Origin of the sequence: Novosphingobium sp. ZW T3_23 (assembly GCF_044987305.1) — a bacterium.
Taxonomy (GTDB): Bacteria; Pseudomonadota; Alphaproteobacteria; order Sphingomonadales; family Sphingomonadaceae; genus Novosphingobium.
On sequence record NZ_JBJDRF010000028.1, the window covers coordinates 1 to 55588 of the forward strand.

The window sequence follows — 55588 nt, forward strand, 5'->3', positions numbered from 1 at the left end:
ACAAGGAACTGGAAACCGACAAGAAGGACGACCCCCGCTTCAAGGCCTCGGCAGAGGATCTGAAGAAGCAGGGCATCGAAGACTTCCAGCTTGCCTATGCCATCGATACGCTGCGCCGCACCGCCGGAAAGCCGGCGCTGGCGCGTTACAGCGCGCCGCCGGCAACCGTTCCGGCCCAGAAGCCGGCTGGTCCCCAGACCGCGCAGAAGGACTGAGGACGCCGAGATGACTGTTGCCGTTGCCGCCCCCTTGCGCGCAGCCCGCGCGCTGGCACTCGTCGTTCCCGTGGTCCTGCTCGGGGGTGCCTATGTCAGCCAGTACGTCTTCGGGCTCCACCCCTGCGAGATGTGCTGGTGGCAGCGCTATCCGCACATGTTCGCGATCGTCTTTGCCGCGCTGGCGTTCTTCTGGCGGCCGGTGCGCCCGCTGGTGGCCGTCGCCGCAGTGGGCATCCTGACCTCGGGCCTGATCGGCGGCTATCACGCGGGTGTCGAATACGGCTGGTGGCAGGGCATGACCGCCTGCACCTCCACGACCTTCGCGGCCGGGGTGGACCCGATGGATGCGATCCTGAACGCGCCCGTGATCCGCTGCGACGTCGCGCCCTGGACCCTGGGCGGCATTTCGCTGGCGGGCTTCAACTTCCTCATCTCCACCCTGGGTGCCCTGGCCGTGTTCGGTCTTGTCGCCCGCAGCCGCAAGGTACCGGCATGACCTCTTCGAAGGCTGAGCGGATGATCCGGGTCGATCAGGCCGGTGAATTCGGCGCGACGCGAATCTACGCCGGCCAGCTTGCGGTGATGGGCGCCCGTGCCCCGCATTCTACCGAGATCGCCGGAATGGCCGAGCAGGAGGCGGAGCATCTGGCCCGCTTCGATGCCATGATTGCCGAACGCCGGGTACGGCCCACGCTCTTGCAGCCGGTATGGTCTGCGGCGGGCTATGCGCTCGGCGCGGCGACGGCGCTGATCGGTCCGGAAGCGGCCATGGCCTGCACCGCCGCGATCGAGACCGAGATCGACCGCCACTATACCGAGCAGCTCGAAGACCTTGGCGACGAGGATCCCGAACTCGGCGGCGTCATCCGCAAGTTCCGCGACGAGGAGCGGGAGCACCGTGACGCGGCGCTGGCCGCCGGCGCGGAAAAGGCGCCCGCCTATCCGCTGCTGTTCAACGCCATTCGGCTCGGCTGCCGCGTGGCGATCAAGCTTTCGGAAAGAATCTGAAATCCGAACGTTATACTGTCGCCGGAAAAGGGTGGCATGATACTTTGGACCCCGTTCAAGGCCGCCGTGCCCTGAATCGGTTCCGCGAACACCTCGACCAAGCTGGAGCAATTCGATGACGCGCCTCCTGACCACTGCCGCAGCTCTCGCCACCTTGGGGTTGGGGCTGACCATGGGCGCGCTGCCCGCCGCCGCGCAGGACGCCGGCACGGGCGACGACAAGGTGAACCAGCTGATCATCTATGGCGACGATCCCTGCCCGGCTTCGAGCGGCGGCGAGATCACCGTCTGCGCGCGCAAGGCCGAAGAGGAGCGCTTCCGCATTCCGGAGCCGCTGCGCGGCATCGACCGGCCGCAGTCGGAAGCCTGGACCAACAAGGTGCAGGCCTATGAAACCGTGGGCGCCTTCGGCAACATGAGCTGCTCCCCCGTGGGCGCGGGCGGTGCTTCGGGTTGCACGCAGAAGCTGATCAACCAGGCCGCTGCCGAACGCAAGAACGGCTCCGAGGTGCGCTTCAGCGAACTGATCCAGGCCGAGCGCGAGAAGCGCCTTTCCACCATCGACGCCGATGCCGCCGCGCAGCAGAAGCGGGTGGAGGAAGCCGAAAAGGCCTATTTCGACCAGCGGCAACGCCAGGAAGCCGAAGCGGATGCCAAGGCCGGGGCCGCTGATGCCCCCCTGCCGCAGCCGCAGGCCTCGAACAAGCGTCGCAAATAACGCTGCCAAGACCGCGCTTTCGAAGCGGAAAAGGCTGAAACGCCGGGGCAGGTAACCTGCCATCACGCAATTATCTTGCGTTTTTCCGCAGCGCACACTAAATGCCACCCGACAACCGGCGCGTAGGGTTCTTCCCTGCCGCAATCCGTGAGCAGCGTGACGTCCCATGCGGACCGGCCCGGATGAGCGGTTGTCCTTTTGAACAAGCTTCCTTCTTCACGCAGGGTCGCCCGTAACGACACCTTGCTGTGTGCGCGGGCCAAGTACCTTCCGCGTGCCCCGCACCTTGTGAAAGTGACACATGTCCTATTTTTCCGAACTTGGTCTGGCCGAGCCGATTCTCCGTGCGCTCGCGGCCAAGGGCTACACCGATCCCTCGCCGATTCAGCGCCAGTCGATTCCCGCGCTGCTCGAGGGTCGTGACATTCTCGGCATCGCGCAGACCGGCACCGGTAAGACCGCCGCGTTCTCGCTGCCTTCGCTGCACCGCCTGGCCAACGATCCCAAGCCGCGCCAGAACGCCGGCTGCCGTATGCTCGTGCTCTCGCCGACCCGCGAACTCGCGGCCCAGATCGCCGAGAACATGCGCGGCTATGCCAAGTTTCTGAACCTTTCGGTCCAGTGCATCTTCGGCGGCGTGCCCGCCGGCAAGCAGGCCCGCGCGCTGGAGCGCGGCACCGACATCCTCGTCGCCACCCCCGGCCGCCTGCTCGACCTGATCGACAGCCGCGCGCTGACGCTGCGCCACGTCGAAATCTTCGTGCTCGACGAAGCCGACCAGATGATGGACCTCGGCTTCATCGTTCCGCTGAAGCGCGTTGCGAACCTTCTGCCCAAGCAGCGCCAGAGCCTGTTCTTCTCGGCTACCATGCCGCAGGCGATCGCCGAGCTGGGCAAGCAGTTCATCAATAACCCGGTGAAGGTCGAAGTCGCCCCGCAGTCGACCACGGCGGAGCGTGTCGAGCAGTACGCCACCTTCATCAACCAGGCCGAAAAGCAGGCGCTGCTTACCCTCAGCCTGCGTGAAGGCCTGGCCGAGGACGCCGCCGAAAAGGCCGCGCATGGCGCGATCGACCGCGCGCTGGTGTTCACCCGCACCAAGCACGGCGCCGACCGCGTGGTCCGCCACCTCGTTGCCGCCGGCATCCCGGCTGCCGCGATCCATGGCAACAAGAGCCAGGCCCAGCGCACCGCCGCGCTCGGCGGCTTCCGCCAGGGCACGATCCGCATCCTCGTCGCCACCGACATCGCCGCACGCGGCATCGACGTCAGCGGCGTGAGCCATGTCTACAACTTCGAAATCCCGAACGTGGCCGAACAGTACGTTCACCGCATCGGCCGCACCGCGCGCGCCGGCGCGGATGGCGTGGCGATCAGCTACGTCGCTCCGGATGAGAAGCCCTATATCCGTGACATCGAGAAGCTGACCCGCGTGAAGCTAGCGACGCTCGGCCTGCCCGAGGATTTCCAGAAGCAGGCCGCGCGCCTGCCCGCGCCTTCGCGCCAGGCCCCGGCCGCGCCGCAGGGCAACGGTCGTTCGCGTGACGGCCAGCGCCAGGGTGATGGCCGTCGCGACGGTCGTGGCGGCAACCGCAGCGGGCAGCCGCGCGGCGAGCGTCGTGACCGGCCGCACGGTGATCGTCCGCAGGGCGAGCGGCCCCAGGGTGATCGGCCTCACGGCGAGCGCACCGAGCGCCGTGGCGACGAGCGTCGCCGTGATGACCGTCCGCGCAGCGATGCGCCGCGTGGCGATCGCCGCGAGCATGGCGGTGAAGAGGGTGGCGAGCGCAAGCGCAGCTTCCGTCCGCGCGGCGGCAAGACCGTTGGCACCCACAAGGGAGCGGTCCGCCGCGCCAGCTGATCGACCGCAATGAAAAAGGCCGGTCTCCTATGGAGCCGGCCTTTCAGGCGATCGGAACGGGTCTCATGCCATCGGCGTGGGGCCCGTTTTAAGTTTTTGGTTTGCCGCATTTTCCGAGTCATCAGGTGATTTCACCTGATTAGAAAATGCTCATGCCTCTCCGGCAACGCCGTCGTCCCCGCCATCCTCGTCGATGCGAGAGACAAGGATCTTGTCGATCTTCAGGCCGTCCATGTCGACGACCTCGAAACGCCAGCCCTGATCGGCGAAGAATTCCCCCTCGCGCGGGACTTTCTTGAGCACGGCCAGGATATAGCCTGCAGCGGTGGCATATTCGCGATCGTCGGGCAGGGTCATGGCCAGGCGATCGGCCAGGGCATCGGCGGGCATCGCGCCCGATACCAGCAGCGAGCCGTCCTCGCGCTCCACCACCATCGGTGCGTCGCCTTCGTCCTGATGGCCGACGAAAGTTCCGGCGAGGGCCGCCAGCATGTCGGACGTGGTGACAAGGCCTTCCAGATGGCCATATTCGTCATGCACGACCGCCATCGTCACTTCCGCCTGCTGCAACTTGCGCAGGGCATCCATGGCATCGAGCTGGTCGGGGATGACTTCGGCCTTCTTCATCATCGCGGCGATCTCTACCGGACGCCCGGCGACGAGTGCGGCCAGGACTTCGCGCACCTTGAGGATGCCCACGATGTTGTCCGGCGAACCTTCCTCCGCCACCGGCAGCATCGAGTGCGGCGAAGCCTCGATCTTTTCGCGCAGGGCTTCCTCGGTGGCGTTGACGTCGATCCAGTCGATCTGGTTGCGCGGCGTCATCAGCTCGCGCACGGGCCGTTCGGCCATGCGCATGATGCCCGTCATCATCGCGCGCTCTTCTTCCTCGATCACGCCGGAGCGGGTCGCTTCGGCGAAGATCATCTGAAGCTCTTCCGCAGTCAGCCGCTCCTGATCGCCCCCGCGAATCGAGAAGAGGCGCAGGATCAGGCCGGACGACCTGTCCAGCAGCCATACGAAAGGCGCCATGAGTCGCGCCAGCCAGGCCATCGGCCGGGCCATGAAGATCGCCACCGGCTCTGCCATGCGCAAGGCAAGTTGCTTCGGCACGAGTTCGCCGACCACGAGGCTGGCAAAAGTCGTGGCGATGATGACCAGCGTGAAGCCCGCTTCACCCGCGAAACGGGCAGGCACGCCCAGCGCAGCCAGTCGCTCGCCCACGGGTCCGCCCAGGCTGGCGCCCGAATAGGCACCGGCGATGATGCCGATGAGGGTGATGCCGATCTGCACCGTGCTGAGGAACTTGCCGGGGTCTGCCGCGAGGTCGAGCGCGGTGCGCGCGGCGCCGCTGCCCTTGTCGGCCAGGACTTTCAGCCGTGCTGAGCGTGCTGACACGATGGCCAGCTCGGACATGGAGAACAGGCCGTTGAGCAGGATCAGGCCGGCGATGATGAGGAGGTCGGTCCAGGGAAAAGGTGTCACAGTACCCTTGCGCTAGCAGAAATCACCGCAACTGCGAAGCGGCTGTTGCGGTTGGACATAAACGTCACGCGGCAGAAACGCGGTTTGGACGGAAACGATGCGTTTCGCTGCCGTGGGAACAGTTGGATGCAGCAATCGTTTCGCCGGGATCAGCCATCTGCTATTCATGTCCACTACCACACATACGCGGTGGAAGTGTTTCTGAACAGGAGGGAAGACCATGAAGAAATCACGCCTGATGACGTCCGCTTTTGCCGCTCTTTCGCTCGTTGCGGTCTCCGCCTGCGTTACCGATCCCAATACCGGTGAGCGCAAGGTTTCGCGCACGGCCATCGGCGGCGCTGGCGGCGCGGGTCTTGGCTACCTCCTGGGCAGCGTGATCGGCGGCAAGACCGCGCGCATCGTGGGCGCGGGCATCGGCGGCGTGGCCGGCGGTGTCGTCGGCTACCAGATGGACAAGCAGATCAAGGAACTGAAGGAAGACACCGCCGGATCGGGCATCGACGTCACCCAGGAAGGCGACGGCATTCTCGTCAACCTGCCGGACGTGACCTTCGCGGTCGATTCCACCGAGATCAGCCCCTCGTTCCAGTCCGCGCTCGACAATGTCGCGCAGAGCATGACCAAGTATCCCGACAGCCTGATCGACGTCTACGGCCACACCGACTCCACCGGCTCGGCCACTTACAATCAGGATCTGTCCAAGCGCCGCGCCGACTCGGTCGCGCGCTACCTGATCATGCGCGGCGTTTCGTCCGCTCGCATCCAGACGCAGGGCATGGGCAAGAACTATCCGGTCGCGGACAACACCACGCCCGAAGGCCGCGCCAAGAATCGCCGCGTCGAGATCAAGATCACGCCGGTCACGCAGGACGAGGCTTCCGCCGCGCGATAATCGTAAAAAAGTGTTTCCGCTGGAAAGCGGGATCGGGAAAGGGGTCGGCCTTAGGGTGCGGCCCCTTTTTGCTTCGACCTCTGGTGCCGGCGTTTACGGCCTAAGCCGAGTACCGACGCGCCCGATCCGCCAGGCGCTCCACCGCCGCTTCGTGAATCGCGGCCGAACTCACCATGACGCCGAAGGCGCGGGGATCGTGCTTGTTGTAGTTGAGCGGCTTTCCGAAAGCGTCGGTGACGGCGGCCCCGGCCTCGCGGGCGATCAGCCCGGCGGCGGCGATGTCCCACTCGTAACCCCAGCGCAGCGTAGCCAGCAGGTCTGCGTCGTCGGCGGCGACCATCGCCATGCGCAGCGCGATCGAATTCGGCTGGTCCACCAGCATAAGGTCGGCATCTTCCGGCGCCAGCTTCTTCGCGGGAACGCGTGCGCCGGCCAGCGTCTCGCGCCCGCTCGCACGCAGCGGCACGCCGTTGCGTGAGCTTCCCTTGCCCGCCTCGCCATACCAGAATTCGCCGCCGGCTTCCCGCGCCCGTGCCGGGGCATGGAGCAGGCCGATCAGCGGGCGGCGCGTATTCACCAGTGCTACGGAAACCGCCCAACCCGTGCGCCCGGCGATGAAATCGCGCGTACCGTCGATCGGATCGACCAGCCAGACCAGTTCGTGACCCTGCCGGGCCGGTGAATCCACGGTCTCTTCCGAAAGCCAGCCTGCCGAGGGCAGCAATCGGCCCAGTTCCCGCTTGAGGTAGGTATCCACCTCGATATCGGCGACGCTGACCGGGCTGCCGGGGGTTTTTTCCCAATGCTCAAGCACGTGGCCGTCACCCGGCCAACCGGCCATGGCGATCCGTCCGGCCTGGCGGACGATGGCTTGGAGTCTGTCGCGATCGATCATGCGCGAGTCGTTCTGGTGTTCCGGATGTTTTGAGATGTTGCGCGATCCCATTGCGCAGGGAACGGGACTTTTCAAGCGCGCAGGGATGTGCTTATGCGGCCGGGATCAGTTCGGGGCTCTTCACGCCTTTCCACGGACACTCCAGCAGAAAGCGATTTCAGCGATGAACATTCACGAATACCAGGCGAAGGAACTGCTTGCGAAGTTCGGCGTCGGCATCCCCGCCGGCATTGCCGCTCTCACTGTCGAGGAAGCGGTCGCCGCCGCCAAGCAGCTCCCCGGGCCGCTCTATGTCGTGAAGGCCCAGATCCACGCCGGTGGGCGCGGTAAGGGCAAGTTCAAGGAACTCGGTGCCGACGCCAAGGGCGGCGTGCGCCTGGCCAAGTCGGTTGAGGAAGTCGAAGCCTTCGCCAAGGAAATGCTCGGCAACACGCTCGTCACCGTGCAGACCGGCGATGCCGGCAAGCAGGTTAACCGCCTCTACGTGACTGACGGCGTCGACATCGCTTCGGAATACTACCTCTCGATGGTCGTCGACCGCGCTTCCAGCCGCGTCGCCATGATCGTCTCGACCGAGGGCGGCATGGACATCGAGGATGTTGCCCACAACACCCCCGAGAAGATCACCACCGTCACCATCGACACCGCCGCCGGCTTCCAGCCGCACCACGGCCGCGCCGTTGCCTTCGCCCTCAAGCTGAGCGGCGAACTCAACAAGCAGGCGCAGAAGATCGCCAAGCAGCTCTACGAAGCCTTCGTGGCGCTTGACTGCGACATGCTCGAAATCAACCCGCTCGTCGAAACCAAGGACGGTAACCTGCTCGTCCTCGACACCAAGATGAGCTTCGATTCGAACGCGCTGTATCGTCACCCCGACGTGCAGGCCCTGCGCGACGAGACCGAGGAAGATCCGGCGGAAGTCGAAGCCTCGAAGTACGACCTGGCCTACATCAAGCTCGACGGCGACATCGGCTGCATGGTCAACGGCGCCGGCCTCGCCATGGCGACGATGGACATCATCAAGCTGAACGGTTCGTTCCCGGCCAACTTCCTTGACGTCGGCGGCGGCGCCACCAAGGAAAAGGTGACCGCGGCGTTCAAGATCATTCTGCGCGATCCGAACGTGAAGGGCATCCTGGTCAACATCTTCGGCGGCATCATGAAGTGCGACGTCATCGCCGACGGCATCGTTGCCGCCGCGAAGGAAGTGAACCTCTCGGTTCCGCTCGTCGTTCGCCTCGAAGGCACCAACGTCCAGCAGGGCAAGGACATCCTGGCCAACTCCGGCCTGCCGATCGTCCCCGCCAACGACCTGGGCGATGCCGCCAAGAAGATCGTGGCAGAGGTCAAGAACGTCGCCTGATAGGGCCCCGTTTCTTGGATCTTGCACGATCCCGTGATGGATAATGCAGCGGCGGGGGTTTCCGGACCCCCGCCGTTTGCGTTTGAGGCGCGCGGGAAGCCGATCTTTTCGGCATCATAGTATTTCTCGGCCCTGGCTTTTCTGCCGGAGCGATGCGCGTTCTCGCGAATTTGCGATATGGCGTGCCTGGTGATCCCCGGATGGGCTCATCTCGCTGCGGCAGGCCTTGACGCTTACGTCAATTGCCTATTAGGCGGGCCTTGAGTGGATTTAATCGAGCGGCTAAACACGCCGTGCCTGAAAACTGAGAGGACCCGATCAGATGAAGATCCTCGTGCCCGTAAAGCGGGTGATCGACTATAACGTGAAGCCCCGCGTGAAGGCGGATGGTACGGGTGTTGACCTGGCCAACGTAAAGATGAGCATGAACCCGTTCGACGAGATCGCGGTGGAAGAAGCCATCCGCATCAAGGAAGCGGGCAAGGCGGAAGAGATCATCGCCGTCTCCGTCGGCCCGGCCAAGGCGCAGGACACGCTGCGCACTGCGCTTGCCATGGGCGCCGACCGCGCGATCCTGATCGAAACCGATGCAGAGGTCGAGCCGCTGGCCGTCGCCAAGATCCTCAAGGCGATCGTCGCCGAAGAGAATCCCGGCCTCGTGATCCTTGGCAAGCAGGCGATCGACGACGATTCGAACCAGACCGGCCAGATGCTAGCCGCGCTGCTGGGCCGCCCGCAGGGCACTTTCGCCAGCAAGGTAGAGATCGACGGTGACCACGTTGCCGTGACCCGCGAAGTCGATGGTGGTCTGGAGACCGTGAAGCTGTCGCTGCCCGCGATCGTCACCACCGACTTGCGCCTCAACGAGCCGCGCTACGCTTCGCTGCCCAACATCATGAAGGCGAAGAAGAAGCCGCTCGATGTGAAGACCGCCGCCGACTACGGCGTCGACATCGCCCCGCGCCTCAAGACCCTCAAGGTCTCGGAGCCGCCCGTTCGCTCGGCTGGCGTCAAGGTTGCCGACGTCGATGCGCTGGTTACGAAGCTCAAGGAACTGGGAGTCGCCTGATGAAGACGCTCGTTTGGGTCGAACACGACAACGCGTCGGTCAAGGACGCGACGCTCCACACAGTCACCGCCGCTGCCAAGCTGGGTGAAGTCCACCTGCTGGTCGCCGGCTCGGGCTGCCGCGCCGTGGCCGATGAAGCTGCGAAGATCGCCGGCGTCGCCAAGGTCCATGTGGCCGACAACGCCGCCTACGAACATGCGCTGGCCGAGAACGTCGCGCCGCTGATCGTTGAACTGATGGGCCACCACGACGCGTTCCTGGCGCCCGCCACCACCACCGGCAAGAACGTCGCCCCGCGCGTCGCCGCGCTGCTCGACGTTGCGCAGCTTTCGGACATCCTTTCGGTCGAAGGCGAGAAGACCTTCACCCGTCCGATCTACGCCGGCAATGCCATCGCCACGGTCGAATCGAGCGATGCCAAGCTGGTGATCACCGTCCGCGGCACCGCCTTCGAGAAGGCCGCTGCCGAAGGCGGTTCGGCTGCGATCGAAGACGTCGCCGGAGCCGGTGACGCGGGCCTCTCAAGCTTCGTGGGTGCCGAACTCGCGAAGTCCGAACGTCCGGAACTGACCAGCGCCAAGGTGATCGTCTCCGGCGGCCGCGCGCTGAAGGATTCGGAGACCTTCGAGCAGGTGATCCTGCCGCTGGCCGACAAGCTCGGCGCAGCCGTCGGCGCCTCGCGTGCGGCAGTCGATGCGGGCTATGTGCCCAACGACTACCAGGTCGGCCAGACCGGCAAGATCGTCGCTCCGGAAGTCTACATCGCCGTCGGTATATCGGGCGCGATCCAGCACCTTGCGGGCATGAAGGACTCCAAGACCATCATCGCCATCAACAAGGACGAGGATGCTCCGATTTTCCAGGTGGCCGACGTCGGCCTGGTGGCGGACTTGTTCACCGCCGTGCCGGAACTTACCGGCAAGCTCTGAGCGGCATTAAAATCGTGAAATGATGCGAACCCCGGCCCGAAACGGCCGGGGTTTTGCTTTGTCGGCATTAGACGACGATCGACGATTACTCTTGCCAAGCCCGGTCCGGCTCATAGTCTGCGGCGCATATTTCACGCATAAGCAAGGACTTGGCATGAGCAGAACCCAATCCGTCGCGCTGGTTGCCATGGCCGCGGTCACTTTGACTTCCACGCCCGCCATGGCGGAAACCACGGTGCTCACGGCCAGCTCGCCCTGGCAGATGGACAATGGCGCGGATTCCTGCAGCCTGAAGCGCGGATTCGGCACGCCTGACAATCCGGCGCTTCTGGAAATCGAGCGTCTCGGTCCCGGCGATCGGTTCTACGCCACGATCACCGGGAAGGCCTTCAACGGTCTGGCCGAATCGTCGAATCTCGTGCTCAAGACCGGACCCGACGGGGCGAAGCCGATCGCGGACCGATTCACCGTTGCGGATGCGCCGATCGAGGGCGGCGGCAAGCTTACCGCCCTGATCTTCTCCGCCACGACCTGGAATGGTTTCACGCAGGACGATCGGGCTCCCGCGCCGGTGACGCCTGAGCGCGAAGCGGCGATCACATCCCTGATCGTGTCCTGGGGCGACAAGGCGGTTCAGCTGGGTACGGGTTCGCTGGGCAAGGCCATGGCGGCAATGCGCGAATGCACAGACCGACTGGTGCGTTCGTGGGGCCTCGATCCCGCGCAGCAGGCAGGCCTTTCCGCGCACCCGGTGCCGAAGAGTTCGCCCGATACCTGGATCGCGGCCAACAGCTACCCCTTCGGCGCGGACAATCGCCATCGTCCCGGCCTGACGCGCGCGCGCCTGCTGGTCGACGCTTCCGGTGCGGTGAGCGGATGCACGGTGGTGGACAATTACGGCGACGCGGCGTTCGCGACAGCGGCCTGCGAACAGATGACGTCGAAAGCGGCCTTCTCTCCGGCGCTCGATCAGGCCGGCAAGCCGGTGGCGTCCTACTATCAGGCCAGCATCCGCTGGAAAGTGCGCCGTCCGATGAAGCAGGTCGGTCAGCGCCGTCGCTGATTCACTTCCGGGCTGGGGGCATGCGGGTCAGGTGCAAGGGGCGAGGTTTGTACTCGATCCCCGCTACGCAGATCATCCCTACGTTTAGTCGTGATGATCTGGGAGCTGGCCCGCGTGTCGGTTTAGCCGTTTGATCGGAGAGCGGTCAAACGGCGCGTGACCGATTGCGCACTTGCGGCCCTCCGTCGGTCGGCTCTCGTCAGTCGGTACCGCGCTCGAACAGGTTGACGATCACCGCGTTGCCTTCGTCGCCGATGTCATGGCTGCCGCAAGGGGAGAAGCCCAAGGCGGCGGCCACGCGCTCCGAGGCGTGGTTGCCTTCCTCGATCATGCAGGCGATCCGACGCTGGCCGTGAGTTTGGTCGAACCAGTCGAGCGCGGCCTGCATGACTTCCTTGGCCAGCCCCTGGCCCCAGTGATCCTTGCGGACGATCCAGCCCGCTTCCGGCATGTCGTCCATGCCCCTGCCGAAGCCGCGCCAGGTGTGGAACACGCCGCAGTTGGCGATAATCTCGCCGCCGCCGCGCCGTCGCACCGGGAAAGTGCCATAGCCGTAGAGCGCCCAGGATCCGCCATTGCGCTGGAGGCGTTCGAAGACGCCCTTCGCTTCCGGCTGGGCCGGACCCAGGAAACGGCGCGTTTCCTCGTCCGCGATCAGGCGGATCATGTCGTCCAGGTCGCTCGCCTGCGGCTTCCAGAGTTCGAAACGCTCGGTGACGATCACCGGACCGTCGGACCCTGACAGGCTCACAGCAACTGGTCCACGACATGGATGCAGACGCCGAACAGGCCGCCGACCAGGGTGCCGTTGATGCGGATGAACTGGAGGTCGCGGCCAACCGCGCCCTCAATGCGATCGGTGACGGTGCGGGCGTCCCAGCGCTTCACGGTTTCCGACACGAGCCTCACGATCTCTCCCCCATAGCGCGACACCACGCCGACCAGCGTGCGACGGGCGAAGCGATTGACCATGTATTGCAGGCGGACATCCTCGCCAAGCGCGAGCCCCAACTGGGCCAGGCTTTCGCCCAACGCTCCGGAAAGCGCCTGATCGGGATTGCGCACGGCCTTGAGCAGCGCGGCGCGCGTGCGTTCCCACATGCCCTCCCACCACGCCGCCAGCGCCGGGTTTTCGAGCAGGTCGTTCTTGATGCGCTCGACCTTCGCCTGGGTCTCGGGCTTGTGGCGAAGGTCGTGAGCGAGGCCGGCAAGGGCTTCGTCGATCCTAGCGCGCAAGGGATGGTCGGGCTGCACGATCACTTCGGCCAGCAGGCGGTAGGCGCCGTCCAGAACGCCATTGGCCAACCTTTCGTCAAGGCCGGTCCAGCGCATGATGGTGTTGGCGCGCTGGTGGATCATCTCGCGGATCATCGGCTCATTGGCCTCGATCGCTTCTCCGATCTTGCGCAGCACGCTTTCCAGAAGGGGCAGGTGGCGCTGGTCGGCGATGGCGTTCGAGAGCATCTGGCCGAGCAGGGGCGCCGCCTCGATCTTCTCCAGCTGGCGATGCAGGCCGGCCTTGACCATGCCGCCCATCTGCTCGGGATCGAGCGATTCCAGCACGTCGCCCAGCAGGTTCGCCGCGCCGGCGCGGATGCGGGACTGCTCCTCGCGCGCCGGGTTTGCCAGGAAGCTTCCGGCGGCCGCCGCAAGGTTGAAGCCGCGCAGGCGACGGGCGACCACCTGGGGCGTCAGGAAATTGTCCCGCAGGAAAAGCGCCATCGAATCAGCGATGCGGTCCTTGTTCTCGGGAATGATCGCCGTGTGCGGGATCGGGAGGCCGAGCGGATGCCGGAACAGCGCCGTCACCGCGAACCAGTCGGCCAGGCCGCCCACCATCGCCGCTTCGGTAAACGAAATCGCGTAGCCCAGCGGCACGTTCCATTCGGGATGGAGCAGGGCGAGGCGGCGGAGCACGACGAAGGCTGCCGCCATGAACAGCAGCAGCCCCGTCGCGAACAATCGCATGCGCCGGGCCCGATCGGTGATCGCGCCCGGCCGGAAAAAGTCTTGCCGTGCCACGGAGATGCTACGCTTGAGGGCCGGCAATGTTCCTCCTGAGCTTTATTCGGCCGCGATCGGCTGCGGGATGGCGGCCGGGCCATGGGCCGTTTCATGGGCCGATTCATGGGCGTGATGCGGCTCGAAAGTGAGCAGCTTGCGCCTCAGCCACGGGCCGAGCCGCTTCTCGAAACCATCGGCCAGACTGAAGGCGGCGGGGACGATGACCAGCGTCAACGCCGTGGACAACAGCAGGCCGCCGATCACGGTGATGCCCATGGGCGCGCGCCAGGCGGCGTCGCCCGAGAGCGAGATGGCGGTCGGCACCATGCCGGCCGTCATGGCAACGGTGGTCATGATGATCGGCTGGGCACGCTTGTGTCCGGCGTCCATGATCGCGGTGAGCTTGTCGACCCCCTTTTCCATCTCCTCGATCGCGAAGTCGATCAGCAGGATGGAGTTCTTGGCGACGATGCCCAGCAGCATGAGGATGCCGATGTAGACCGGCATCGAGATCGGCTGGCCGACGATCACAAGCGCCAGCAGGCCGCCCAGCGGTGCCAGCAGCAGCGATGCCATGTTGACCAGCGGCGAGACGAAGCGGCGATAGAGCAGCACCAGAACGGCGAACACCAGGAAGATGCCGCTGATCACGGCGATGACGAAGCTGCTGACCATTTCGGCCTGCCACTTGTCCTCACCCACGGGCGCGTTGGAAACGCCGGTCGGCAGCTTCTTCATGATCGGCAGATTCTGGATCTGCTCCATGATCGGCCCCTTGACCTGCCCTTCGCCGAGATCGGCGCCGACGAAGATGCGGCGCGACTGGTTGTAGCGCTGGATCTGGGTGGGGCCGGCACCGAAGCGGATCTCGGCCACGCGCTTGAGGGGGACGGAGCCGCCGCTAGCCGTGGTGACCGGGAGGTTTTCGATCGTCGAGAAATCCCGGCGCGACGAACGGGCGAGGATGACGCGGATCGGCACCTGACGGTCGCTCAGCGAGAACTTGGCGGCGTTCTGATCGATTTCGCCCAGGGTGGCGATGCGGATCGTCTGGCTGAGCGCGGCCGTCGTAACGCCGAGCTGCGCGGCAAGGTCCAGCCGCGGCACGACTACCAGTTCGGGGCGCTGGAGGTCGGCGGCGATGCGGGGGGCGATCACGCCGGGCACCGTGCGCATCTGGTCTGCCAGCGTTTGCGCAGTCTTGTAGAGCTGCTCCGAATCACTGCCGGAAAGCATGACCGAGATGTCGCGGCCGCTACCGAAGCCGCCCGACTGGGTGGCGAAAGTCACGCGGGCGTCAGCGATGTCCTGAAGTTGCGGCGCCATCCGACGTTCGAACTCGATGCTGGTGGCCTTGCGCTGGTCGGCGGGCTTGAGCGCGATGTAGAGCGAGCCCTTGCCCTCGCGAGAGGCTTCCAGGATGTGCTGCACTTCGGGTTGCGCTTCCAGCAGCCGCGTGACCTTGTCGGCCACGGCGGCGGTCTGCTCGATCGTGGTGCCGGGCACCATCTCGAGGTTGACGGTGCTGGTGTCGTTGTTGGTGTTCGGCTGGAACTGCGAAGGCAGGCCCGCGAGCAGAGCGAACGTCAGGACCAGCGCGTAGATGCCGGCGCAGAACGCGTAGAAGCGGTGGTCGCGCATGCGGGCGGCGGCGCGGTCCGAGAAATAGCGATACCACGTGCCGAAGCCGCCAAGGGCGCCCAGCACGGCTTTCAGCACCGCGCCGAGCAGGAAGATGACGACGGGGACGGCCAGCGGTGCCACGACGGCCGCCAGCACCAGCGCTGCCTTGTCCAGACCGGCCTTGGTGAGCACGGCCTGGGCTCCCATGAAGAGCATCGAGGCGGCGCCGAGTCCGGCGGCCAGGATGGCGACGAAGGCCAGGGTGGCGGCGAGATAGTACCACCAGCGCGCCGGGGCCCTGACAAGGCGGGCCTTGAGGCGGTTCGCCTCGCTTGAATCGAGCGTCCAGGCCAGCACCTTCAGGTACAGGTCCATGCCCCGGCCGCCGCCATGTTCGGCATGGCCGTGCGCCTTCAGGAAGTAGGCGGCGACCATCGGCGTGATGAGGCGCGCCACGGCGAGGCTCATCAGCACGGCGGCCACGACGGTAAGACCGAACGCCTTGAAGAACTGGCCGGGAATGCCGGGCATCAGGCCTACGGGCAGGAACACAGCGACGATCGAGAAAGTGGTGGCGACCACGGCCAGGCCGATCTCGTCCGCCGCGTCGATCGAGGCTTGGTAGGCCGACTTGCCCATGCGCATGTGGCGCACGATGTTCTCGATCTCGACGATCGCGTCATCCACCAGCACGCCCGCGACCAGGCTGAGGGCCAGGAGCGAAAGGAAGTTCAGCGTGAAGCCCAGCATATCCATGAACCAGAAGGTCGGGATTGCCGAAAGCGGGATGGCGATGGCGGAAATCATGGTCGCGCGCCAGTCGCGCAGGAAGAGGTAGACGATGACGATCGCCAGCACGGCGCCTTCCACCAGCGCTTCCATCGAGCTGGTATATTGGCCCTTGGTATAGTCCACGTCCGAGAACAGCCGCGTGATGTGGATGTTCGGGTTTTCCTTGCGGATCTTGTCCAGCGCCGCCGCTGCACCATCGTAGACGGCGACGTCCGAAGCGCCGAGCGCACGGGTGAAGCCGAAGGTCACGACCTCGCGGCCGCGCAGCTTGGCGATGCGGGTCTGCTCGGAATAGCCGTCATAGACCTTGGCGATGTCCGACAGCTTGACCTGGCGGCCGTTGCCGAGGTTGATGCGCGTCTGCGAAAGCTGGAAGGCGTCCTGGGCATTGCCGAGAACGCGGACGGACTGGCGGGAACCGGCGATTTCCGCCTGGCCGCCGGCCGCGTCGGTATTCACCTGGCGCAGCACCCCGTTGATGTCGTTGGCGGTGAGGCCCAGCGCGATCAGCCGCTCCGGATCGACCACGACGCGGATTTCGCGATCGACGCCGCCGTTGCGCTCCACCGAGGAGAGGCCCTCGATCGAGAGCAGGGTCTTGGAGATCGTGTCGTCGACGAACCAGCTGAGCTGTTCCATCGTCATGTCGTCGGCACTGACGGCGTAATAGGCCAGATTGTCGCCGTTGGCCTCGATCTTGGTGACCATCGGTTCCAGGATGCCGTCGGGCAACTGCCCGCGCACCTGATCGACGGCGTTCTTGATCTTGTTGGTGGCGACGTCGGGATCGGTGCCCACGGTGAAGAACACCAAGGTGGTCGAGGTGCCTTCGGAGGCGGTCGACTGGATTTCCTCGATGCCCGGCACCGAACGTACCGCACCCTCGACGATCTGGGTGATCTGCGTCTCGATCTCCGTAGGCGCGGCGCCCGGCTGCGAGATCATGACGTGGACGCCGGGGAATTCGACGTCCGGCATGTTGTTCACGTCCATGCGCATGAACGAGACGACGCCGGCGATCATCACGCCGATGAAGAAGACGATCGGAATGATCGGGTTGCGGATCGACCAGGCCGAGATGTTGCGGAGGCTCATGGTGTTCTATCCGCTCAATCGGACGCTTTGGTCAGGCGGGGCTTGACCTTGTCGCCTTCGTTGAGGAACCCGCCTGCGCGCAGGACGACCTTTTCGCTGCCGTCGAGGCCGGACTTCACGGTGATGCCGCGGGCCGTGACCAGACCGGTCTGCACCGCGCGGCGGTGCACGACGTCCTTGGCATCGACGATATAGACGAACGAGCCCTTGTCGTCGTTCTGGATCGCGGATTCAGGCAGCACCGGAGCTACCGTCTGGCCGCTGTTGATCACGGCGCTGGCGAAGCCGCCGGGGCGGAGCGCGGAGTTGAAGGGCAGGGCGATACGGGCGATGCCCTGGCGGTTGGTGGCGTCGATGATCGGGGCGATCTGCCAGACCTGCCCGGTGAAGCTCTCGCTGCTGCCGGTGGGCGTAACGCGCGCTTGCACGCCGACGCGCATCCTGGCCAGATCGTCCTCGCTGAGCTGGGCGAGCAGTTCCATCTCGCCGCCCTTGGCCAAGCGGAACAGGACCGAACTGCCGCCGCCGACGACCTGGCCCAGTTCGACGTTGCGCTCCAGCACCAGTCCGGCAGCGGGGGCGACGATGTTGAGGCGGGCGGTCTGCGCTTCGAGCTGGCCCAGCGTTGCGCGAGCGACGCGAACCTGAGCCACGGCGGAATCGCGGGTGGCGGTAAGGCGGTCGACATCGGCAGCGGAGATGAATCCGCGATCGACGAGCTTGAGGGCGCGATCGAGATTGGCCTGTGCGATGCGGGCGTCGGCCTGGGCCACTGCGATCTGTGCCGACTGGCCGGCCTGCTGCTGCGACTGGACCGAACGGTCGATCACGGCAAGGACCTGACCCTGGGAAACCCAGTCGCCCGACTCCACGAGCACGGCGCGCACCTGGCCACCTTCGCCGACCGATCCGACCGGCATCGGCCGACGCGCGGCGAGCGAACCCGTGGCGGTGATTTCACCCTCTACCGACGCGCGGCCCGGCACGACGACGGAGACGGCAGGCATCTGGACGTCGGTCGTGCCGGTCTTCTCGGCCTTGCCGCCGTGCCCGGCGAACCAGATGCCGATCGCCACCGCGATCGCGACGACGATGGCGATCAGCCACCAGCGGCGCGAACCGGAACTCTGCCCGTCATGCTCCGGAAAAGCTTCGCCGCCCGAGCTTGCACCAGTGGTTGCCAACCCGTTGTTCTCCGTCACGTCTATCCTGCTGTCGTAATTCATCGTGTCACCGCAAAGACTGCGATTGCCCCCAATCCCCGAATGTCTTGCGCCTGCCGTTATTCCGCGAATTTCACAGTAGCGCGGCACAGCCGTAAGACATCATCTGCCGCCGGAGCACGAACACACGGGCTCGTGCCGCTGCGACGGCCAAATTTCCTGCGAATGGACATATACCTGCGGTGGACGGGTGGCAATCGACGGTCGTTCTGCCGCAGACCCGGATCGACCAGCGTCGGTGCCAGTAACCCTCGGCCCGCTCTGCGTTTTCTTCATAGAACTTCGGACAGGTATACGTAAAAGCGGCGAGGAACCGAGGTCCGCCGCCGCTTCGAGATCCATTTCGGACCCAATAGGTAGTGCGCTCAATACTTTTGCTGGCGCTCGTATAGGTCGCGATAGTGCTGGATTCGCGTCACGCGCAGGCCCTGCATTCCCGACCGGTCGACAGCCCGCTGCCACGACGCGAATTCCTCAAGCGTCAGCTGGTAGCGATCGCAGACCTCGTCGATCGTCAGCAGGCCGCCATTTACCGCCGCTACGACTTCCGCCTTCCGGCGCACGACCCAGCGCGTGGTATTCGCCGGCGGCAGCGATTCAAGCGTCAATGGTTCGCCGAGCGGCCCGATCACCTGGGCAGGACGGATTTTCTGGTTCTCGATCATCATCACCCTCGTACGCCGGTGCTGGGAATGCCGGCGACGGAAAGGACATTGGCCTGCGCTGGCTTGCGATTGCCTGAAGCATTTGGGTTAACAGTTATTGAGACTGGCGCATACGTATGAATCACTGAGGCCACCGTACCAGCGAAGCTGCCGAACCGGTGGAGACCTGCCGCAGCGGTTGTGTCGTCAAGCGCGGCACGCAGATCGTGCGCGGCGAAAAGTCGAGAACGCAAGGCATACCAGTCTATTGGCCAGTCTATTGGCCAGTCCATTGGCCGATCCATTGATGGATCGATCGACATGAACGCCTCGCCGTCGCGACCCGACGCATGGCCTGCTTTGCAGGTTTCATGATCATGAGCGATGTTCATCCGAACAGCTTGTAGCGGGGTTTGGTCAACGGACGGTAAACTCAGGGCTAACGAAATTTTAACGATTATTAACGCGCCCTTCGCCATGAACCTTAACCGCAGGATCGGCGGCGCCGGCGGCGCGGATCGCCGCCGATCACGGTTGAGAGGTAGGAATCCGCAGCGTTCGGCTGTATGGGGCGCGTCATGACCGCCCTTTCCGATCTTGAAGGACTGGTGGCCGGCCTCGACCCCGCCACGCTGTTCCAACTGCCCGCGCCGCTTTCCGCGCGCCGTATCGTCGTTGCCATGTCCGGCGGCGTCGACAGTTCGGTCGTCGCCGCGCTGGCCGCCGCGACCGGCGCCGAAACCATCGGCGTGACGCTCCAGCTCTACGACTATGGCGCCGCCACCGGCCGCAAGGGCGCCTGCTGCGCCGGCGACGACATCCGCGATGCGCGCGCGGTGGCCGACCGCCTGGGCATCGCCCACTACGTCTTCGATCACGAGAGCGCCTTCCGCGAGGAAGTGGTCGAGCGCTTTGCCGACGACTACATGGCGGGCCGCACGCCGATCCCCTGCATCCGCTGCAACATGGGGCCCAAGTTCACCGACCTCCTGACGATGGCCCGCGATCTCGGCGCGGATTGCCTGGCCACCGGCCATTACGTGCGCCGGGTCGAGGGAGCAGCAGGTTCGGAACTGCACCGAGCCTTCGACCCCGCGCGCGATCAGAGCTACTTCCTCTATGGCACCACCGAGGCCCAGCTAGACTTCCTGCGCTTTCCTCTCGGCGGGCTGCCGAAAAGCGAGACGCGGCGCCTGGCCGAAGCGGCGGGTCTGCGGGTGGCGGACAAGCCGGACAGCCAGGACATCTGTTTCGTGCCCGATGGCGACTATGCGAAGATCGTGCGCGCCGTCCGTCCCGAGGGCGAGGCTCCGGGCGAGATCGTCCATGCACTGACCGGCGAAGTGCTCGGCACCCATCGCGGCATCATCCACTACACGGTGGGGCAGCGTCGTGGGCTGGAGATCGGCGGGCAGCCCGAGCCGCTCTATGTGGTGCGAATCGATGCGCCGGGGCGGCGCGTCATGGTGGGCCCGCGCAGCCTGCTGGGGGTCGCCGCCGCCATCGTCACCGAGACCAACCGCATCGGCCCGCTGCCCGACGCGCCGCTCACCGCCAAGGTCCGCTCGCTGGCGAAGCCGGTGCCGATCACCCTTGAGGGGCCGTTTGGCGGCGGTGCGGAGACGAAGATCCGTTTCCACGCTCCCGAGTATGGCGTGGCGCCGGGGCAGGCCGCGGTGATCTATGCCGGGGACCGGGTGGTCGGCGGTGGCTGGATCGAAGGAACCGAGGCCGCGATCCCGCTCGACTGAAACTAGTTCCAGGCTTCGAGCTGGCAACCGCGATCCGGGGCGAAGCTTGCGGTTTGGCTGGCGAGCAGCGGCACGCTGGCCGTGACGGTGCGGGTTTCGGCATCTTCCGAAAGCGAGAGCAGCGACGCCGTCCGTCCCAATTGGGCGAGGGCGACGCGGCTCTTGCAGGTTCCCAGTTCCTGTCGGGAAACGAAACGGCAGGCGCAGGCCACCTGGGCGCCGTAGGACGTGCTCACTATCCCCTCCTGGCGCAGGCCGCGCCAGGAGAAGGCAAGGAGCAGCGCCAGCATCACCAGCGCGATCAGGACGAGGTTGCGCAGCCAGCGCGACGGCTGGCGCACCGGATAAGAGTCGCCCGGCTTGCCCTCCGTGCCGGGGCTGTCCCCGGTCCTGTAGCTGGTGCCTGTTGCCATATTCCCGCGCCTCGCACATCACACCGCGCGTCATGCCGGTGCGCCGTCCTCCCCTTATCCTCGCCCTATCCCTGGTGCCAGCCCTGGCGCTGAGTGCGCTTGCGGGCTGTGGACAGGATGCGCCGCAAGGCCCGCCGCCGCCGAGCTCCGAATCGCAGGCCGCGATCAAGGACGACGGCGGTGCCCCGCGCGCTGCATTGGGCCGCGCCATCGACGGCCTTTTCGCCGAGGACGTAGGGCGCACCCAGGCCCTGGTGGTGATGAAACGCGGATCGGTGATCGCGGAACGCTACGGCGACGGCGTGAAGCCGGAAACGCCTCTGGACGGCTGGGGCATGGGCCAGTGCGTCACCGCGCTGATGGTCGGCCAATTGGTCAGCGACGGACGGTTGCGCCTGGCGGAATCCGCGCCGATCCCGGCCTGGCAGCGGCCCGGCGATCCGCGTGGCGAAATCACGCTGAAGCAGCTCTTGCAGATGCGGTCCGGCCTGCGTCATTCCGAATCGGATGCGTTGATTACGGGCGGTTCGGCAGGACAGTCCGACCGCATGCGCATGCTCTATCTCGACGGCCGGGACGACATGGCGGCCTATGCCGAGGCGCAGCCGCTGGAGGCTCCGGCCGGCGCGCACTTCGTCAACAGCGCGGCGACGCCGGTCATCCTGTCGGACCTTGCCGCGCGGGTGCTGTCTCCCGATCATCATCCCGATCGCCGCCGCAAGGTCGTGGGCGACTATCTGCGAAACCGTGTTTTCACGCCGCTGGGGATGTTTTCGGCAAGCGCCGGTTTCGATCGTTCGGGCACGATGGTGGGCTCGGCGCAAGTCCATGCCTCCGCGCGCGACTGGGCGAAGCTGGGCGAATTCCTGCGCCACACCGGTTCCATTCAGGGTGCGCAGATCCTGCCGCGCCGATGGGTGCAGTTCATGCTCGAACCCTCGCCCCGCAATTCCGGCTATGGCGCCGGGGTCTGGCTTAACCGGACCAAGGCGAAAGCCGGACCGGCCGGGGATGAGGTGCTGTTTCCGGGGATGGCGCCGGGCAACGTCTTCGCCTGTCTGGGAGAGTACGGCCAATATGTGATCGGCTCGCCCGACCAGCTGCTCACCGTCGTGCGCCTGGGAGAGAGCGATGCCGAGCAGGAGCGGCTGGTGCACGACCGGCTGGGCAAGTTGCTGGCGATGTTCCCCGGCGGGCTCTGAAAATACATATCGCGAATACGAAAAGGGCCGGAGCGGCTTGTGCCGCTCCGGCCCTTTTCACGTCGACCGAAGGTAGGTTCAGCCTTCGATGGTGGTCTGCGCGTCGCGGCCGTCACCTTCGGGGGCGGCAAGGATCGCGCGGGTCACCTGACCTTTGGCGACGGTGTAAGTACCCGGATCGCCGACCGTCGAGCGAATGGCCGGCTCGGCCGGGCCTGCCATGCTGAGCGTGGACCTTTCGATATCGCTGCGGGCCTGGGGGCCGCCGAACAGGGCATCGAGCGCCTGCTGCTGCACGTTCTCGTCCGAGGGGCGAGGCTGGCCCTGCTTCGGCGGGGCGAGCGAGAAATCGGGCGGCACCACCAGCGGCGACTGGCGCTGCACGGCGAATTCGTCCGGACGATTGTGATTCAGCAGGCCGCTGCTGCCGCAGCCGGACACGAGCGCCGCGCCGGCGGCGACGAGAATCAGGGCTCCGGTTTTCTTAAAGGGCATCAATTCAAATCTCCGGGGCGGCGTCAGCCGTCGTGTCGCGTCCGCCATTCGTTTCCGGCTTGTCGCGCGAAAGCAGTGAGCGGGCAAGGATAATCAGGACGCCGACGGTGATGGCGACGTCTGCGATGTTGAAAATGAGAAACGGACGCCATTCGCCGAAATGGAGGTCGGCGTAATCGATCACGAAGCCCATGGTGAAGCGGTCGCGGATATTGCCGAGCGCTCCGCCCAGCACCAGAGCCAGGGCGGCGATCTCGCCCAGCTTGCGCTCGCGCAGCATCCAGATGAGGACGAACAGCGCGATCGCGCCGGTCATGGCCACCAGTGCCCAGCGACCTTCCGGCGAATCCGCCGTGAACAGGCCCAGCGAGACGCCCAGGTTCTTGGTCCAGCGCAAGTCGAAGAACGGGACGATCTCGATCACGCCAACGTCGCGCAGCTTGAGGCCGGAAACCACCCAGGCCTTGAAGCCCTGGTCGATCATGAAGACCACCGCGGCGATGAGAAGGCCGATGAGGCGTTTGCGCCAGAGGGTCACGCTTCGGTCTCCAGCGCGCCGACGACATCGTCGCAGCGGTCGCAAAGGTCGCCGTCTTCCGAGACTTCGGGAAGGTGGCGCCAGCAGCGGCCGCACTTGTGGTCGGTGGAGGGCGTGACGGTCACGTCGTCTCCCTGCCCACGCGCGACTTTCGCGGTGATGAACAGTTCGGCCAGATCGGCGTCAGAGGCACTGGGCGGCGCCGAGGCCGGGACCGTGACTTCGGCGGCCAGGCTGGAGCCGACGATCTTCTCGCGGCGCAGCGGTTCGATCGCCTCGGTCACCTTCACGCGCAGGGCGCGCAGTTCGGCCCAGCGGGCGGCATCGGCTTCCACGGCGGGAACTTCCGGCCATTCGAGCAGGTGCACGCTCTGGCTGCCGGGGAAGCGGCTCTGCCAGACTTCCTCGGCGGTGAAGACGGTGACCGGCGCGGCATAGCGGACCAGTGTGTGGAACAGGGTGTCCAGCACGGTGCGATAGGCGCGGCGCTTCGGATCCATGGCTGCGTCGCAGTAGAGGCAGTCCTTGCGGATATCGAAGAAGAAGGCCGAGAGGTCTTCGTTGCAGAAATCCAGCAGGGTGCGGACGTAAGTGTTGAAGTCGAAGTCCGCGACCGCCTTGCGCAGCGTGGCATCGACGCCCGACAGCAGCGAGAGCACGTAGCGCTCCAGGTCGGGCATTTCGCTGACCGGCAGCTTCTCTTCGTCGGAGAAGCCGTCCAGCGCGCCCAGCAGGTAGCGCAGGGTGTTGCGCAGCTTGCGGTACTGGTCGGCCACGCCCTTCAGGATCTCGTCACCGATGCGGTGATCCTCGGTATAGTCCACCGAGAGCGCCCAGAGGCGGATGATGTCGGCGCCGTTGGTCTCCATCACCTTGATCGGGCTGATGGTGTTGCCGAGCGACTTCGACATCTTGAAGCCCTTGGAATCCATCGTGAAGCCATGGGTCAGCACCGCCTTGTAAGGCGCATGGCCGCGCGTGGCGCAGGATTCGAGCAGCGAGGACTGGAACCAGCCGCGATGCTGGTCGCTGCCTTCGAGGTAGAGGTCGGCGGTGGGGCCGACGTGATCCTCGGCGGGCACCAGTTCGGGCCAGCGGCCGGATTCGAGCACGAAGGCGTGGGTCGAGCCGGAATCGAACCAGACGTCGAGAATGTCGACCACGCGCTCGTAGTCGTCGGCGCTATAATTGGCGCCGAGGTATTCCTGCGCGCGGGCATCCGACCAGGCATCGACGCCGATCTCGCGGATGGCGTGGATGATGCGGGCGTTCACTTCGGCATCGACGAGGTATTCGCCGCTCTTGCGATCGACGAACAGCGTGATCGGCACACCCCAGGCGCGCTGGCGGGAAAGCACCCAGTCCGGGCGGCCTTCGACCATGGCGCCGATGCGGTTGCGGCCCTTTTCGGGGACGAAGCGCGTTTCGGCAATGGCGTCCAGCGCGGCTTCGCGCAGCGTGGGCGAGGCTTCGGCGGTCTCGTCCTGCGGATCGATGGCGCCGCCTTCGCCTTCCCAGCGGCGCTCGGCGCGGGTCTTGGAGGGCAGGTGGCCGAGAACCTTGTCCATCGGCACGAACCACTGCGGGGTGCAGCGGAAGATCACCTTGGCCTTGGAGCGCCAAGAGTGCGGGTAGGAGTGCTTGTAATCGGCCGAAGCCGCCAGCAGCGCGCCCGCTTCCTTGAGGTCCGAGCAGATCGGGCCGTCCGGCGCGTTGAACTTGGGGTTGATGACCGAACCCTGGCCGCCCAGCCAGCCCCAGTCCTCGCGATACTTGCCGTCGGCTTCGACCACGAACTTGGGGCCGATGCCGTTCGCCTTGCAGAGCAGGAAGTCGTCCTCGCCATGGTCGGGCGCCATGTGCACGAGGCCGGTGCCGCTCTCGGTGGTGACGAAATCGCCCGCGAGCAGCGGACGCGGCTCCGCGAAGAAGCCGCCCAGCGCGTGCATCGGGTGACGGGCGAGGGTGCCGGCGAGTTCGGAGCCGCGATAAGTGCCCAGCGCGTATTCCGAAAGATCGGCCTCACCGGTCACGCTTTCGGCAACGGGTCCGAGACCGCTGCGCGCGAAGAATGCCTCCAACAGCGGCACCGCGATCAGGAAGCGGCGGCCGTCATGGGCGCGATAGTGGTGGTACTCAACCTCAGGCCCATAGGCGAGCGCCTGGTTGGTAGGGATCGTCCACGGCGTGGTCGTCCAGATCACGGCATAGGCACCGACCAGTTCCGGGATCGCGGATTCGGTGATCTCGAACGCCACGTCGATCTGGGTGGAGACGATGTCCTCGTACTCGACCTCGGCCTCGGCCAGCGCGGTCTTTTCGACCGGGCTCCACATCACCGGCTTGGCGCCGCGATAGAGCATGTCATGCTCTGCGAACTTCAGCAGTTCGGTGACGATGGTCGCTTCCGCCTGGAAGTCCATCGTCAGGTAGGGCTTGTCCCAGTCGCCGTTGACGCCGAGGCGCTTGAGCTGCTCGCGCTGCACGTTCACCCAGTTCTGGGCATAGGCGCGGCATTCGGCGCGGAATTCCTCCGCCGGAACCTCGTCCTTGTTCTTCTTCTTCTTGCGGTACTCTTCCTCGACCTTCCACTCGATGGGCAGGCCGTGGCAGTCCCAGCCGGGGACGTAGGGTGCGTTCTTGCCCAACAGGGTCTGGGTGCGCACGACCATGTCCTTGAGGATGTGGTTCAGCGCGTGGCCGATGTGCATGTCGCCGTTCGCGTAGGGCGGGCCGTCATGCAGCACGAACTTCTCGCGGCCCGCGCGGGCTTCGCGGGTCTTGGCGTAAATGTCCTGTTCCTGCCAGCGCGCAAGAATACCCGGCTCCTTCTGGGGGAGCCCGGCCTTCATGGGGAAATCGGTCTTCGGAAGGAAGACGGTCGCTCTATAATCGCGCTGTTCGGTCATATGCGCTGCGCACTAGAGCAAATGCGCGGCGGTTGGAAGTGCGTCGTACCGTCATCCCGGACTTGATCCGGGACCGCTGGCCGAGTCACGCCCACGTTGCAGTGTCATCCTGCGAGGTGGCGTCTAAAGTTCTGCCAGCGGTCCCGGATCAAGTCCGGGACGACGTTTCACCCGATGTGCGACAGCAGTTCCCGCGCGCGGTCGCAATCGCGGTTCATCTGCGCCACCAGTTCGTCCAGCGAATCGAACTTCGCTTCTGGCCGCAGGAAGTGATGGAAGGCCACCTCGATCTCCTGCCCATAGAGATCGCCGGAAAAATCGAAGAAGTAAGGTTCCAGCAGCTCGATCGGCGGCTCGAACGTGGGACGCACGCCCATGTTGGCGGCACCGGGGAGCACGCGGCCATCGGGCAGGCGGCCGGTCACGGCGTAGATGCCGTAGCGCGGGCGCAGGTAGTGCTGCATGTCGAGGTTGGCGGTGGGGAAGCCGATGGTCCGGCCCAGCTTGCCGCCGTGCTGCACCTCGCCGCGCACCGCGAAAGGACGGGTGAGCAGGCGCGTCGCCGTCTCGCACTCGCCTAGCTTCAGCGCGTCGCGGATGCGGCTGGAGGAGACCACGCCCTCATCGTCATGGACCGGGCCGACGGTGCGGCCGATCAGACCGAAGCGCGCGCCCACTTCGCGCAGGACTTGCGGATTGCCGCCCCGCCCCTTGCCGAACGTGAAATCCTCACCGGTAACGACGCCGACGCAGCCGAGTTGATGGCCGAGCACCTGCTCGATCCAGTCCGGCGCCGACATTTCCGCCATGGCACGGTCGAAATGCAGCACGAGCATCGCATCCGCTCCGGCGGCTGCGAACAGATCCTGCCGCTGGTCCAGCGTTGTGAGGCGAAAGGCGGGGGCATCGGGCTTGAACAGGCGCACCGGATGCGGATCGAACGTCGCGACCACCGCCGGACGGCCCAATTCGCGCGCCCAGCGGATCGCCTCGCCCACCACGGCCTGGTGGCCCTGGTGGAATCCGTCGAAATTGCCGAGCGCCAGCACGGCGCCGCGCATGGCTTCGGGAATGGCTTCGCGGTTGTCGAGACGAATCATGGCGGATCGAGCCTATAGGTCGCGGACCAGCGTGACGAAAGCATGCGCCGGAAATTCGCCCGATGCCGCATGTTCCTCGCGCGCCGTCTCACGCCATTCCGGGCCGGTCTCGGGCATTTCGGTATCGCCGGGATAGTCGGCGAGGATCTCCGTCAGCTCGATGCGGTGTGCCAGCTCCCGGAACAGGCCGTAGATTTCCGCGCCGCCGATCACGGCCACTTCGCCATCACCGGCCAGCGCGAGAGCCTGTTCCACCGAATGCGCCACTTCCGCACCCTCTGCGGACCATTCCGGATCGCGCGTGAGCACGATGTGGCGGCGGCCGGGCAGGGGGGCGGGAAAGCTGTCGAAGGTCTTGCGGCCCATGATCATCGGCTTGCCGATGGTCATGGCCTTGAAGCGCCTGAGATCGGCGGGCAGGCGCCAGGGCAGGGCGCCGTCGCGGCCGATCGTGCCATTGGCGGCGCGCGCGTAGATAAGGAAGATGTCCTGCGCCAAGGGCCGGTCAGTCGCGCTGGAAGGTCAGGCGGGTGACGTGGCCCATCTTGCGGCCGGGACGCGCGGCGCCCTTGCCGTAGAGGTGCAGGTGGTTGGCGGGATCGCTCAGGATCGCCGCCCAGTCATCCGCTTCGCCGCCGATCAGGTTGCGCATTTCCACGGCGTCGGCGGCAAGGCCGGTATCGCCCAGCGGCAGCCCGCAGATGGCGCGAACGTGATTCTCGAACTGGCTGGTGACCGCGCCCTCGATCGTCCAGTGCCCGGAATTGTGAACGCGCGGCGCCATCTCGTTGAAGACGGGGCCAGTCTCGGTCGCGAAGAATTCCAGCGTGAGCACGCCCACATAGTCCAGCGCATCGGCCACCTTGGCCGCGAGTTCGCGGGCGGCGGGAACCTGTTCGAGCAGGCGCGCGGGCGCGGGTACGGTGCTGAGCGCCAGGATGCCGCCTTCATGAACGTTGTGGGCCGAATCGAAGTAGCGGATCTCGCCGTCCGCGCCGCGGCACAGGATCACCGAGAATTCCGCGAAAAAGGTGACGAAGCCTTCGTAGATCAGCGGCTGGGCAGGGAGGTCGAGCCCTTCCGCGTCCTCGGGCGCCATGATCCGCCACTGGCCCTTGCCGTCGTAACCGTCGCGCCGGGTCTTGAGAATGCCGGGGGCGCCGATCGCGGCGATGGCTTCGGCAAGATCGGCGGCGGAATCGACCGGGTGGAAGGGGGCAGGGGTGCCGCCGAGGTCCGTGACGAAGCGCTTCTCGCTCAGCCGGTCCTGCGCGGTTTCGAGTGCGAGGGGCTTGGCCAGCAGCGGCACGTCGCCCAGCGCGGCGAGCGGGCCGACCGGCACGTTCTCGAACTCGTAGGTGACGACCGCGCAGCCCGCCGCGAACCGGGCCATGGCCTCGGCATCGTCCCACGCGGCGCAGGTGAACTCGGCGCTGACTTCCGCGGCGATCGAATCGGCTTCAGGGGCGTAGATATGGCTGCGGTAGCCAAGCTGGGCCGCAGCCATCGCGATCATCCGGCCGAGCTGGCCGCCGCCGAGAATGCCGATGGTTTCGCCGGGAGGAATCATTTTCAGCTGCTTGCTCGATATGAGGTCAGGAGGGACGTTCGGCGACGCTGGCCGTCTGGTCCGCGCGGAAGGTCTTGAGACGCTCGGCCAGGGCCGGGTTGGACGTGGCGAGGATCGCGGCGGCGAGCAGGCCCGCATTGGCCGCGCCCGCCTCGCCGATCGCCAGGGTACCGACCGGAATGCCGGCGGGCATCTGCACGATCGAGAGCAGGCTGTCCTGCCCCGAAAGCGCTTTCGACTGCACCGGCACGCCCAGCACGGGAAGGTGCGTCATCGAAGCGATCATGCCGGGCAGGTGGGCGGCGCCCCCCGCTCCGGCGATCACCACCTTGAAGCCTTCGCCGTCCGCGCCCTTGGCGAAATCGACCAGACGGTCCGGCGTGCGGTGCGCCGAGACGATCCGGGCGTCATAGGCGACGCCCAGCTTGTCCAGCATCTCGGCCGCGCGGATCATGGTAGGCCAGTCGGACTGGCTGCCCATGACGATGGCAACAGGAGCCCCCACCCCGCTCATCTCAACGCTCCGACAGGTAGTAGCGGTCGAGCACCGCGAGATCGTCCGCCAGTTCGTAGACGATCGGCTGGCCGGTCGGGATTTCGAGGCCGGTGATCTCGTCGTCCGAAATGCCCGAGAGGTGCTTCACGAGCGCGCGCAGGCTGTTGCCGTGGGCGGAGATCAGCACGTCGGCGCCGGCCTTGAGGTGCGGCACGATCGAGCCTTCGTAATAAGGCAGGACGCGCGCGATGGTGTCCTTCAGGCTTTCGGTCTGCGGCACGTCGATCCCGGCGTAGCGCGCGTCGGTGGAGAGATCGAACTCGCTGCCGATTTCGAGCACCGGCGGCGGCGTGTCGAAGCTGCGGCGCCAGATCTTGACCTGATCGTCACCGTGCTTCGCGGCGGTCTCGGCCTTGTTGAGGCCGGTGAGGCCGCCATAGTGACGCTCGTTGAGGCGCCAGTCCTTGGTCTCGGGGATCCACAGCAGGCCGGCCGCTTCCAGTGCAAGATGCAGCGTGCGGATCGCGCGGGTCTGGAGCGAGGTGAAGGCGACGGCAGGCGTAATGCCCTTTTCGCGCAGCAGGGTGCCTGCGGCGCGGGCTTCTTCCTCACCCTTGTCGGTAAGGTCTACATCCCACCAGCCGGTGAAGCGGTTTTCGAGATTCCATTGGCTCTGGCCGTGGCGGACGAGGATCAGGCGAGGCAAGGCGTACTCCCAGGTCTCAGCGGCGATCCCCTCGGGAAACGCCCGTTGGCAGACTGACTCTATGTCTGGCGCAGCCCCTAGCTTTCCGGCGCCGGTTTGGGAAGACCGCCCGATTCGTTTTCGCTTTCGTTCTTGTGGCCTGATTCGGAAGAGGGCGCGGAATCGCCCGTCGCCGTGATCGCCCGCGCCTGGACTTTGCGGCGACGAAGATTTTCGCGGAGCTTCTCGGCAAGCCGTGCCTCGCGGGATTGCTGGGTTTGCGTCATGGGCGGGGCGTCTTTCGAAGGGCCTTTGATGAGGTCTGGAATGGCTTTCCGAAAAAGAATGCGCAAGTGGTGCTTGACAATCTGCCCGCCCCCAGACATTAGCGCGCCCCTGCCCCGGGTCGCCGGGACAAGCGCTTCCGCAAGGCGGAACTCAGGCGCTGCTGTAGCTCAGTGGTAGAGCGCGTCATTGGTAATGACGAGGTCGGGAGTTCAATCCTCCCCAGCAGCACCATTCTCCCCACATCGAGAACTGGTGATCCCGTAGCAAGCTGCGGATGTTCCACGTGAAAACGCGTGGACTGTGACTTTTTTGCTGCACCGCAGCGCTGTCACGAAAGTGCCATCCCATCGGCACGTAACTGTCATGAACCCTGCCTAGACGCGCCGCAAATCGTTGCAAAACAGGGTTCAAGTCACATGAAAACCTCCTTCCGGATCGTCGCCGGACTGCTGGCCTCGGCATCGTTCGCCACGATGGCCCATGCCGGTGAAGTCGCGGGCAGCGTTCATGACGCCTCGGGCGTCCGCCCCTTGCAGTCGGCATCTGTCCGCATCGTCGAACTGAACCGCTCGGCCGAGACGGACCGGGGAGGCAACTACATCTTCGGTGACGTGCCCGCCGGCACCTACACCCTGGAAGCGCGCTATGTGGGCGCCGAAGTGACCACGCAGTCGCTCACGGTTCCGGCGACCGGCCGCATCGCCGGCGAATTCAACCTGCCCGCGATCGGCGGCGGCGACATCCTCGTCACCGGCCAGACCGCCAACCTCACCAGCGCCCTGTCGCGCCAGAAGGCCGCCGACGGCGTGGTTTCGGTGCTGACGCGCGACGCCGTCGGCCAGTTCCCCGACCAGAACGTGGCCGAATCGCTGCGCCGCCTGCCGGGCATCAACATCCTCAACGACCAGGGCGAGGGCCGCTTCGTGGCCGTGCGCGGCCTCGATCCCAACCTCAACTCCACCTCGCTCAACGGTGTGCGCATTCCGGCTCCGGAATCGGACGTGCGCCAGGTCGCGCTCGACGTCGTCTCGTCGGACACTATCGAATCGGTGGAAGTGAAGAAGTCCTTCACCCCCGACATGGACGGTGACTTCATCGGCGCATCGGTGGAGATCAAGACCACCAGTGCCTTCGATTCGAAGAAGAACCGCTACTCGCTGAACGCCGAAGGCAGCTGGAACGACTATTCGGGCAAGGTCACGCCGAAGGGCGCGTTCGACTTCACCCAGAAGCTGGGTGAGAACTTCGGCATCGCCGGCTCCGTCAGCTACTACAAGCGCAAGTTCGAGACCGACAACGTCGAAGCGGCGGACTGGACCGAGGACGATAACGGCAACGCCTATGCCGAAACCCTGGAATATCGCGACTACGACGTGGAGCGCACCCGCATCAACGCGGCGCTCTCGTTCGACTGGCGCGTTTCGGACACCACCAAGGCCTATGTCCGCGGCAACTGGGCGCAGTTCGACGATCATGAGTATCGCCGCCGCACCACCTTCGACTTCAGCGACTTCGGCGAAGCCAGCAGCGCGACCGGATCGACCGTGCGCTTCGACACCGCGACGCTCGACGATGGCGACAAGCTGACCATCGAGCGCGACCACAAGGACCGCTTCGAGCGCCAGCGCATCCGCTCGGTGGCCATCGGCAGCGACACCGACACCGGCACCTGGAAGTTCAACTGGCAGGGCAGCTATGCCAAGTCGACCGAGAAGGAGACGTTCTCGGTCGATCCCAGCCGCTACACCGCCGAGTTCGAGAACGATTCGAGCGTCGCGATCGACGTGAACAACGGCAACAAGTTCTTCCCCGCCTATTCCGTGGCCAATGGCGCGGCATCGGTGAACGATGCAGGGAACTACGAGTTCGACCGCCTCGAACTGACGACCCTCTCGGACAGCCAGGACGAGGAATGGGCCGCCAAGGCCGACCTCGCCCGCACTTTCGCCGGCGACAATGGCGACTTTACCGTGCAGGGCGGCGTCAAGGCGCGCTGGCGCAAGAAGTCCTACGACTTCAACATGAGCCGCTTCGACGGCTATGACGGCGATTACACGCTGGCCGATGTGCTGGGCAAGCAGACCTACCGCCTGCTCGACATGGGCCCCGTGGCCAGCAAGCGCGGCCCGGCCGACTTCTACCGCGCCAACGAGGACGGCTTCGAATACAACGACGTCGACAGCCTGATCGACAGCTCGACCAGCGACTACTCGGTGCGCGAGGACATCCTGGCCGGTTATCTGCTCGGTCGCTGGGATTCGGCCACCCTGCGCGTGATCGGCGGCGTCCGCGTGGAACGCACCTACAACAAGCTCAACGGCAACCTCGTCGCCGTCAGCGAACAGGAAGACCCGACCGATCCGGATGAGACGATCACGGTCGTCGATGTCTCGGGTGTGGGCTATGAGCGCAACTACACCAACTGGCTGCCCAGCCTGACCCTGCGCTGGAGCCCGCAGAGCAACCTCGTCGCCCGCGCGGCCGGCTACAAGACGGTGGTACGCCCCAAGCTGGCCGACCTCGCGCCGCGCTACAGCATCAACGAGGACGGTGAGGCCGAGTTCGGCAACCCCTACCTGAAGCCTTACCAGGCCTGGAACTTCGACGCCGGGTTCGACTACTACTTCACCAACAACGGTGCGATTTCGTTCGGCGGCTTCTACAAGTCGATCAAGGACTACACCTACAGCGCCTTCTCCAGCGAAGAAGGCACCTTCAACGGGGTGGACTATACCGAGCTGCGCACGCCGGTGAACGGCGACACCGCCACCATCGCGGGCCTGGAAGCCAGCTTCAGCCAGGTCTTCTCGATGCTGCCTTCGCCCTTCGATGGCTTGCTGACCCAGCTGAACTACACCTACACCTACGCGCGCGGCACGGTGCTGGACGATGACGGCGTGGCCCGCCGCATCTCGCTGCCGGCATCGTCGAAGAACACCTTCAACGTCGTGCTCGGTTACGAGAAGGGCCCGGTCAGCCTGCGCGCCGCCGGTACTTTCCGCGACAAGTACCTGGACGAAGTGGGCAGCGCTCCGGACCAGGATCGCATCGTCAACCAGCACTTCCAGCTGGACCTCTCGGCCAAGTTCAAGATCACTGAAAACGTGCGCCTCTTCGCGGACTGGGTGAACGTGAACAACGCCAAGTTCTACGCCTATCAGAACTTCGCAGGTTCGCAGCGTCTCCTCCAGTATGAGGAATACGGCTCGACCGTGAAGTTCGGCGCGAAGGTGACCTTCTGATGAAGGCGCCTTTCACGACTGTCGCCGACATCGTGAAGCAGGGGTCGGGAGCATTGCTCCCGGCCCTTCTGCTTGCAGCCCCTCTCGCTGGATGCGCGACGACGGCCGCCACTCCCGCCGCCGTCCGGCTGCCGGCCATCGACGTGCCCGCTCAGGCCGAGACCGATCCGGTGGGAACCCCCAATGCCGATGCGGCGGACGATCCGGCGATCTGGCGCAATGCCGCCGATCCCGGCGCCAGCCTGATCCTGGGCACCGACAAGAGGGCGGGACTCTACGTCTACGGTCTCGACGGCAAGGTGCGCGATTTCGCGGCGGCTGGCGCGCTCAACAACGTGGACTTGCGCGAAGTGCGGATGGCCGATGGCTCGAAGCGCATCCTGGTGGGCGCGAGCGACCGCACGGACCGGGCCGAACCGCGCATCGCCCTGTTCAACCTCGACGGCGCCAGCGGCAAGCTCACCGCGCTGGGGGCCGAGGCTTTCCTGCCTGCCGGACATGCCCCGGCAGAGGCCTATGGCTACTGCATGGGCAATGCTCTCGCCCGTGACGAACTGGCGCGGGCCTATGTCGTGCTCAAGGACGGCTCGGTGGCGGAAAGCCGCCTGGTCGAAAAGGACGGCCGGATCGCGGCGGACTATGTGCGGCTGGTGAAGTTCGCCACCCAGTCGGAAGGCTGCGTGGTCGACGATGCCGGCAAAGTGCTGTTCGTGGCCGAGGAAGACGTCGGCATCTGGAAGGTGCCGCTCGCCGGAGCGACCCTGGTAGCCGAACCGTTTGCACGGGTCGGGGCGCAGGACGGCCTCGTGGCCGATGTCGAGGGCCTCGCCGTCGCGCGCGAAAGCGGCGGACGGGCATGGCTGGTGGCATCGAGCCAGGGCGACAATGCCTATGCGCTGTTCGACTTGTCGTCGGGCAAGCCTGCGGGGCGTTTCCGCATCGATGGCGGCACGATCGGCGGCACCAGCGATACCGACGGCATCGAGGTCATGCTGGGCGACTTCGGCCCGCAGTTCCCCGAGGGGCTGATGGTGGCGCAGGACGGCAACAATGCCCCGAAGGCCCAGAACTTCAAGATGCTGTCCTGGCGGTCGATCCGCACCGCGCTGGGAATCGAATGACGTGATGCGCCGGCTTGAGGATATCGGCCCTGGTGGAGTATCAGGGCGGCGATGACGGGGATCTCGAATCGCATGATGGCTCTGGCCGGCAGTGCCCTTGTGGCCATGTCGGGCCTTGCCTGCCCCTCGGCGGCATGGGCCGATGTCCTGCAGGTCGGCGCCGGTGGCTACCAATGGGTGGCAGGCGGTCCGGCCGGGCAGGGCGGCGATACCGTGGGCGCGGAAGTCTCTGCGGTGGAGGCCGTTCCGGCGGGACTAGAAGCCGCGCAGCTGCATCCCCAGTCGATCACCGATGCGCTGGACGCGGCGGGGCCGAATCGCTGGCGTGCCCGCGTGGCCGAGCTTGCCGCGAAGTACGACATCAGCCCCACCCTGCTCGAAGCAGTGGTATGGCAGGAGAGCCGCTGGAACGAGGCGGCACGTTCGCCGGTGGGCGCACGGGGCCTTGCGCAGCTCATGCCCGGCACGGCGGCGCAGATGGGCGTCAATCCCGGCGATCCCATGGCCAACCTCGAAGGCGGGGCACGCTACCTGCGCATCCAGCTCGATACCTTCGGCGGCGATATCGAAAAGGCGCTGGCGGCCTACAACGCCGGTCCCGGCCGGGTTCTAAAAGCCGGCGGCATCCCGCGCATCCGCGAAACCCAGGCCTATGTAGCCTCGATCATGGCCCGCCTTACGGACCCCGTTCGGCGCTGAGGTTTCTGGGTTTTCGCCAAGCAAAAAGCGCGCCCCGTCAGGAGCGCGCTTTTTCGTAACGCCTCGGCAGAATGCTCAGGCGAGCAGCTTCTTCGCGATGGTGCGTACTTCGCTGCCCATGTCGGGGCGGTCCAGCGCGATGGCCAGCGTCGCTTCGACGAAGCCGACCTTCGAACCGCAGTCGAACCGCTGGCCCGCGAAAGTCACGGCGTGGAACGGCTGCTGCCCGATCAGCTTGGCCATCGAATCGGTCAGCTGGATCTCGCCGCCGGCGCCCTTGCCCTGGTTGGCGAGCAGGCCCATGATTTCCGGCTGGAGGATATAGCGGCCCGAAACGATCTTGTTCGAGGGCGCTTCCGCGACCTTGGGCTTTTCGACCAGGCCCTTCACCTCGGTCAGCGCGCCGCCCAGAATGTCGAGCGTGGCACCGGGCGCGATGACGCCGTAGCTGGAGACTTCCTCTTCCGGCACTTCGAGCACCGAGACGAGGTTGCCGCCCACTTCGTTGTAGGCTTCCACCATCTGCGCCATGCAGCCGGGGGAGCCGTACATCAGTTCGTCGGGCAGGAAGATCGCGAAAGGCTCGTCACCGATGACGGCGCGGGCGCACCATACCGCGTGGCCCAGGCCGAGCGGCACCTGCTGGCGCACGGTGACGAGGTTGCCGGGCTGGATGCGGGTAGGTTCCAGCGGATCGAGCGACTTGCCGCGCGACGTCATCGTCGCTTCCAGTTCATAAGCCGTATCGAAATGTTCGACGATCGCCGTCTTGCCGCGACCGGTCACGAAGACGAACTCCTCGATTCCCGCCTCGCGTGCCTCATCGACGGCGTATTGGATCAGCGGACGATCGACGACGGGAAGAAGTTCCTTGGGAATCGCCTTGGTTGCGGGAAGAAAGCGGGTTCCAAGTCCGGCGACCGGGAAGACTGCTTTACGGACGGGCTTTTTGAACTGTGGTGCAGACATGGGTAAGGGTCTGACTCCGTTTGGTTACAGTGAGATTAAAGCCGCTTCGCAGATGCAGCGCAACAGTCTATCCGTGTTTCTCCGAGGTGTGCTTGCTGCGCGGCCAAATCCGGCTAAAGAGCGGCCATGGACAAGATCATCATCGAAGGCGGCAAGCGCCTTGCCGGCACCATCCCCGTTTCCGGCGCGAAGAACGCGGCGCTGACGCTGCTGCCCTGTGCCATGTTGACCGAAGAACCGCTGACCTTGCGCAACTTGCCGCGCCTGGCGGACATCGACGGTTTCCAGCACCTGATGAACCAGTTCGGCATCTCGACGATGATCGCGGGCAGCCGTCCGGAAGATTTCGGTCGGGTGATGACGCTCCAGGCCACGCGAATCACCAGCACCGTCGCGCCCTATGATCTCGTGCGCAAGATGCGCGCCTCGATCCTCGTGCTCGGCCCGATGCTGGCGCGCATGGGCGAGGCCACCGTTTCGCTGCCTGGCGGCTGCGCCATCGGCAACCGCCCGATCGACCTTCACCTCAAGTCGCTGGAAGCCCTTGGCGCCCAGATCGAGATGGCGGCCGGCTATGTCCGCGCCATCGCGCCCGACGGCGGCCTGCCCGGCGGCCGTTATTCCTTCCCGGTCGTCTCGGTGGGTGCCACCGAAAACGCGGTGATGGCGGCTGTGCTCTGCAAGGGCAAGTCCACCCTGCACAATGCCGCGCGCGAGCCGGAAATCGTCGATCTCTGCAACCTGCTGGTCGCCATGGGCGCGCAGATCGAGGGCATTGGCACGTCCGACCTGACGATCCACGGCGTCGATCGCCTGCACGGCGCCACCTACATGGTCATGCCGGATCGTATCGAGGCTGGCTCCTATGCCTGCGCGGCGGCGATCACCGGCGGCGAAGTCCGCCTGAAGGGCGTCAAGATCGAGGACATGGAAGCCACCGTGCAGGCGCTGCGCGATGCCGGCGTCCACGTCGAGGCGACGGCGGACGGTCTCCATGTCGCCGCCGACGGCCCGCTGAAGCCGGTAACGCTCTCGACCGCGCCTTACCCCGGATTCGCGACCGACATGCAGGCCCAGCTCATGGCCCTGCTCTGCCGCGCCGAAGGCTCCAGCGTGCTCACCGAGACGATCTTCGAGAACCGCTACATGCACGTTCCCGAACTCAACCGCATGGGCGCGCATATCGAGACCAAGGGCCGCACCGCCGTCGTCCACGGCGTCCAGAAGCTGACCGGTGCCGAAGTGATGGCCACCGATTTGCGCGCCTCGATGAGTCTGGTGATCGCAGGGCTCGCGGCGGAAGGGGAAACCCAGGTGCATCGCCTCTACCACCTCGATCGCGGCTATGAGCGGCTCGAAGAGAAGCTGGCGCTGGTCGGCGCACAGATCGAACGGGTCGGCAGCGAGTAAGGAAACCGAACGGCCCCACGGCGCGTTGCTCCTGTCGAAATGCAATAGGAGCAACGACCATGGGCTTGATCAAGTTGGCCGCAGCCGGTGCCATCGGCTACGCGCTCTACAAGTACGCCAATCGCGCCAACGAACAGACGGCGGCTGCCGGTGGGCCGGACAGCTATCCCGTCCGGGATGCCGGTCCGGAGAACATGAAGCACACCCCGCCGCGCTGGTCGAAGACCGACGAAGCGATCGACGAGAGCTTTCCGGCCAGCGATCCGCCGTCCAACTACTGATCCGGACAGGACGCCAAGTCTTTCGAAAGAGCGGGAGTCGCAGGGCTTCCGCTCTTTGCCGTTGATGGCCGGAATCAGGCGGCGATCAGCCAGACCCGGATCGCGCTTGCGAGCCCCGGTGGGGTGTCGGCCTCCAGCCGTTCGGCGTCTATCCGCGCGACCAAGGCATTGATCGGAATGCCTTCGCGCGCGGCGACCCGCCGCAGCAGATCCCAGAACGCCGGTTCCAGGCTGATAGAGGTCTTGTGCCCGGCGATCTCGATCGATCGCTTGACCGGCGGGTGGTAGATCGAGGTCATCCGCGAAGCTTAGCAGTCGGATATTGCGGGACAAGCTGGAAGACACAGCGAGCCGCAGAAGCTATCGATCGGTAATGCAAGCCATTATCATCTACATCGGCGCGGCCCTCGCCGAAATCGCGGGCTGCTTCGCCTTCTGGGCGTGGCTCCGGATGGGCAAGTCCGCCGTCTGGCTCATCCCCGGCTGCGCATCGCTCGTGCTTTTCGCCTGGTTGCTTACGCTGGTGGACAGCGGCAATGCGGGCCGCGCTTATGCGGCCTATGGCGGGATCTACATCACCTCGGCGTTGCTGTGGTTGTGGATCGCCGAGGGCGTTCGTCCCGATCGCTGGGATCTGGGCGGAGCCGCGATATGCCTGACGGGCGCGGCGGTCATTCTCTTCGGCCCGCACCGTGCCTGAACTTCGGGCCTGAAAGCGAATAAGGGCCGGCCCGCAAGCCGGCCCTTCGATCGCTCAATACATGTGCTGGCCGCCGTTGATGCTCAGCGTGGAGCCGGTGACGAAGCCGGCGTTGTCCGAGCAGAGAAACGCGCAGCCGCGCGCGATTTCGTAGGCGCTGCCGAGACGGCCGACCGGAATCTTTGCGACGATCTTCTCCAGCACCGGCGCCGGCACGGCGGCAACCATGTCGGTATCGATGTAGCCGGGGGCGATGGCGTTGACGGTGACGCCGTACTTGGCGCCTTCCTGCGCGAGCGCCTTGGTGAAACCATGGATGCCGGACTTGGCGGCGGCATAGTTCACCTGGCCGTACTGGCCGGCCTGCCCGTTGATCGAGCCGATGTTGACGATACGGCCCCAGCCGCGATCGCGCATGCCGGAAAACGTGGCCTTGGCCATGTTGAAGCAGCCGCCGAGGTTGATGCGCATCACCTCGTTCCAGTCATCGAAGCTCATCTTGTGAAGCACGCCGTCGCGCGTGATACCGGCATTGTTGATGACGATATCGACGGGTCCGACTTCCTCGGTCACCCGTGCCACGCCTTCCAGCACGGCTTCATGGTCGCCGACGTCCCACTTGTAGGCCGCGATGCCGGTCTTGTCGGTAAAGGCCTTAGCCTTTTCGTCATTGCCTGCGTAATTTGCAACTACGGTATGGCCCCTCTCCTGGAGGGCCAGTGAAACGGCCTCTCCGATACCCCTGGTTCCACCGGTAACGATAGCAACGCGCGCCATTATAAAGCCTTTCGCTTAGTGAGCATCCACCAAGGGCAGGCTAGGAAATGCGATAGGGGAGGGCAAGCGGAAGCCCTCTGCCAGCAAGGTTTATTTACGTTGCTTCGGTGAGAGAAACGCAACTAAAGTTGCAAAAATCAGAACTTGAACTGAGTTCCTACGTAAACGGCCTGACTGTCCTGACGTCCATCGGTCAAAGGCACCAAGCGCTCGCGCTCCTGCGAATAGCGCAGCCCTGCGGTGACATCGAGATTGTTGGTCACCCGGAACGAGCCGGCAAGATCGACTTCGCCCGCTTCACCTGCGAAAGTGTGGGGAGCGCGACCAGGCGCCCGCTTTTCGTCGATCGACAGGCGCGTGGTGAAGCGGGGCTCCTTCTGCTCGGCGGCGCCGGCCTGGAGACTGAACTTCTTGAGTTCGGGAGCGTCCGAAATGCCGCGGGCGGCGGTGGTGGCGGAGGTCGCCGCGGCGATATCGGGCGCGAAGTTCTGATAGCCGCGCGAGACGCCCAGATTGAAGGCGGTCGGTGCGATCTTCAGGTTACCGACGTTCGGCACATCGTTGCGCGCGATCTGGTTGCGATTGCGCACGATGATCGCCTGTGCCGCCTCCGGATCGACGCGAACGGCAACCGTCACCGCGCGGTCGCGGCGTGCGGAAGGGCCCGCGGGGGTGAAGGGAAAGCTCTCGCCGTCGCCCAGCGATCGCATGGCGATCGCGCGGGAGAGGCTCTCCAGCGATGTATCGTCGTTGAGCGCGCCGAATGCGCGACTGGCAGGATCCACACGAAAGCTCGCGGTAAAGGCCAGGACGGCGCTGGGAAGGGCGAGCACGGAGACGCAGCAGGCCAGCATCAGGCTGGTCCTGGTGCCGCCGTTGGCCAATCCCATCTTCACGGCGCCCCTCTTCACGGTGCCCCTTTTCACGGTTCCGGCATCCTGCCGATCCGCGTTTTCCGGGCGTACACCTTCGCTATCCATCACAAAGCGTTCCTGCTGGCCTTCTTCCCGCGATCGCCGGCTTGCTCGCCTTTGGCTCGATCCTTGGAGATTCCATCGTAACACAGACTGGACGGCAGTGGGAGGCCCCGCACCCGGTGTGAGCATTCCTCACGTCCGTTCAGCAAGCGTTTAGTCTCGCGGCCGTTATGGCTGCAAGCTGATGAACCCGCACTTGCCGCTCCGGCAGCGGCGGCTATAGAGGCGTTTCACGGCAAGCGCGCGGGAAGTCCGGCACTTCGCCAAGATCAGGAACTGGGAATTACGATGACAGGCAGCACCCATACCGGCCTTCTCTCCGCTCGATCGCTGGCAACCGCGGGCTTCTGCGCCGTGGCCGCGCTTGCGCTGGTCGGTTGCGGCGGCGGCCGCAAGCAGGTGAATTCCTCGATCGCGCCCTCGGCAGTGACCACCATCGGTGTGAACAGCTATCTCTGGCGCGCCAGCCTCGATTCGCTGTCGTTCATGCCGCTGCTCCAGTCGGACAGCGCGGGCGGCGTCATCGTCACCGACTGGTACGTCAACCCCAAGCAGCCGGGCGAGCGCGTCAAGGTCACCGTCATGATCCTCGACAAGGACCTGCGCGCCGATGCCCTGCGCGTCACCGCGCAGCGCGAAGTCTCGGCCAATGGCGGCTGGGCACCGGCGCCGGTGCAGGCCGCCACCGTGCAGAAGCTTGAGGACATCATCCTCACCCGCGCCCGCGACCTGCGTCGCGATTCGATCGGCGGCTGATTTTTCCTGCGGGCTGAACCGGCCCGCAGTTCCAATTGCGCGGGCGGCAGAAGCTCGCAGGAGACTTGATAGAGATGACCGAGCGGTTCGATCCGGCTCAGGCGGACACGCGCTGGCAGGCTGCGTGGGACGACGCGCAGTGCTTCAAGGCGGACGACACTTCGTCGAAGCCGCGCAGCTTCGTGCTTGAGATGTTCCCCTATCCTTCGGGGCGCATCCATATCGGCCACGTCCGCAACTACACGATGGGCGACGTGCTGGCGCGCTACAAGCGCATGACCGGCCACGAAGTGCTCCATCCGATGGGCTGGGACGCGTTCGGCATGCCCGCTGAGAACGCGGCGATGGAGAAGGGCGTCCACCCCGGCGGTTGGACGCGCGAGAACATCGCCAACATGAAGGCGCAGCTGAAGCGCCTGGGCTTCGCGCTCGACTGGTGCCGCGAGATCGCCACCTGCGAGCCGGAATACTACGGCCACGAGCAGGCGCTGTTCATCGATCTCTACGAAAACGGCCTGGTCTACCGCAAGGAATCGGCGGTTAACTGGGATCCGGTCGACCAGACCGTGCTCGCCAACGAGCAGGTGATCGACGGACGCGGCTGGCGCTCGGGCGCGCTGGTGGAGAAGCGCAAGCTCTCCCAGTGGTTCCTCAAGATCACCGACTTCGCGGACGAGCTGCTGGAAGGCCTCTCCACGCTCGACAAGTGGCCCGAAAAGGTCCGCACGATGCAGGAGAACTGGATCGGCAAGAGCCAAGGCCTGCAGTTCAAGTTCGACCTGACCGCCGAAGTAGGCGGGATCGGCTCGGTGGAAGTCTACTCGACCCGCCCGGACACGATCTTCGGCGCCAGCTTCGTGGCCGTCGCCGCCGATCACCCGATCGCGCAGGCCGTGGCCCAGGGCCGTCCCGAGGTCGAAGAGTTCATCGCGCTGTGCAAGCAGGGCGGAACGACCGCCGCCGAGCTGGAAACCGCCGAGAAGCTGGGCTTCGATACCGGCGTGAAGGCGAAGCACCCGTTCACGGGCGCCGACCTGCCGGTGTTCATCGCCAACTTCGTGCTGATGGACTACGGCACCGGTGCGGTCATGGCCGTTCCGGGCCACGACCAGCGCGACTTCGAATTCGCCACCAAGTACCAGCTGCCGATCCTGCGCGTCGTCGCGGCGAGCGAGGCCGATGCCGACAAGCCGTTCGACGGCGAGTCCGAAGCGGGTGACGGCGTCTGCGTCCACTCCGACTTCCTCAACGGCATGGCCGTGAAGGAAGCCAAGGCCGCCGTCATCGCGCGTGCCGAAGCCGAGGGCTGGGGCAAGGGCAAGACCGTGTGGCGCCTGCGCGACTGGGGCGTTTCGCGCCAGCGCTATTGGGGCACGCCGATCCCGTTCATCCACTGCGAGGTCTGCGGCGTTGTACCGGTGCCCAAGAAGCACCTGCCGGTCACGCTGCCCGAGGACGTCGATTTCGCGACTCCCGGCAACCCGCTGGTGCGTCACCCGACCTGGAAGCATGTCGATTGCCCGCAGTGCGGCCACGCCGCGCGCCGCGAGACCGACACGCTCGACACGTTCGTCGACAGCTCGTGGTATTTCCTGCGCTTCGCCAGCCAGCCGGAAGATCGTCCGTTCGATCCGGCCAAGATCGCCGAATGGCTGCCGGTGGAACAGTATATCGGCGGCATCGAGCACGCGATCCTGCACTTGCTCTATGCCCGCTTCTGGACGCGCGCGCTGGCCCGGATCGGCAAGATCGAGGTGAAGGAACCCTTCGCCAGCCTGTTCACGCAGGGCATGGTCACGCACGAAACCTACTTCCGCATCAACGATGCCAATGGCCAGCCGGTCTATTTCTCGCCCGGCGAGATCGAGCGCGGCGCCGAAACCGCCACGCTCAAGGCCGATGGCTCCCCGGTCGAGATCGGCCGCGTCATCAAGATGTCGAAGTCGAAGAAGAACGTCGTCGACCCCGACGAGATCGTCGCGACTTACGGCGCCGACGCAATCCGATGGTTCATGCTGTCGGACAGCCCGCCGGAACGCGATCTGCCCTGGTCGGAAGCCGGCATTGAAGGCTGCGGTCGCTTCGTGCAGCGCCTGTGGCGCCTGTTCGCCCAGTACGACGCTTCGGCAACGGGTGAAGACAAGGCGATCGACCGCAAGGCCCACCAGACGGTGGCCGCTGTCGCTTCGGATATCGAATCGCTGGGCTTCAACAAGGCCGTGGCGCGCATCTACGAACTGACCGGCGCGGTCGAAAAGGCAGCCCCTTCGGCCAGCCGTTCGAACGCGATCCGCACGATCCTGCTGCTCGTCTCGCCGATGATGCCGCACCTCGCGGAAGAAGCCTTTGCTACCTTCGGGGAAGGCCTCGTTGCGCAGGCGGCCTGGCCGGAAGTCGATCCTGCCCTGCTGGTCGAGGATGAAGTGACCGTGGCCGTCCAGGTCAAAGGCAAGCTGCGCGACACCCTGACCGTCGCCAAGGGCACTTCGAAGGAAGAGCTTGAAGCGCTTGCCCTTGCCAGCGAGAAAGTGCAGCGTGCGCTGGATGGAGCCGAGGTGAGGAAAGTGATCGTCGTCCCTGACCGTCTGGTCAATCTCGTCGCGTGATGCGTTTCCTGCGCCTCTTGGGTCCGGCTCTGCTAGGGGCCGCGCTGCTGTCGGGCTGCGGCCTCCAGCCGATGTATGCCGGCGGCAGCAACGGCGCGGTGGCGCGTGGACTGACCGGGGTGCAGGTCGCGGCGATCGAAGGGCGCGCGGGCTGGCTGGTCCGCAACGCGATCGTCGACCAGCTCGGCGCGGACAAGGCCGGTGCCTCTCCGCGCTATCGCCTCGATATCCGGCTGGACGACAAGCTCGAAGGCTTCGCGCTGCTCTCGGACGACACCATCGGCCGCGAACGCCGCACCCTGCGGGCGCGCTATCAGCTCGTCGATATGTCCAGCCAGGAAATCGTGCTCGATGCCACGGCCGGTTCCGACGCAGGAATCGACGTGGTTTCGTCCGACTACGCGACGATCGCAGCCGAGCAGACGGCGCTGGAAAACATGTCGAAGGACATCGCGACGCGCATCGTCACGGCCGTCGCCCTGCGTCTGCGCGGCGACACCACGCAGTGACCGGCGTGACGCGGTGAAGGCCACCCAGAAGGATTTCGGCGGCCTTGCAGCCCGCGCCGCTCAGCAGGCGCGGGTTTTCTTCTTTTGCGGGCCGGACGAGGCCGGCGCCAGCGATGCCGCCGCGAAGATCGTTTCGCTCCTGCCCGAACCGGGCGAGCGGGTGGAGATGGCCGGTTCGGAGCTGCGCCGCGATCCGGTGAAGCTGGGCGACGAGGCGCGCTCCAATTCGCTGTTCGGCGGCACATCCCGCCACATCTGGATCCGCGCCCAGGGCGACGAGGCCCACGATGCGGTGCAGATCCTGCTTGAAAACGAAGTGGATGCCTGCCCGGTCCTGATCGTGGCCACCGGCGCCACCGACAAGTCGCGCACGGCCAAGCTGCTGGCGGCCCGGCCCGATGGCCTGGTGGCGATGTTCTACCCGCCGGATCTGTCGGCGGTCACCAGCGCGGTGCGGACTATGGCCAACGGCGCGGGCCTCAAGATGGGCAGCGATCTGGCCGAGCGAATCGCGCGGGCTTCGGGGCTCGATACCCGGCTGGCGCGGTCTGAAGTAACCAAGCTGGCACTCTATCTGGATGCCAGCGCGGAAACGCCGCGTCCGGTTTCGGCGGCAGACCTCGATGCGGTCGGCGCTTCCACCGAGGATGACGACTTCGGCCCCCTGGTTGATGCCGTCCTGAGCGGGAAGCGGGATGCAATCGGCCCTGAACTCAAGCGGATGCGCGATCAGGGCATCAACGCCGTCGGCCTGCTGCTCGCTTTCGAGAGGCGCACGGCACAGCTCGCGGGGCTCAATTCGCGGCTCGGCCGCGCCGGCGATCCGGGCGCGCTGATCGATGCCGAAGCAGCCGCGCGCCGAATTTTCTGGAAAGACAAACCAGCACTCGGGGTGCAATTACGGATCTGGCGTGGTAATCGTTTGGAGCGCTTGGTTGCCCGTCTTATTGCGCTGCACCAATCGCTTTTGAGCAATAGCCAGGATGCTGACCTTCTGCTTGCACAAGGGTTAGTCGAAATAGCCAGAATTGCTACACTTGATGGCAAACAACGGATAAAAAGAACAGCTTAACTGAATCGGCTTTCCCGCGCCGAGAGAATGTTCATAAGGGCATTCGCTTATTGCAGTGCAGCACGAGCTCGAATTCGCGCTGGGGCAATAAATGTATCTGAAGAGGGGATGCGGGGGCATGAGTTCGACCATCGGGAGTGTTGAACGCATGAATGCGCCATTTGCAGTATCGACCCAAGCCGTTCAGCGCTCCGAAGTAGACGAACTTCTCGTCGCGCCTTCGCTCGAACGTCGACGGCTTCAATGTTATCTCGCTTTGCTGGTGGGCGATCTTGTCGCTCTTCTGGCGGGCTTTGCCCTTGCCGGCTGGCTTTATGACACTGGCCGTGGATTGCAGATGGCACTCGTCTACGGACAAGTGCTGCTGCCGATCTTTCTGACGCTGGCATTGTACAACGCCGCCTATTCCACTGATTCGCTGCGCGATGGCTGGCGAGGAATCTTTCGTGCGGAAGTGTCGATGGTGGTGGCGGTCGTCGTCGTCGTCTTCGTTCAGTTCCTGATGAAGTCCTCGGCCGAGCTGTCTCGCGGGGCCTTCAGCGGCGGTGTGACCTGCGCGATGGCGCTGATCGCCTGGTCGCGGCTCCAGCTTCGCAGCTTCGTCCGCTGGCGCTGCGGCGCCAACGTGATCAACGAACTGATCATCGATGACGGTGGCCCGCAATTGCGGATGTCGGGCGCGATTCGCGTCTCGGCGGCCGCGATGGGCCTGCGCCCCAACCTCAAGGACCCGGACTCGCTCGATCGCGTTGGCCTGGTCCTGCGCAATATCGACCGGGTGGTGGTGAGCTGTCCGGCAGACCGCCGCGCCGAATGGGCGATGGTGCTCAAGGGCGCCAATGTCGATGGCGAAGTGCTGGACGACGAAGTGGCGCGCCTGGGTGCCCAGGGCGCGCGGGTGACCGGCCAGCACGGGCTGCTGCTCGTCTCGGCCGGGCCTCTCGGCTTGCGCGAGCGCGCGATCAAGCGCATTTTCGACGTCGCCTTTTCCGGCGGCGCGATCCTCGCGCTCTCGCCGCTGCTGCTCGTGGTCGCGCTGGCGGTCAAGCTGCAGGACGGCGGGCCGGTGTTCTTCGTCCAGCGGCGCATGGGCCGCGGCAACACCTTCTTCAACATGTACAAGTTCCGCAGCATGACGCAGGCCTTGTGCGACACCAACGGCAATGTCTCGGCTTCCAAGGAAGACCAGCGCATCACCGCCGTGGGCCGGTTCATCCGCCGCACCAGCATCGACGAGCTGCCGCAGCTCTTCAACGTGCTGCTGGGCGACATGAGCCTGGTGGGGCCGCGTCCCCACGCCACGGGCTCGCTGGCGGGCGACAAGCTGTTCTGGGAAGTGGATCGCCGTTACTGGCAGCGGCACTGCCTGAAGCCTGGCCTGAGCGGCCTGGCCCAGGTGCGCGGCTATCGCGGCGCCACCGACCAGGAATCGGATCTCATCAACCGTCTCCAGTCGGACCTCGAGTATCTCGAAGGCTGGACGATCATGCGCGACCTGCACATCATCTTCCTGACCGCGCGGGTACTGGTTCACGACCGGGCGTTCTGATCATCGAGAAAGTGGAGGGCGGGCCATCCCGAAGGCCCGCCCCCCGCCAAAAGCAAAGGCCGGTCACGACATCGAAGTCGTGACCGGCCTTTGCTTTTGGTGCCGGTGGAGACGCGTCCGGTTTTCAGTTGTTCTTCTTGGGAACGTTGAAGGTGCCCTTCACGCGGCCGCCCGAGGCCGAGGACACGCCGCTCTTCAGGTCCATCACGAAACGGCCGCCGCGCAGGGTATCGCCGCCACCGCGCTTGAGCGTGGCATTGCCGACCATGGTGATGATGCGCTGGTTGAAATCGTAGATCGCGGTGTCGCCGGTCGCCACCTGGTCCTGCCGGGTGACGACGACATTGCCGCTGGCGGTTATGCGCTGGACCTGGGTCTGGTCGCCCCGGGCGAAGTCGATGATGGTGCGGGCACCACGCAGGCGCAGGTCGGCCTGGGTGATGTCGACATTGCCCGTCAGCACCACGCGGTTCTGCTTGTCCTGAAGCTCGATCCGGTCGGCGCCGAAATCGACGGGGGCGTTCGAGTTGTGGCCCGAGATCGCCTGCGCGCCGAGCTGCTGCCCGGCCGCGAACAGGGCAAGGCCTGCCACCGGCACGCCGAGAGCGATCCGAACCGAGCGGGATTCAAAAAAGCGGCGGGTCATTGCGGCATCCTCAGCTTGCCGGGCGTGATCCGCATCCGGGCATTGCCTTCGAGTGTAATGGTGCGGGTATCGAGATCGGCGTGCATCGTGTCGGCCTTGAAAGTGCCTGAGGGCACTGTGCCCTGCACGCCGCCCGATGCCACGGCCATCTTCTGGTTGATATCGACGTCCACCTTGCTGGTGGTCATCGTGTAGCCGTCGGACGATTTGAAGTTGACCGGGCCGTCCACCGCCATGGTGTCGTTGTCGAAATTGTAGGCGCCGCGCGGAGCCACGATTTCGGCGGGGCCGTCACGCAAGTTCATCTTGGCGGCCAGCGTATCCAGTTCAACGATCGGGATGTCCGGCGAACGCTGGACGGCAGTGCCCGCCGTGACCACGAAATCGCGGCCCTGATTGTCCTGACCGCGATAGGCGGCGCGTGAGACGGCGATGCGCTCGCCGGTCGTCGCCACCTTGTTCCGGTCCAGCAGGAAGCTGATCTCTCCGCGCGGAGAGAGCGGAACCAGGATCATCACGGCGGCGACCAGGCCGATGCCCGCAGGCAGGGCCTTGGCCAGGATTCCCACCATGCGATCGTGCGAGCCGCCGGGCGCGGCGAAGTGCCGGCGGCGGTTGCGGACCTGGTTGGCTTCGACCGACATGCGTGATCAGGCTCCGGTCAGGCGGCTTCGTGGCTGAAGATATCGTGATCGGGCCAGCCTGCAAGGTCGAGCCGGGCGCGGGCGGGCAGGAAATCGAAGCAGGCCTGGGCGATCTCGGTGCGATTCTCGCGGGCGAGGCGGACCACCAGGATTTCGTGCATGGCGTGCAGGTAGCGCACGTCCGAGGCGGCATAGTCCTTCTGCGGCTCGGTCAGCTCGGCCGCGCCCCAGTCGCTCGACTGCTGCTGCTTCGACACTTCCTTGCCGAGCAGTTCGCGCACCAAGTCCTTCAGCCCGTGGCGATCGGTATAAGTGCGGGTCAGCTTGCTGGCGATCTTGGTGCAGAACACCGGCGCGGCGGTGACCCCCAGGTAGTGCTCTATCGCCGCCAGGTCGAACCGGGCGAAATGATAGAGCTTCAGCCTGGCCGGATCGGCCAGCACCGCCTTCAGGTTCGGCGCGGCAAAGTCGCTGCCGGGCGCAAAGCGAACGAGATGCTCGTCGCCTTGTCCGTCGGAAATCTGGACCACGCAAAGGCGGTCGCGCGGGGTGATCAAGCCCATCGTCTCGGTGTCGACGGCAACGGGTCCCGGCGCAAGCACGCCTTCGGGAAGATCTTCTTCGTGGAGATAGACAGCCATGGTCCGAAAATGCTTAGGGACTGGGCCTCAGTTTCGCAAATGGTTTAGGCGGGAGTACGGCGCGAATGGACGTCTCGGGATCGCTTCAGGGCGTGCCGCCATCCTGGCAACCGGCGCTCGGCGCGGTGGTCGATTCCCCCGAATCGCGCCGACTGGGCGGTTGGCTCAAGGCCGAAGAGGCGGCTGGTAGGCGGATCTATCCGCCGCGCGGCAGTCGTCTCAGGGCGCTGGAACTGACGCCGCTCGATCAGGTGCGCGTCGTGATCCTGGGGCAGGATCCCTATCACGGGCCGGGCCAGGCGCATGGCCTTTCGTTCTCGGTGCCGGAGGGGGTGAAAGTGCCGCCCTCGCTCGTCAACATCTACAAGGAACTGGCGACCGATTGCGGCGTGACCCCGCCCGGGCATGGCAATCTCGAACACTGGGCGCGGCAGGGCGTGCTGCTGCTCAACAATGCGCTGACGGTGGAGGAGGCCCAGGCCGGCTCGCACCAGAACAAGGGTTGGGAAGCGATCACCGATGCCGCTGTCGCGGCGGTCGCCGCCAAGGATGAGCCTTGCGTGTTCCTGCTGTGGGGCAGTCACGCTCAGAAAAAGGCGATGCGGGTGCCGGGGCTGGCCTCGAGCCACCATCTGGTGCTGACTGCGCCGCATCCCAGCCCGCTGTCGGCCCATCGTGGGTTTTTGGGGTGCCGTCATTTCAGCAAGGCCAATGCGTTTCTGGCGGAGCATGGTCGCGGAACGATCGACTGGTAGGCCTTTTGGAAAGGTCTAACGGGAAGGTTGTCGTCCCGGACTTGATCCGGGACCGCTGGCAATTCTTTAGGCGTTTTCCGGCGAGCAAGGCGCGGCTCGGCCAGCGGTCCCGGATCAAGTCCGGGACGACGTCAGGCTGAAGCGCCCGGGATGGCTTCGTCCATCACGTAGTGGCTCATTGCTCCGCCCACGCCCATGTCGCCGAAGGCGGCGCGGAAGCGCCCGAAGGCATCCAGCCCTCGCGCAGCCTCGTGTGCTTCCATCGATGTCCAGACGACATTGAAGGTGAATTTCGACGGATTCTCCACCCCGCGTCCGAAGCGGACGGAGACGACGCCTTCACAGGCGGCCAAATTGGCGAGGCCGGACCCGTGCATGGCTTCGGCAAAGCTTTCCTCCGCTCCGGCGCGCACTTCGATTTCCGCGATTTCCAACAGCATTCGGCCTCCTATCGTCCTTGGTAGGCTCAGGGAGAGCGGCGCGGCGGTCAACCGCAAGGCAGGAGTGATCGCCGGAGCGTCGGCAACTGGGAGACGAAAAAGGGCGCCCCTTGCGGAGCGCCCCTTCCCGAAATCGAGGTCTGCCGGGCTCAGCGCGGCAGTTCGGAAACGCCCATGAGCGCCTCGTCCACCGCGCGGGCGCACTGGCGGCCTTCGCGAATCGCCCAGACCACTAGCGACTGGCCACGGCGCATGTCGCCGCAGGAGTAGATGGCGGGATCGCTGGTGCGGTAGTCGGCCATGGTGGCCTTGACGTTGCCGCGTGCGTCCAGATCGACGCCCGACTGGTCGAGCATGCCGGCCTTGCGCGGGCCGACGAAGCCCATGGCGAGCAGGATGAGGTCGGCCTGGAGCGTGAACTCGCTGCCCGCCACTTCCTGCATCTTGCCGTCCTTCCACTCGACGCGGACGCATTCGAGGGCGCGCACGTCGTTGTCGCCGATGACGCGCTTGGTCAGCACGGCCCAGTCGCGCTCGACGCCTTCCTCGTGGCTCGACGAGGTGCGCAGCTTGAGCGGCCAGTTCGGCCAGGACATCGCCTTGTTCTCGTGCAGCGGCGGCTTGGGCATGATTTCCAGCTGGGTGACCGAAGCGGCGCCCTGGCGGTTCGAGGTGCCCACGCAGTCGGAGCCGGTGTCGCCGCCGCCGATGACGATGACGTGCTTGCCGGTGGCCGAAAGCGTGCCGCGCGGAGCGGCGCGAACTTCATCGTCGCCCGCGTTGCGCTTGTTCTGCTGGGTGAGGAATTCCATCGCGAAGCGCACGCCGGGCAGTTCGAAGCCCGGAATGTTCAGCGGACGGGGATCCTCGGCGCCGCCCGCGAAGACGACGGTGTCGAAGTTTTCCTTCAGCGAGGCGACCGACACGGTCACGCCCACTTCGGTGGAGGTGCGGAATTCCACGCCTTCCGCCATCATCTGCACGAGACGGCGGTTGATGAGGTGCTTCTCCATCTTGAAGTCGGGGATGCCGTAGCGAAGCAGGCCGCCGACGCGGTCGCTCTTTTCGAACACGGTCACCGAGTGACCGGCGCGGGCAAGCTGCTGCGCGCAGGCCATGCCGGCCGGGCCGGAGCCGACCACGGCCACCGACTTGCCGGTCTTCTTCTCGGCAGGCTTGGGCGTGATCCAGCCTTCCTGCCAGCCCTTGTCGACGATTGCGCATTCGATCGACTTGATGGTGACGGGCTGGTCCACGATGTTCAGGGTGCAGGCGGCCTCGCACGGGGCGGGGCAGATGCGGCCGGTGAACTCGGGGAAGTTGTTGGTCGAGTGGAGGACTTCCAGCGCATTGCGGAAGTCGTCCTCGTAGACCAGGTGGTTCCAGTCCGGGATGATGTTGTTGACCGGACAGCCGGTGTGGCAGTGCGGCACGCCGCAGTTCATGCAACGCGATGCCTGGTCCTTCAGCGCTTGCGGCGCCAGCGGGACGACGAACTCGTTGTAGTTCTTGAGGCGCTCCTTGGCATCGCCATAAGTGCGGTCCTGGCGGTCCAGTTCGAGGAAGCCGGTTTCCTTGCCCATCTTACTAATTCCCGATCTTATTCTGCTGCGACCGAAGCGGCTTCGAGGCGTTCAGCCTCCTGCTGGCGCAGAGCCTTCGCGTAGTCGCGCGGCATCACCTTGACGAACTTGCCCAGCGCGTTCGACCAGTCGTCGAGCAGTGCGCGGGCCCGCTTCGAGCCGGTGTGCAGGTGGTGGCGTTCGAGCAGGATGCGCAGGCGCTCCGCATCGTGGCGCAGCATGTCGCCCATGCCGAGGTCGCGGACCGAGACGGTACGCTGCTGCGGACGGCCCGTTCCTTCTTCCTCGTCGGCTTCGGCCGAGATGCGGATGAGATCGACCATCGCCGGGTTGACCAGCCTGTCGAACTCGCCGTCCTCGTCGTAGACGTAGGCGATGCCGCCGGACATGCCCGCCGCGAAGTTGCGGCCGGTCTTGCCGAGCACCATCACGACGCCGCCGGTCATGTATTCGCAGCCGTGGTCGCCGCAGCCTTCGACGACCGCGATCGCGCCCGAGTTGCGGACCGCGAAGCGCTCGCCGCCGACACCGTTGAAGAACGCCTCGCCGGAGATCGCGCCGTAGAGCACGGTATTGCCGACGATGATGTTCTTGAGCGGATCGCGGTTCACATGGCCGGGCTGGCGCACGATCACGCGGCCACCCGAAAGCCCCTTGCCGACATAGTCGTTGGCATCGCCGGTCAGGTCGAGCGTGACGCCGTGGGCGAGCCAGGCGGCGAAGCTCTGGCCAGCGACGCCGGTGAGCTTCACGTTGATGGTGTTGTCCGGCAGACCGTCATGGCCGTAGCGACGGGCCACTTCGCCCGAGAGCATCGCGCCGACCGTGCGGTTGACGTTGATGACGCTCTTTTCGATGCGCACCGGCTGGCGGCCCTCCAGCGCATCGGCGGCGCCCGCGATCAGCGCGTTGTCGAGCGCGTTCTCGAGGCCGTGGTCCTGCACTTCGCTCCAGCCCAGCGAGGGGCTGTCGCCCAGCGGGGCCTGGTAGAGAACCTTCGAAAGGTCCACGCCCTTGGCCTTCCAGTGCGAAACGGCCTTCTTCATGTCGAGCTTGTCCACGCGGCCGACCATTTCGGCGATCGTGCGGAAGCCCAGCTGCGCCATGATCGCGCGCAGTTCCTCGGCGACGAAGAAGAAGTAGTTGACCACATGCTCGGGCTGGCCGGTGAAGCGGGCGCGCAGGACGGGGTCCTGGGTGGCGACGCCGACCGGGCAGGTGTTGAGGTGGCACTTGCGCATCATGATGCAGCCCGCCGCGATCAGCGGGGCAGTGGCGAAGCCGAACTCTTCCGCGCCGAGCAGCGCGGCCACGGCCACGTCACGGCCGGTACGCAGGCCACCGTCGGCCTGGACCACCACGCGGCTGCGCAAGTTGTTGAGCAGCAGGGTCTGCTGGGTTTCGGCCAGGCCGATTTCCCAGGGCGAACCCGCGTGCGTCAGCGAAGTAAGCGGCGAAGCGCCGGTGCCGCCTTCGTAGCCCGAGATCGTGATGTGATCCGCGCGCGCCTTGGAGACGCCCGCAGCCACCGTGCCCACGCCCACTTCGGACACCAGCTTCACCGAGACGCGGCTGGTCGGGTTCACGTTCTTGAGATCGTGAATGAGCTGCGCGATGTCTTCGATCGAGTAGATGTCGTGGTGCGGCGGCGGCGAGATCAGGCCGACGCCCGGCGTCGAGTGACGGGTGGCGCCGATGGTCTTGTCCACCTTGTCGCCCGGCAGCTGGCCGCCTTCACCGGGCTTGGCGCCCTGGGCCATCTTGATCTGGATGTCGTCGGCATTGACCAGGTATTCGGTGGTCACGCCGAAGCGGCCGGAAGCGACCTGCTTGATCGACGAACGCATGGAATCGCCGCCCGGCAGGGGCTTGAAGCGCGAGGGATCCTCGCCGCCTTCGCCGGTGTTCGACTTGCCGCCGATGCGGTTCATCGCCATCGCCAGCGTGGTATGCGCCTCCCACGAGATCGAGCCGTAGCTCATCGCGCCGGTGGCGAAGCGCTTCACGATCTCGCTAGCGGGTTCCACCTCGGAGATGTGGATCGCCTGGCTGGGCGCGAATTCCATCAACCCGCGGATGGTGAGCATCCGGGTCGACTGGTCGTTGATGGTGCGGGCGAATTCCTCGTACTTGGCGGGGACATTGCCGCGAACCGCGTGCTGAAGCGCGCCGATGTTCTCGGACGTCCAGGCATGTTCCTCGCCGCGCACGCGCGCGCCGTAGATGCCGCCCACATCGAGCATGTTGGCGTAGATCGGGTTGTCGCCGTAGGCCGCGTTGTGGCGCTGCACGGTTTCCGCCGCGATCTCGGCCAGGCCCGCGCCCTCGATCGAGGTGGCGGTGCCGGTGAAGTACTTGTCCACGAAAGCGGTCGAGAGGCCGACGGCGTCGAAGATCTGGGCGCCGCAATACGACTGGTAGGTCGAGATGCCCATCTTGGACATGACCTTACGGATGCCCTTGCCGATGGCGTAGACGTAGTTCTTCGCCGCCTGCTCCGCCGTCACCGGCAGGTTCTTGCGAACGCGCACGGCCTCGATGGTTTCGAGCGCCAGATAGGGGTTGATCGCTTCCGCGCCGTAGCCGGCGAGAGCGCAGAAGTGATGCACTTCGCGCGCTTCGCCGGTTTCCACGACGAGGCCGGTCTGCATGCGCAGGCCCTGGCGGACGAGGTGGTGGTGGACGGCGGCCGTTGCCAGCAGTGCCGGCATCGGGATGCGGTCCGGGCCCTGGGCGCGGTCGGACAGGACGAGAATGTTCTTGTCCGCCAGCACCGCTTCGGTTGCGGCCCAGCACATTTCCTTGATCGCCATCTCCAGCCCTTCGACGCCCGAAGCGGCGTCCCAGGTCATGTCGATGGTTTCGGTGCGGAAGGCGCCGTCGAGCGCGGCTTCCACCGATCGGATCTTGGCGAGGCCAAGGTCGGTCAGGATCGGCTGGCTGACTTCCAGGCGCTTGTGGCTGCCCGCGTCATGGCCGAGCAGGTTCGGGCGCGGGCCGATCATGGTGACCAGGCTCATCACCAGTTCCTCGCGGATCGGGTCGATCGGCGGGTTGGTGACCTGCGCGAAGTTCTGCTTGAAGTAGTCGTAGAGCAGACGCGCCTTGTTCGACAGCACCGGGATCGGCGTGTCGGTGCCCATCGAACCGAGCGGGTCGTCTGCATTGACGGCCATCGGTTCGAGGAAGCGGCTGACGTCTTCCTGGGTGTAGCCGAAGGCCTGCTGGCGATCGAGCAGGGTGCCGGTCGGCTGGGGCAGCTCGGCCAGTTCGGGCTCGATCACGTCGAGATCGGCCAGCTTGTACTGCGCCTGCTCAAGCCACTTTTCGTAGGGCTCTTCGTTGGCGAGCTGGGTCTTGATCTCTTCGTCTTCGATGATGCGGCCCTGTTCGAAGTCGATCAGGAGCATCTTGCCGGGCTGGAGGCGCCACTTGCGGACGATGTTGTCTTCCTTGATCGGAAGCACGCCCGATTCCGACGCCATGACGCAGATGTCGTCATCGGTGACGAGGAAACGCGCGGGGCGCAGGCCGTTGCGGTCCAGCGTGGCGCCGATCTGGCGGCCATCCGTGAAGGCCACGGCGGCCGGGCCGTCCCAGGGCTCCATCAGGGCGGCGTGGTATTCGTAGAACGCACGGCGTTCCGGCGTCATCAGCGCATTGCCGGCCCAGGCTTCGGGGATGAGCATCATCATCGCGTGGACGAGCGGATAGCCGCCGGCCAGCAGCAGTTCGAGCGCATTGTCGAGGCAGGCGGTGTCCGACTGGCCGTGCGGGATCAGCGGCCACATCTTGTCGAGATCGGCGCCGAGCAGCTCCGATTCCATGGTGCGGCGGCGCGCGTTCATCCAGTTCACGTTGCCGCGAACGGTGTTGATC

51 protein-coding genes, 1 tRNA gene and 1 pseudogene (1 of these 53 cut by a window edge) are annotated in these 55588 nt (G+C 65.6%); 25 read left to right on the forward strand and 28 right to left on the reverse strand.

Annotated elements, in window-relative coordinates:
* The 5 genes and pseudogenes from ACI3K3_RS14855 to ACI3K3_RS14875 all read left to right on the forward strand — a co-directional run.
* A pseudogene (locus ACI3K3_RS14855) lies at positions 1 to 215 on the forward strand (hypothetical protein); the annotation flags it as partial.
* A 10-nt stretch (positions 216 to 225) separates the two neighbouring features.
* Complete coding sequence (locus ACI3K3_RS14860; protein WP_404914967.1) at positions 226 to 714, forward strand: disulfide bond formation protein B; 489 nt, start codon at positions 226 to 228, stop codon at positions 712 to 714.
* Entirely contained in the window at positions 711 to 1226 is a 516-nt protein-coding gene (locus tag ACI3K3_RS14865) for a demethoxyubiquinone hydroxylase family protein (RefSeq protein WP_404914969.1), read from the forward strand. The genes ACI3K3_RS14860 and ACI3K3_RS14865 overlap by 4 nt, the downstream gene beginning before the upstream one ends.
* A gap of 115 nt (positions 1227 to 1341) precedes the next feature.
* The gene (locus ACI3K3_RS14870; RefSeq protein WP_404914971.1) at positions 1342 to 1944 is read left to right on the forward strand and encodes a hypothetical protein; all 603 of its coding nucleotides are present in this window, start codon (positions 1342 to 1344) and stop codon (positions 1942 to 1944) included.
* Positions 1945 to 2245: 301 nt separating this feature from the next.
* Positions 2246 to 3805 carry a DEAD/DEAH box helicase gene (locus ACI3K3_RS14875; protein ID WP_404914973.1) on the forward strand — a complete coding sequence of 520 codons (1560 nt, stop codon included), beginning with the start codon at positions 2246 to 2248 and terminating at the stop codon, positions 3803 to 3805.
* A gap of 150 nt (positions 3806 to 3955) precedes the next feature.
* Here the strand turns inward: ACI3K3_RS14875 and ACI3K3_RS14880 are convergent, their stop codons facing one another.
* A complete protein-coding gene (locus ACI3K3_RS14880) occupies positions 3956 to 5290 on the reverse strand; it encodes a hemolysin family protein (protein ID WP_404914975.1) in 1335 nt (444 codons plus the stop codon).
* A gap of 220 nt (positions 5291 to 5510) precedes the next feature.
* Here ACI3K3_RS14880 and ACI3K3_RS14885 point away from each other — a divergent pair, with 220 nt between their 5' ends.
* A complete protein-coding gene (locus tag ACI3K3_RS14885) occupies positions 5511 to 6185 on the forward strand; it encodes an OmpA family protein (protein WP_313434586.1) in 675 nt (224 codons plus the stop codon).
* A gap of 100 nt (positions 6186 to 6285) precedes the next feature.
* On the opposite strand, the gene ACI3K3_RS14890 is transcribed toward ACI3K3_RS14885, so the two are convergent.
* Positions 6286 to 7080, reverse strand: a complete 795-nt coding sequence (locus ACI3K3_RS14890; protein ID WP_404914977.1) for a 3'(2'),5'-bisphosphate nucleotidase CysQ — start codon at positions 7078 to 7080, stop codon at positions 6286 to 6288.
* Positions 7081 to 7243: 163 nt separating this feature from the next.
* Here ACI3K3_RS14890 and sucC point away from each other — a divergent pair, with 163 nt between their 5' ends.
* From sucC to ACI3K3_RS14910, 4 genes are all read left to right on the forward strand, one after another.
* Positions 7244 to 8443: an ADP-forming succinate--CoA ligase subunit beta gene (gene sucC, locus ACI3K3_RS14895; RefSeq protein ID WP_404914979.1), complete on the forward strand. Its 1200-nt coding sequence runs from the start codon at positions 7244 to 7246 to the stop codon at positions 8441 to 8443.
* 322 nt (positions 8444 to 8765) lie between these two features.
* Positions 8766 to 9512: an electron transfer flavoprotein subunit beta/FixA family protein gene (locus tag ACI3K3_RS14900; RefSeq protein WP_404914981.1), complete on the forward strand. Its 747-nt coding sequence runs from the start codon at positions 8766 to 8768 to the stop codon at positions 9510 to 9512.
* Complete coding sequence (locus tag ACI3K3_RS14905; protein ID WP_404914983.1) at positions 9512 to 10441, forward strand: electron transfer flavoprotein subunit alpha/FixB family protein; 930 nt, start codon at positions 9512 to 9514, stop codon at positions 10439 to 10441. Before ACI3K3_RS14900 ends, ACI3K3_RS14905 begins: the two co-directional genes overlap by 1 nt.
* A gap of 154 nt (positions 10442 to 10595) precedes the next feature.
* On the forward strand, positions 10596 to 11504 hold the full coding sequence (locus tag ACI3K3_RS14910) for an energy transducer TonB (protein ID WP_404914985.1): 909 nt from the start codon (positions 10596 to 10598) through the stop codon (positions 11502 to 11504).
* Between the two features lie 199 nt (positions 11505 to 11703).
* On the opposite strand, the gene ACI3K3_RS14915 is transcribed toward ACI3K3_RS14910, so the two are convergent.
* From ACI3K3_RS14915 to ACI3K3_RS14940, 6 genes are all read right to left on the reverse strand, one after another.
* Positions 11704 to 12255: a GNAT family N-acetyltransferase gene (locus ACI3K3_RS14915; RefSeq protein WP_404914987.1), complete on the reverse strand. Its 552-nt coding sequence runs from the start codon at positions 12253 to 12255 to the stop codon at positions 11704 to 11706.
* Positions 12252 to 13472 carry a DUF445 domain-containing protein gene (locus tag ACI3K3_RS14920; RefSeq protein WP_404914989.1) on the reverse strand — a complete coding sequence of 407 codons (1221 nt, stop codon included), beginning with the start codon at positions 13470 to 13472 and terminating at the stop codon, positions 12252 to 12254. The genes ACI3K3_RS14915 and ACI3K3_RS14920 overlap by 4 nt, the downstream gene beginning before the upstream one ends.
* Positions 13473 to 13568: 96 nt before the next feature.
* A complete protein-coding gene (locus ACI3K3_RS14925) occupies positions 13569 to 17018 on the reverse strand; it encodes an efflux RND transporter permease subunit (RefSeq protein ID WP_404914991.1) in 3450 nt (1149 codons plus the stop codon).
* Between the two features lie 14 nt (positions 17019 to 17032).
* The gene (locus ACI3K3_RS14930; RefSeq protein ID WP_404914993.1) at positions 17033 to 18244 is read right to left on the reverse strand and encodes an efflux RND transporter periplasmic adaptor subunit; all 1212 of its coding nucleotides are present in this window, start codon (positions 18242 to 18244) and stop codon (positions 17033 to 17035) included.
* Between the two features lie 362 nt (positions 18245 to 18606).
* On the reverse strand, positions 18607 to 18906 hold the full coding sequence (locus ACI3K3_RS14935) for a DUF1153 domain-containing protein (protein WP_313436168.1): 300 nt from the start codon (positions 18904 to 18906) through the stop codon (positions 18607 to 18609).
* A 2-nt stretch (positions 18907 to 18908) separates the two neighbouring features.
* A complete protein-coding gene (locus ACI3K3_RS14940) occupies positions 18909 to 19364 on the reverse strand; it encodes a hypothetical protein (RefSeq protein WP_404914994.1) in 456 nt (151 codons plus the stop codon).
* A 99-nt stretch (positions 19365 to 19463) separates the two neighbouring features.
* Between ACI3K3_RS14940 and mnmA the strand changes: the two genes are divergently transcribed.
* On the forward strand, positions 19464 to 20636 hold the full coding sequence (gene mnmA, locus ACI3K3_RS14945; protein WP_404914995.1) for a tRNA 2-thiouridine(34) synthase MnmA: 1173 nt from the start codon (positions 19464 to 19466) through the stop codon (positions 20634 to 20636).
* Positions 20637 to 20638: 2 nt separating this feature from the next.
* Here mnmA and ACI3K3_RS14950 read toward each other — a convergent pair whose 3' ends face one another.
* Entirely contained in the window at positions 20639 to 21049 is a 411-nt protein-coding gene (locus ACI3K3_RS14950) for a hypothetical protein (RefSeq protein WP_404914997.1), read from the reverse strand.
* 32 nt (positions 21050 to 21081) lie between these two features.
* Between ACI3K3_RS14950 and ACI3K3_RS14955 the strand changes: the two genes are divergently transcribed.
* Positions 21082 to 22251, forward strand: coding sequence for a serine hydrolase domain-containing protein (locus tag ACI3K3_RS14955; RefSeq protein ID WP_404914999.1), 1170 nt, complete (start codon positions 21082 to 21084; stop codon positions 22249 to 22251).
* Positions 22252 to 22329: 78 nt separating this feature from the next.
* On the opposite strand, the gene ACI3K3_RS14960 is transcribed toward ACI3K3_RS14955, so the two are convergent.
* From ACI3K3_RS14960 to ACI3K3_RS15000, 9 genes are all read right to left on the reverse strand, one after another.
* Complete coding sequence (locus ACI3K3_RS14960; RefSeq protein ID WP_404915001.1) at positions 22330 to 22746, reverse strand: DUF3035 domain-containing protein; 417 nt, start codon at positions 22744 to 22746, stop codon at positions 22330 to 22332.
* A 4-nt stretch (positions 22747 to 22750) separates the two neighbouring features.
* Positions 22751 to 23284, reverse strand: coding sequence for a signal peptidase II (gene lspA / locus ACI3K3_RS14965; protein WP_404915003.1), 534 nt, complete (start codon positions 23282 to 23284; stop codon positions 22751 to 22753).
* Complete coding sequence (gene ileS, locus ACI3K3_RS14970; protein WP_404915005.1) at positions 23281 to 26193, reverse strand: isoleucine--tRNA ligase; 2913 nt, start codon at positions 26191 to 26193, stop codon at positions 23281 to 23283. Before ileS ends, lspA begins: the two co-directional genes overlap by 4 nt.
* A 167-nt stretch (positions 26194 to 26360) precedes the next feature.
* Positions 26361 to 27293 (reverse strand): bifunctional riboflavin kinase/FAD synthetase, encoded by a 933-nt coding sequence (locus ACI3K3_RS14975; protein ID WP_404915007.1) that lies wholly within the window; start codon positions 27291 to 27293, stop codon positions 26361 to 26363.
* A gap of 12 nt (positions 27294 to 27305) precedes the next feature.
* On the reverse strand, positions 27306 to 27791 hold the full coding sequence (locus ACI3K3_RS14980) for a dihydrofolate reductase (protein WP_404915009.1): 486 nt from the start codon (positions 27789 to 27791) through the stop codon (positions 27306 to 27308).
* A 7-nt stretch (positions 27792 to 27798) separates the two neighbouring features.
* Positions 27799 to 28863 (reverse strand): 5-(carboxyamino)imidazole ribonucleotide synthase, encoded by a 1065-nt coding sequence (locus tag ACI3K3_RS14985; protein ID WP_404915011.1) that lies wholly within the window; start codon positions 28861 to 28863, stop codon positions 27799 to 27801.
* A gap of 25 nt (positions 28864 to 28888) precedes the next feature.
* Complete coding sequence (purE, locus tag ACI3K3_RS14990) at positions 28889 to 29377, reverse strand: 5-(carboxyamino)imidazole ribonucleotide mutase (protein ID WP_404915013.1); 489 nt, start codon at positions 29375 to 29377, stop codon at positions 28889 to 28891.
* A gap of 1 nt (position 29378) precedes the next feature.
* Positions 29379 to 30065 (reverse strand): 2,3-diphosphoglycerate-dependent phosphoglycerate mutase, encoded by a 687-nt coding sequence (gene gpmA / locus ACI3K3_RS14995; RefSeq protein ID WP_404915015.1) that lies wholly within the window; start codon positions 30063 to 30065, stop codon positions 29379 to 29381.
* Between the two features lie 77 nt (positions 30066 to 30142).
* Positions 30143 to 30331, reverse strand: a complete 189-nt coding sequence (locus tag ACI3K3_RS15000; protein ID WP_404915017.1) for a hypothetical protein — start codon at positions 30329 to 30331, stop codon at positions 30143 to 30145.
* A 157-nt stretch (positions 30332 to 30488) separates the two neighbouring features.
* Between ACI3K3_RS15000 and ACI3K3_RS15005 the strand changes: the two genes are divergently transcribed.
* From ACI3K3_RS15005 to ACI3K3_RS15020, 4 genes are all read left to right on the forward strand, one after another.
* Positions 30489 to 30563: transfer RNA gene (locus ACI3K3_RS15005), tRNA-Thr, on the forward strand.
* 185 nt (positions 30564 to 30748) lie between these two features.
* The gene (locus ACI3K3_RS15010) at positions 30749 to 33574 is read left to right on the forward strand and encodes a TonB-dependent receptor (protein WP_404915019.1); all 2826 of its coding nucleotides are present in this window, start codon (positions 30749 to 30751) and stop codon (positions 33572 to 33574) included.
* Positions 33574 to 34695 carry a phytase gene (locus tag ACI3K3_RS15015; protein WP_404915021.1) on the forward strand — a complete coding sequence of 374 codons (1122 nt, stop codon included), beginning with the start codon at positions 33574 to 33576 and terminating at the stop codon, positions 34693 to 34695. The genes ACI3K3_RS15010 and ACI3K3_RS15015 overlap by 1 nt, the downstream gene beginning before the upstream one ends.
* Before the next feature lie 51 nt (positions 34696 to 34746).
* Positions 34747 to 35394, forward strand: a complete 648-nt coding sequence (locus tag ACI3K3_RS15020; protein ID WP_404915023.1) for a lytic transglycosylase domain-containing protein — start codon at positions 34747 to 34749, stop codon at positions 35392 to 35394.
* Positions 35395 to 35469: 75 nt separating this feature from the next.
* Here ACI3K3_RS15020 and ACI3K3_RS15025 read toward each other — a convergent pair whose 3' ends face one another.
* Positions 35470 to 36363 (reverse strand): UTP--glucose-1-phosphate uridylyltransferase, encoded by an 894-nt coding sequence (locus ACI3K3_RS15025; protein WP_404915025.1) that lies wholly within the window; start codon positions 36361 to 36363, stop codon positions 35470 to 35472.
* Between the two features lie 126 nt (positions 36364 to 36489).
* Between ACI3K3_RS15025 and murA the strand changes: the two genes are divergently transcribed.
* Positions 36490 to 37773 carry a UDP-N-acetylglucosamine 1-carboxyvinyltransferase gene (gene murA, locus ACI3K3_RS15030; protein ID WP_404915027.1) on the forward strand — a complete coding sequence of 428 codons (1284 nt, stop codon included), beginning with the start codon at positions 36490 to 36492 and terminating at the stop codon, positions 37771 to 37773.
* Between the two features lie 59 nt (positions 37774 to 37832).
* A complete protein-coding gene (locus ACI3K3_RS15035; protein ID WP_404915029.1) occupies positions 37833 to 38054 on the forward strand; it encodes a hypothetical protein in 222 nt (73 codons plus the stop codon).
* A 74-nt stretch (positions 38055 to 38128) separates the two neighbouring features.
* Here the strand turns inward: ACI3K3_RS15035 and ACI3K3_RS15040 are convergent, their stop codons facing one another.
* Positions 38129 to 38353 carry a ribbon-helix-helix domain-containing protein gene (locus ACI3K3_RS15040; RefSeq protein WP_404915031.1) on the reverse strand — a complete coding sequence of 75 codons (225 nt, stop codon included), beginning with the start codon at positions 38351 to 38353 and terminating at the stop codon, positions 38129 to 38131.
* A 74-nt stretch (positions 38354 to 38427) separates the two neighbouring features.
* Between ACI3K3_RS15040 and ACI3K3_RS15045 the strand changes: the two genes are divergently transcribed.
* The gene (locus tag ACI3K3_RS15045; protein ID WP_404915033.1) at positions 38428 to 38754 is read left to right on the forward strand and encodes a YnfA family protein; all 327 of its coding nucleotides are present in this window, start codon (positions 38428 to 38430) and stop codon (positions 38752 to 38754) included.
* 54 nt (positions 38755 to 38808) lie between these two features.
* Here ACI3K3_RS15045 and phbB read toward each other — a convergent pair whose 3' ends face one another.
* Together phbB and ACI3K3_RS15055 are read right to left on the reverse strand one after the other, a co-directional pair.
* On the reverse strand, positions 38809 to 39531 hold the full coding sequence (phbB, locus tag ACI3K3_RS15050) for an acetoacetyl-CoA reductase (RefSeq protein WP_404915035.1): 723 nt from the start codon (positions 39529 to 39531) through the stop codon (positions 38809 to 38811).
* Positions 39532 to 39668: 137 nt separating this feature from the next.
* Positions 39669 to 40511, reverse strand: a complete 843-nt coding sequence (locus ACI3K3_RS15055) for a hypothetical protein (protein ID WP_404915037.1) — start codon at positions 40509 to 40511, stop codon at positions 39669 to 39671.
* Between the two features lie 285 nt (positions 40512 to 40796).
* Here ACI3K3_RS15055 and ACI3K3_RS15060 point away from each other — a divergent pair, with 285 nt between their 5' ends.
* The 5 genes from ACI3K3_RS15060 (at position 40797) to ACI3K3_RS15080 (ending at position 47000) form a co-directional block, all read left to right on the forward strand.
* Positions 40797 to 41264 carry a DUF3576 domain-containing protein gene (locus ACI3K3_RS15060; RefSeq protein WP_404915039.1) on the forward strand — a complete coding sequence of 156 codons (468 nt, stop codon included), beginning with the start codon at positions 40797 to 40799 and terminating at the stop codon, positions 41262 to 41264.
* Between the two features lie 74 nt (positions 41265 to 41338).
* Positions 41339 to 43870, forward strand: coding sequence for a leucine--tRNA ligase (leuS, locus tag ACI3K3_RS15065; protein ID WP_404915041.1), 2532 nt, complete (start codon positions 41339 to 41341; stop codon positions 43868 to 43870).
* Positions 43870 to 44379 (forward strand): LPS assembly lipoprotein LptE, encoded by a 510-nt coding sequence (lptE, locus tag ACI3K3_RS15070; protein WP_404915043.1) that lies wholly within the window; start codon positions 43870 to 43872, stop codon positions 44377 to 44379. Before leuS ends, lptE begins: the two co-directional genes overlap by 1 nt.
* 13 nt (positions 44380 to 44392) lie before the next feature.
* Positions 44393 to 45451, forward strand: a complete 1059-nt coding sequence (gene holA / locus ACI3K3_RS15075; protein WP_404915045.1) for a DNA polymerase III subunit delta — start codon at positions 44393 to 44395, stop codon at positions 45449 to 45451.
* Positions 45452 to 45599: 148 nt separating this feature from the next.
* Entirely contained in the window at positions 45600 to 47000 is a 1401-nt protein-coding gene (locus ACI3K3_RS15080) for a sugar transferase (RefSeq protein WP_404915073.1), read from the forward strand.
* A gap of 124 nt (positions 47001 to 47124) precedes the next feature.
* Here the strand turns inward: ACI3K3_RS15080 and ACI3K3_RS15085 are convergent, their stop codons facing one another.
* From ACI3K3_RS15085 to ACI3K3_RS15095, 3 genes are read right to left on the reverse strand one after another with little or no spacing between them, the layout of a single operon-like run.
* On the reverse strand, positions 47125 to 47646 hold the full coding sequence (locus tag ACI3K3_RS15085) for an LptA/OstA family protein (protein ID WP_404915047.1): 522 nt from the start codon (positions 47644 to 47646) through the stop codon (positions 47125 to 47127).
* Positions 47643 to 48290, reverse strand: a complete 648-nt coding sequence (lptC, locus tag ACI3K3_RS15090) for an LPS export ABC transporter periplasmic protein LptC (RefSeq protein ID WP_404915049.1) — start codon at positions 48288 to 48290, stop codon at positions 47643 to 47645. Before lptC ends, ACI3K3_RS15085 begins: the two co-directional genes overlap by 4 nt.
* 17 nt (positions 48291 to 48307) lie before the next feature.
* Positions 48308 to 48931 carry a ribonuclease D gene (locus ACI3K3_RS15095; RefSeq protein ID WP_404915051.1) on the reverse strand — a complete coding sequence of 208 codons (624 nt, stop codon included), beginning with the start codon at positions 48929 to 48931 and terminating at the stop codon, positions 48308 to 48310.
* Positions 48932 to 48996: 65 nt separating this feature from the next.
* On the opposite strand from ACI3K3_RS15095, the gene ACI3K3_RS15100 reads away from it, so the two are divergent.
* The gene (locus ACI3K3_RS15100) at positions 48997 to 49686 is read left to right on the forward strand and encodes a uracil-DNA glycosylase (protein WP_404915053.1); all 690 of its coding nucleotides are present in this window, start codon (positions 48997 to 48999) and stop codon (positions 49684 to 49686) included.
* Positions 49687 to 49817: 131 nt separating this feature from the next.
* Here the strand turns inward: ACI3K3_RS15100 and ACI3K3_RS15105 are convergent, their stop codons facing one another.
* The 3 genes from ACI3K3_RS15105 to gltB all read right to left on the reverse strand — a co-directional run.
* Entirely contained in the window at positions 49818 to 50126 is a 309-nt protein-coding gene (locus tag ACI3K3_RS15105) for a putative quinol monooxygenase (RefSeq protein WP_404915055.1), read from the reverse strand.
* A gap of 149 nt (positions 50127 to 50275) precedes the next feature.
* Positions 50276 to 51709 carry a glutamate synthase subunit beta gene (locus tag ACI3K3_RS15110; RefSeq protein ID WP_404915057.1) on the reverse strand — a complete coding sequence of 478 codons (1434 nt, stop codon included), beginning with the start codon at positions 51707 to 51709 and terminating at the stop codon, positions 50276 to 50278.
* A gap of 17 nt (positions 51710 to 51726) precedes the next feature.
* On the reverse strand, positions 51727 to 55588 hold the 3' portion of the coding sequence (gene gltB / locus ACI3K3_RS15115; RefSeq protein ID WP_404915059.1) for a glutamate synthase large subunit. 776 nt of this gene lie beyond the right edge of the window; the window shows 3862 of its 4638 coding nt (coding positions 777–4638); its start codon lies off the right edge, out of view; the stop codon is at positions 51727 to 51729.

Excerpts from the sequence above, each read along its gene's own strand:
- ACI3K3_RS14860 (WP_404914967.1), top strand. The coding sequence starts at position 226 with ATGACTGTTGCCGTTGCCGCCCCCTTGCGCGCAGCCCGCGCGCTGGCA.
- ACI3K3_RS14865 (WP_404914969.1), top strand. The coding sequence starts at position 711 with ATGACCTCTTCGAAGGCTGAGCGGATGATCCGGGTCGATCAGGCCGGT.
- ACI3K3_RS14870 (WP_404914971.1), top strand. The coding sequence starts at position 1,342 with ATGACGCGCCTCCTGACCACTGCCGCAGCTCTCGCCACCTTGGGGTTG.
- ACI3K3_RS14875 (WP_404914973.1), top strand. The coding sequence starts at position 2,246 with ATGTCCTATTTTTCCGAACTTGGTCTGGCCGAGCCGATTCTCCGTGCG.
- ACI3K3_RS14885 (WP_313434586.1), top strand. The coding sequence starts at position 5,511 with ATGAAGAAATCACGCCTGATGACGTCCGCTTTTGCCGCTCTTTCGCTC.
- ACI3K3_RS14890 (WP_404914977.1), bottom strand. The coding sequence starts at position 7,080 with ATGATCGATCGCGACAGACTCCAAGCCATCGTCCGCCAGGCCGGACGG.
- sucC (WP_404914979.1), top strand. The coding sequence starts at position 7,244 with ATGAACATTCACGAATACCAGGCGAAGGAACTGCTTGCGAAGTTCGGC.
- ACI3K3_RS14900 (WP_404914981.1), top strand. The coding sequence starts at position 8,766 with ATGAAGATCCTCGTGCCCGTAAAGCGGGTGATCGACTATAACGTGAAG.
- ACI3K3_RS14905 (WP_404914983.1), top strand. The coding sequence starts at position 9,512 with ATGAAGACGCTCGTTTGGGTCGAACACGACAACGCGTCGGTCAAGGAC.
- ACI3K3_RS14910 (WP_404914985.1), top strand. The coding sequence starts at position 10,596 with ATGAGCAGAACCCAATCCGTCGCGCTGGTTGCCATGGCCGCGGTCACT.
- ACI3K3_RS14920 (WP_404914989.1), bottom strand. The coding sequence starts at position 13,472 with ATGCGATTGTTCGCGACGGGGCTGCTGCTGTTCATGGCGGCAGCCTTC.
- ACI3K3_RS14925 (WP_404914991.1), bottom strand. The coding sequence starts at position 17,018 with ATGAGCCTCCGCAACATCTCGGCCTGGTCGATCCGCAACCCGATCATT.
- ACI3K3_RS14930 (WP_404914993.1), bottom strand. The coding sequence starts at position 18,244 with ATGAATTACGACAGCAGGATAGACGTGACGGAGAACAACGGGTTGGCA.
- ACI3K3_RS14935 (WP_313436168.1), bottom strand. The coding sequence starts at position 18,906 with ATGATCGAGAACCAGAAAATCCGTCCTGCCCAGGTGATCGGGCCGCTC.
- ACI3K3_RS14940 (WP_404914994.1), bottom strand. The coding sequence starts at position 19,364 with ATGGCGAAGGGCGCGTTAATAATCGTTAAAATTTCGTTAGCCCTGAGT.
- mnmA (WP_404914995.1), top strand. The coding sequence starts at position 19,464 with ATGACCGCCCTTTCCGATCTTGAAGGACTGGTGGCCGGCCTCGACCCC.
- ACI3K3_RS14950 (WP_404914997.1), bottom strand. The coding sequence starts at position 21,049 with ATGGCAACAGGCACCAGCTACAGGACCGGGGACAGCCCCGGCACGGAG.
- ACI3K3_RS14955 (WP_404914999.1), top strand. The coding sequence starts at position 21,082 with ATGCCGGTGCGCCGTCCTCCCCTTATCCTCGCCCTATCCCTGGTGCCA.
- ACI3K3_RS14960 (WP_404915001.1), bottom strand. The coding sequence starts at position 22,746 with ATGCCCTTTAAGAAAACCGGAGCCCTGATTCTCGTCGCCGCCGGCGCG.
- ileS (WP_404915005.1), bottom strand. The coding sequence starts at position 26,193 with ATGACCGAACAGCGCGATTATAGAGCGACCGTCTTCCTTCCGAAGACC.
- ACI3K3_RS14975 (WP_404915007.1), bottom strand. The coding sequence starts at position 27,293 with ATGATTCGTCTCGACAACCGCGAAGCCATTCCCGAAGCCATGCGCGGC.
- ACI3K3_RS14985 (WP_404915011.1), bottom strand. The coding sequence starts at position 28,863 with ATGATTCCTCCCGGCGAAACCATCGGCATTCTCGGCGGCGGCCAGCTC.
- purE (WP_404915013.1), bottom strand. The coding sequence starts at position 29,377 with ATGAGCGGGGTGGGGGCTCCTGTTGCCATCGTCATGGGCAGCCAGTCC.
- ACI3K3_RS15000 (WP_404915017.1), bottom strand. The coding sequence starts at position 30,331 with ATGACGCAAACCCAGCAATCCCGCGAGGCACGGCTTGCCGAGAAGCTC.
- ACI3K3_RS15010 (WP_404915019.1), top strand. The coding sequence starts at position 30,749 with ATGAAAACCTCCTTCCGGATCGTCGCCGGACTGCTGGCCTCGGCATCG.
- ACI3K3_RS15015 (WP_404915021.1), top strand. The coding sequence starts at position 33,574 with ATGAAGGCGCCTTTCACGACTGTCGCCGACATCGTGAAGCAGGGGTCG.
- ACI3K3_RS15020 (WP_404915023.1), top strand. The coding sequence starts at position 34,747 with ATGACGGGGATCTCGAATCGCATGATGGCTCTGGCCGGCAGTGCCCTT.
- ACI3K3_RS15025 (WP_404915025.1), bottom strand. The coding sequence starts at position 36,363 with ATGTCTGCACCACAGTTCAAAAAGCCCGTCCGTAAAGCAGTCTTCCCG.
- murA (WP_404915027.1), top strand. The coding sequence starts at position 36,490 with ATGGACAAGATCATCATCGAAGGCGGCAAGCGCCTTGCCGGCACCATC.
- ACI3K3_RS15035 (WP_404915029.1), top strand. The coding sequence starts at position 37,833 with ATGGGCTTGATCAAGTTGGCCGCAGCCGGTGCCATCGGCTACGCGCTC.
- ACI3K3_RS15040 (WP_404915031.1), bottom strand. The coding sequence starts at position 38,353 with ATGACCTCGATCTACCACCCGCCGGTCAAGCGATCGATCGAGATCGCC.
- ACI3K3_RS15045 (WP_404915033.1), top strand. The coding sequence starts at position 38,428 with ATGCAAGCCATTATCATCTACATCGGCGCGGCCCTCGCCGAAATCGCG.
- phbB (WP_404915035.1), bottom strand. The coding sequence starts at position 39,531 with ATGGCGCGCGTTGCTATCGTTACCGGTGGAACCAGGGGTATCGGAGAG.
- ACI3K3_RS15055 (WP_404915037.1), bottom strand. The coding sequence starts at position 40,511 with ATGGATAGCGAAGGTGTACGCCCGGAAAACGCGGATCGGCAGGATGCC.
- ACI3K3_RS15060 (WP_404915039.1), top strand. The coding sequence starts at position 40,797 with ATGACAGGCAGCACCCATACCGGCCTTCTCTCCGCTCGATCGCTGGCA.
- leuS (WP_404915041.1), top strand. The coding sequence starts at position 41,339 with ATGACCGAGCGGTTCGATCCGGCTCAGGCGGACACGCGCTGGCAGGCT.
- lptE (WP_404915043.1), top strand. The coding sequence starts at position 43,870 with ATGCGTTTCCTGCGCCTCTTGGGTCCGGCTCTGCTAGGGGCCGCGCTG.
- ACI3K3_RS15080 (WP_404915073.1), top strand. The coding sequence starts at position 45,600 with ATGAATGCGCCATTTGCAGTATCGACCCAAGCCGTTCAGCGCTCCGAA.
- ACI3K3_RS15085 (WP_404915047.1), bottom strand. The coding sequence starts at position 47,646 with ATGACCCGCCGCTTTTTTGAATCCCGCTCGGTTCGGATCGCTCTCGGC.
- lptC (WP_404915049.1), bottom strand. The coding sequence starts at position 48,290 with ATGTCGGTCGAAGCCAACCAGGTCCGCAACCGCCGCCGGCACTTCGCC.
- ACI3K3_RS15095 (WP_404915051.1), bottom strand. The coding sequence starts at position 48,931 with ATGGCTGTCTATCTCCACGAAGAAGATCTTCCCGAAGGCGTGCTTGCG.
- ACI3K3_RS15100 (WP_404915053.1), top strand. The coding sequence starts at position 48,997 with ATGGACGTCTCGGGATCGCTTCAGGGCGTGCCGCCATCCTGGCAACCG.
- ACI3K3_RS15105 (WP_404915055.1), bottom strand. The coding sequence starts at position 50,126 with ATGCTGTTGGAAATCGCGGAAATCGAAGTGCGCGCCGGAGCGGAGGAA.
- ACI3K3_RS15110 (WP_404915057.1), bottom strand. The coding sequence starts at position 51,709 with ATGGGCAAGGAAACCGGCTTCCTCGAACTGGACCGCCAGGACCGCACT.